This is a genomic window from Halomonas sp. IOP_6, assembly GCF_021151565.1.
GTDB lineage: Bacteria > Pseudomonadota > Gammaproteobacteria > Pseudomonadales > Halomonadaceae > Vreelandella > Vreelandella alkaliphila.
This window is the reverse complement of record NZ_JAIRBO010000011.1, coordinates 1-56,814: the sequence shown is the minus strand read 5'-3', so window position 1 is coordinate 56,814 and position 56,814 is coordinate 1. Positions and strand designations below refer to the sequence as shown.

The following is a 56,814-nucleotide window of genomic DNA, read 5'->3' as shown; positions in this document are numbered from 1 at the left end:
AGTAAAAGCGCTTCAAGCTGAAAGCGGCCTACAGGGGTTGATGATTAGCAGCGGCAAAGATGCGTTTATTGTCGGCGCTGACATCACCGAATTTCACAGCCTTTTTGACAAAGGCGAAGAGTATCTCGTCGAGATGAACCTTAAGGTTCACGACATCTTCAATGCGATTGAAGACCTGCCTTTTCCAACCGTGACGGCCATTAATGGCTTGGCACTGGGTGGCGGCTGCGAAGTACTGTTGACGACCGATTTCCGAGTAATGAGTGAGAAAGCCAAAATTGGCTTGCCTGAAACCAAGCTAGGCATTCTGCCCGGTTGGGGTGGATGTGTACGTTTACCCCGCTTGATTGGTGCGGATAACGCCATTGAGTGGATTGCTGGCGGCACTGAAAATCGTGCTAACGCAGCACTTAAAGTCGGCGCAGTCGATGCTGTCGTTACTCACGAGCTGCTTGAAGAAGCCGCGCTGGACATTCTAGACCGTGCCAATGCCGGTGAGTTGGATTACCAAGCGCGTCGCGAAGAGAAGAAATCACCGCTTAATCTCAACGCCATTGAGCAAATGATGGCGTTTGAAACCGCCAAAGGGTTTGTCGCTGGCAAGGCCGGCCCTCACTACCCCGCGCCGGTAGAGTCGATTAAGGTGATTCAGAAAGGCGCTGGCGAGACGCGTGCCCGTGCCCAGGCGATTGAAGCGAAAGCATTTGCCAAGCTAGCACTCAGCAGTGTTGCTTTTAACTTGGTTGGCCTGTTCCTCAACGACCAAGTCGTGAAGAAAAAAGGTAGCAAGTACGAGAAGCAGTCGCAGCCAGTTAAGCAGACCGCCGTGCTGGGCGCAGGCATTATGGGTGGTGGTATCGCCTATCAGAGCGCCAGCAAAGGCACGCCCATCATAATGAAAGATATTAACGATGAGGCGATTGAGCTGGGTCTGAAAGAGGCGCGTAAGCTATTTGCTAAGCAGGTAGAGCGTAAAAAGCTGACGACTGAGCAGATGGCTGAAAAACTGACCAACATTCGCCCCACGCTTTCTTACGGTGATTTCGGTAATGTTGATCTAGTGGTTGAAGCTGTCGTTGAAAATCCCAAGGTCAAAGACGCCGTGCTGACCGAAGTGGAAGGCATGGTGAGCGAAAACACCATCCTTACCTCTAACACCTCGACGATTTCTATCAACCGTCTGGCCAAGAACCTTAAGCGTCCAGAAAACTTCTGCGGTATGCACTTTTTTAACCCTGTGCATCGTATGCCGCTGGTGGAAGTTATTCGTGGCGAGAAGACGTCAGATGCAGCGGTGGCTGCAACAGTTGCCTACGCTCGTGCAATGGGCAAAACCCCGATTGTTGTGAATGACTGCCCCGGCTTTTTGGTCAACCGCGTACTGTTCCCATATTTCGGTGGCTTTAGCTTCCTGGTAGAGCAGGGCGCTGACTTCCAACGCGTTGACAAAGTGATGGAAAAATTTGGCTGGCCCATGGGGCCTGCTTACCTGCTGGACGTAGTGGGTCTAGATACCGCAGTACACGCTAACGAAGTGATGGCGGAAGGCTTCCCTGATCGCATGGCGCGTGACGGCAAAACAGCTATTCAGGTGATGTACGACAATAAGCGCCTGGGCCAGAAGAACGATAAAGGCTTCTATGCCTATGAAGAAGATAAGAAAGGCAAACCTAAGAAAGTTACTGACGAACAAGCCTACGCACTGGTGAAAGACGTCGTGAAAGAGCAGAAAGAGTTTTCTGATGAAGACATTATCGCTCGCATGATGGTACCGCTTTGTCTGGAAACTGTTCGTTGCCTTGAAGATGGCATCGTGGAAACTCCCGCTGAAGCCGATATGGCATTAATCTACGGCATCGGTTTCCCTCCCTTCCGCGGTGGCGCACTGCGCTACATTGACGCGATGGGTGTTGCCGAATTCGTGAAGCTAGCCGAAAACCTTGCGGAAGAGTTAGGCCCGCTTTACGCGCCCACTGAGAAGCTGCGTCAGATGGCTCAAAATAACGAGCAATTTTATTCTGGCTCTCAGGCCTAACCACCACGCAAAGGAGATATAAGATGAGTTTGAACCCAAGAGATATCGTGGTGGTTGACGGTGTACGTACCGCCATGGCGAAAGCTAAAAATGGTGCATTCCGCAATGTGCGCGCTGAGAACCTGTCAGCAGCCGTCATGCAGGCGCTGTTTGATCGTAACGCGAATTTAGACCCGTCCGAAGTTGATGATGTTATCTGGGGCTGTGTTAACCAGACGCTTGAGCAGTCCATGAACATTGCGCGTAATGCGGCAATCATGACCGGTATTCCGCGCTCGGTGCCTGCGCAAACTGTTAACCGTCTGTGTGGTTCCTCGATGACGGCACTACATATTGCGGCGGCCAACATTAAAGCAGGCATGGGCGACTTTTACGTGATTGGTGGGGTGGAGCACATGGAGCACGTGCCCATGGCTCACGGTGTTGATGTTAACCCCGCTGCTAGCAAGTACGCCGCAAAAGCCGCCATGATGATGGGGTTGACCGCTGAGCTGCTGGGCAAAATGCACGGTATTTCTCGTGAAGACCAGGATAAGTTTGGCGTGCGTTCCCACCAGCGTGCCCAGGCTGCGATGGAAAAAGGCTACTTCGATAACGAAATCATTGGTGTTGAAGGCCACGATCAGCGCGGTTTTAAAATTCTGTTCAAGAACGATGAAGTGATTCGTCCTGAGGCCAGTATCGAGTCAATGGCCAGCCTCAAGCCGGTATTTGATCCTCGCAACGGTACCGTTACTGCGGGCACGTCATCTGCATTGTCGGTAGGGGCTTCGGCGATGGCTGTTATGAGCTACGAGCGCGCTCAGGCGCTGGGGCTTGAGCCGATTGCAAAAGTGCTTTCAACAGGTGTTGCAGGCTGTGATGCCTCTATCATGGGTTACGGCCCAGTGCCTGCGTCTAAAAAAGCGCTGAAAGCCGCTGGCTTGTCGGCAGCCGATATTCAAACGGTTGAGCTTAACGAAGCGTTCGCTGCACAAGGTCTACCCGTTTTGAAAGATCTGGGCTTCCTAGATGCCATGGATGAAAAAGTAAACCTCAATGGTGGTGCCATTGCGCTAGGCCACCCGCTAGGCTGTTCGGGCTCGCGGATCTGTACGACGCTGCTTAACGTTATGCAGCAGCGCGATACTACTCTCGGCCTTGCCACTATGTGTATCGGCATGGGGCAAGGGGTTGCGACCGTGTTTGAACGACTCAAATAAACACAGCGTTTACCCACAAAACGGCACCCATGCGGTGCCGTTTTTGCGTTCAGAGCGGCATTAAAATAAACCGTTATCCAGTCCCGCTGCCATGTAAAGGCCTAGCTCTTCTACTTGGTCGGCAAAAGTGTCCTGCCATTGACCACGTAACGTTAGTGGTTCCTGAACCCAGCGCCAACGTAGTCCTGTCACAATACTTTCTACTGCCCGCCGGGTGCCGGTGCCGTCGTGTCCAGCGCGAATATAGAGCGCGCATGGAAGCCCTTGTTTCTCTTCCAATATGCTGTAGTAACTGCGATCAAAAAAATCCTTAAGTGCACCGCTCATGTAGCCCAGGTTTTCTGTTGTGCCCAGCAAGATGCCATCGCAGGCGCGAATATCATCAGGGCCAGCCTCGAAAGGCGTTTTTACTATGCAGGCAACCTGCTCAACAACTTTTTGGCTCGCGCCCCGCTGGGTGGCATCACGCAGAGTGCGTGTATTAACTGATGGAGCATGGGCAACGATTAATAGCTGTTTCATTGTAGTGCCCCTGTTAGCTGGAAATTTGCGTAGTAAGTGCAAAGTGTCACACTGCTAAGTACTACTACGATGAGAGCCTATATGCCTGATAATGCCTCTATCAATGTTTTCTACGATGCTGTTTGCCCTATTTGTCGGAAGGATCGACGTCTTTTTGAGCGTTGGGCTGGCAAGCATGGTAACGGGATTAACTGGTGTGATGTGACTGAGCATCAGCAACAATTGCGTGAAAAAGGGGTAACACCAGAAGCCGCTTTACGCTCGCTGCATATCGAAAAAGCTGATGGCACGCTTATCGAAGGTATTGATGCCTACCGTTTGCTGATGATGCGTATTCCTCTGCTTGTGCCAATCGCATGGCTGATTGGCCTGCCAGGGATCAAAAAAGCGTTACGCTGGTATTATGATCGCTGGGTGAGAAAGCGCCTAAAGCGGGAAGGGCGTTGGTCTGAATAAGTATGGATATTGATATAGGGAATTTATCATGAAGCAGCGTCTTCAATGGTTAGCGCCAGCATGCGCAATGTTTACTATGTTAGTGGGGTGCGCTGGTCAGCCAACCTCCTCTCAAGCACCTGATGCCGCCGTTGCTCAGAAGGTTTCACCTGGCGTGGCTCAGGTATCTTCAGGAGCGGCGCAGCCAGGTTACGTAACTAACCGCCAAGTAACCGACTGGGTGCCACCGCTGTTAACGAGCCCTGAAGAGAAGGCGGCCTACTATGTTAGCCGATTGGCAGACAGGCGGTTTGTCTCGCAGTACGGCGGACAAGACAATCCCCGTACTTGGTATATTGCGGCAGAGCGGTTAGGAGAAATCGGCTTGCCCGCTGTGCCTTTGCTGTTTACGCGCCTCAATACAACCGATGACTATGAGTTGATGTTAGCCCTGTATGCGCTTCTGCTTGCCACCCAAGATCCGCTATTGATGGCAAAAACTCGAGGTGACTATATACAGTTGCCCACCGTGTTAGATGCGACGGCAAATGCTGAAAATGTGCGCATCGCGCGTCAGTGGTGGCAGCAGCATTCAGCACAGTTAGGTGAGTAGTAATGCGCTGTGTTGATAGCGCAAATTGGCGTATCCAGCTGGAGTATTGTGCTCAAGCCGTGTAGGCTCCATCGCTTTCTAAGTTCTGTGAATGACTAAGTCCTGTGTATTAGCCTGATGCGTTGGAGCCTATCATGAGTGATCTACCCAATTGTCCTGCCTGTGCCTCTGAGTTTACCTACGATGATGGTATCCAGTATGTCTGCCCGGAATGCGGCAATGAATGGTCAAAAGTAGCAGAAGAGGGCGCTGAAGAAGCTAGCTCTGGTATTCGTGATGCTAACGGCAATATGCTGGCAGATGGTGACAGCGTCACTGTCATAAAAGACCTCAAGGTCAAAGGCAGTTCACTAGTGGTTAAGGTAGGCACTAAAGTTAAAAATATCCGTTTAGTCGATGGTGATCACGATATTGATTGCAAGGTCGACGGTATTGGGCCCATGAAGCTTAAGTCAGAGTTCGTCAAAAAAGCCTAGTACTCAAAGACATAGTACTCAAAGGCATAGCGCCTTCGCCACAAGGTGCTGCCCTTTAAAAAAACCTGCGAAATCCTCGCAGGTTTTTTTCGTTTAGCGCGTCGATAGTTTTTTCAAATGATAATGATTGTTGTTTTTGATGCTATCAGAGCCGAACGTGCTGTTATTTTGCACAAATTGATAACGATTTTGCTCTAGGGCTTCACATCAAATTTATACAGGACTAAAATGGTACCCATTAACGGGTAAGCCAACTGTAACGGCGTATGGGAGTCAACATGCTCAAGCTTTCTCGGCTGACAGACTATGCCGCTGTCGTGATGGCACAAATTGCTCGCCATCCACAGGTGCCGCATGCGGCGGCTGATTTAGCAGATGCAGTGCAGTTACCACATCCCACTGTTAGTAAGACGCTAAAGATGCTGGTGAAAGCTGGCCTTCTGGAGTCACAACGCGGTGTCCAGGGTGGTTATCGTCTGGCGCGACCAGCATCACACATTACTGCTGCCGATATTATTGCCGCTATTGAAGGGCCCGTGGCAATGACCGAGTGTAGCCAAGCTGAGGGTGAGTGCGACCTGGCTGCTACCTGCGGTGTCGCTGATAACTGGCAGCGAGTCTCACTGGCGATTCGTACGTTACTGGAAAGCGTTACGCTGGCGCACCTGGCCGATACGACGCCAATCAAGCTACCCGTACAGCTACCGATTCAAAGCATTAGCCTGGCATCTGCTTAGGCAATGCAACATAGACTAACCCTATTGACGGCGAGCTAGGCTCGCCACCCAACTGCCCGGAGGGTATCACCATGGCAAGCGAAGAAATGGAACAGTTGGTTCGTCGCGAATACAAAGATGGTTTTATAACCGATATTGAAAGCGACACCCTGCCACCTGGCCTTGATGAAAACACCATTGCCTTTATCTCTAATAAGAAAGGCGAGCCGGAATGGATGCTGGAGTGGCGCCTAGATGCATACCGTCAGTGGTTGAAAATGAAAGAGCCGTCCTGGGCGCATCTTGATTATCCACCCATTGATTATCAATCGATCTCTTATTTCAGTGCGCCAAAGCGCCCTGAAGATCGCCCTCAGAGCCTGGATGAAGTCGATCCTAAGCTTCTCGAAACATATGAGAAGCTTGGTATTCCTTTGCATGAGCGTGCGGCGCTTGCCGGTGTGGCCGTCGACGCCGTATTCGATTCTGTTTCCGTGGCAACCACGTTTAAAAAACAGCTAGGCGAAGCGGGCGTTATTTTCTGCTCGATTTCTGAAGCAATTCGCGATTACCCAGACCTCATCAAACAGTATCTCGGTACGGTCGTTCCGGTGGCTGATAACTATTTTGCCGCACTAAACTCGGCTGTATTTACCGATGGGTCGTTTGTGTTTGTTCCTGAAGGCGTGACTTGCCCTATGGAACTGTCGACCTACTTCCGGATTAACGCGGCCAACACTGGCCAGTTCGAGCGCACTCTGATTATCTGCGAGAGCCGGGCTCAGGTGTCTTACTTGGAAGGTTGTACGGCGCCAATGCGTGATGAAAACCAGCTTCATGCGGCTGTGGTAGAGCTCGTTGCGCTGGATGATGCCTACATTAAGTATTCCACCGTTCAGAACTGGTATCCCGGTGATGAGAACGGCAAGGGCGGGATTTACAACTTCGTTACCAAACGTGGCGATTGCCGCGGTGAGCGTTCGCGCATCAGTTGGACACAGGTAGAAACCGGTTCGGCGATCACCTGGAAATATCCTTCTTGTGTTTTGCGTGGCAAAGACAGTATCGGCGAGTTCTACTCTGTGGCGGTGACTAACGGCCGTCAGCAAGCGGATACTGGCACCAAAATGATTCACATTGGCGAAGGCACCCGTTCCTATATTGTTGCCAAAGGCATTTCGGCAGGTAAGAGCGATCAATCTTACCGTGGCCTGGTCAAAATTGGCCCTCGTGCCAAAGGGGCACGTAATTTCACTCAGTGTGATTCGTTGTTAATTGGCGACAAGTGCGGTGCCCATACCTTCCCTTATCAAGAAATTGGCAACAGTACCGCCACGATTGAGCACGAAGCCACCACGTCTAAGATCGGCGAAGATCAGCTGTTCTACTGCCAAAGCCGTGGGATTTCTGAAGAAGATGCGGTCAGCATGATTGTGAACGGCTTCTGTAAAGACGTTTTCCAAGAGCTGCCGATGGAATTCGCGGTAGAGGCAGAAGCGCTGCTAAATGTGACGCTTGAAGGTGCAGTGGGTTAACCACTTCGGCCCCGACTTATTTTACGGGAGACGCGCAAGCGTCCCGCAAGAATTTAAAAGGTTATGACTATGTTGCAAGTTAAAGATTTACACGTCACCGTCGACGGCAAAGAAATTTTGAAAGGTTTAACGCTCACCATCAATGCAGGTGAAGTGCATGCCATTATGGGCCCGAACGGCGCGGGTAAATCCACATTGTCGGCAGTTATTGCCGGTAAAGATGGCTACGAAGTGACCCATGGTAGCGTTACCTTTGAGGGGCAGGACGTGCTGGAAATGGAAATTGAAGAGCGCGCTCAAGCGGGCTTGCTACTAGGTTTCCAATACCCAGTGGAAATTCCAGGAGTAAAAAATATTTATCTGCTCAAATCTGCGCTTAATGCACAGCGTGTCGCACGTGGTGAAGCAGAAATGCCCGCTCCTGAGTTTATGAAGCTCGTCAAAGAGAAGCTGGGCTTTATGAAGATGGATGCCAGTTTCCTGCAGCGTGCCGTCAATGAAGGTTTCTCTGGCGGTGAGAAAAAGCGCAACGAAATTCTTCAGATGCTGGTGCTTCAGCCAAAGCTTGCCATGCTTGATGAAATTGACTCTGGTCTCGATATCGACGCGATGAAAGTCGTTGCCGATGGCGTTAACAGCCTGCGGGCTGAAGAGCGAGCCATTCTGCTGGTCACTCACTATCAGCGCCTGCTTGACTATATCGTACCGGATAAAGTGCACGTCTTAGTCGACGGTCGTATTGTGAAGAGCGGCGACGCTGAGCTTGCTAAAGAGCTGGAAGCCAACGGCTATGAAGGCATTGAGGAGTCTGTGGCATGAGCGATACGCAAACGTTTTTGGACACGCTGAAAGCGCGTAGCCAACAGCGCGGAGTTGAGCCAACCTGGATCGCGGCTCGCCGCCAAGCGGGAGCTGCCCGCTTTGAAGCCATGGGGTTTCCTACTCGCCGCGATGAAGAGTGGAAATACACTGACGTACGCACGATTGCCCAGGGCAACTTTGCGTTGGCTGAGACTGCAGACTTTTCCCAGGCACAAGCAGCCGCGCTTACGCTGCCGTTGGATGCGTACCGACTGACCTTTGTGGATGGTGTTTTCTCAGCCGCATTGTCGGACTTAGAAGCACTGCCGAGTAGCGTTCAGGTAATGCCGCTCTCTAAGGCTCTGGCTGATAATCATGAAGCCGTGGGTGGGCCGCTGGGTCGCTTAACGGGAGTAGATTTCTCCCCGTTCGCAGCGCTGAACACCGCGTTTATGGAAGAGGGTGCTGTGGTGCGCATTGCACCGGGTGCCGTGGTGGAAAAACCCATCCTACTGCAGTTTTTGTCCCGTGCGGGCGCGCCAGTAATGAGCCATCCGCGCATTTTGGTTGAAGCAGCAGGGCGCAGTGAAGCAACGTTAATTGAGCACTATATCGGTGAAGCCGATGCGGCCAACTTCACCAACGTGGTTGCAGAGCTGATGCTTGATCGCGGTGCGATTTTGAACCACTACAAACTGCAAGAAGCGCCCTTGGGTGATCTGCACATCGCCAGTATTCATGTTGAACAGGGCCGAGACAGCCGCTACAGCTCCTACAATCTGAATTTGGGCGGTGCGCTGGTACGCAACGACCTTATTAGTGATTTAAACGGCCAAGGCGCAGAAACCAACTTCTATGGCCTGTTCTTTGGTCAGGGTCGCCAGCACGTGGATAACCACACTAAGGTTAATCACAATGCGCCACTGACGTTCTCGAACGAGAACTACAAAGGCATTTTGGATGACCGTGCTCACGGCGTCTTTAACGGTAAAGTGTACGTTAAGCGCGATAGCCAGAAGATCGAAGGTTTCCAAAGTAACCAAAACTTATTGCTTTCCGATCGCGCGCATATCGATGCCAAGCCTGAGCTTGAAATTTATGCTGATGATGTGAAGTGTTCTCATGGCACCACCACGGGGCAGTTGGATGAAGACGCGATCTACGCGTTGCGTACCCGCGGCATCGACAAAGCGACAGCGCGAGGCTTGTTAACGCTTGCATTTGCTGGCGAGGTGCTTGAACAGGTCGCGCTAGATGTGATTGCTGAGCGGGTAGAGTTGGCGGTAGCGGGCAAGCTGCCGGAACGCTTCAATCTCGCTGGATTGGTAGAAGCAGCGGCTGCGCTCAACGACTAACGCACTCAACGACTAGCCAAGGAGTCATCGATGCCCCATAGCGTGATTGAGAAACCCTCCGTGCTCGCCCCTGCAGCGTTCGATGTTGAAGCGTTGCGCAATGACTTCCCGATCCTAAAACGGGAAGTGCACGGAAAGCCGTTGGTATATCTAGATAATGCCGCGACCAGCCAAACGCCCCAGCAGGTTATTGACGTATTCAGCGACTATTACTCGCGTTATAACGCCAATATCCACCGGGGGCTGCACACCTTGTCAGATGAGGCGACAGCAGCGTTTGAAGCCACACGGCATCGCGTTAAGGCGTTTCTCAATGCGGAAGATGCACGCCAGATTATCTTTACGCGGGGCACGACTGAAGCAATCAACCTAGTGGTTCAAAGTTGGGGGCGCTCCCAGCTTGCTGCGGGCGATGAAGTGCTAATTTCAATGTTGGAGCATCACTCCAATATTGTCCCTTGGCAGCTATTAGCGGCTGAGATCGGCTTTACCATTAAGGTCATTCCCGTTGAGGCTAATGGGGCGCTAGACATGGCGGCGTACCGCGCGCTGCTCAATGAGCGCACTAAACTAGTGGCAGTTAATCATGTCTCTAATGCGTTGGGCACCATTAACCCAGTGAAAGAGATGGCAACGCTTGCCCACCAGCACGGTGCGCTTATTCTGGTCGATGGTGCTCAGGCAACACCGCACCAGCAGGTTGATGTTCAGGATATTGATGCTGATTTCTATGCGTTCTCTGGGCATAAAATTTATGGCCCTACTGGCGTTGGCGTGCTGTACGGTAAGCAGACTTTATTAGAAGCGATGCCGCCTTGGCAGGGTGGTGGCGAGATGATTAAAACGGTCTCTTTTGACGTCGGCACCACCTTTGCGGAACTTCCGCATAAATTCGAAGCTGGCACTCCCGCCATTGCGGAAGTGATCGCTTTGGGGCGCGCTATTGAGTGGTTGGAAGGCGTTGGCGTGGAGGCGATTGGTGCTTGGGAAGCCGTACTGCTGGAACATGCCACTGCAGAGGTGAGCCAAATAGAGGGCCTGCGCATTCTTGGCACCGCACCGCATAAAGCTGGCGTGCTTTCATTTGTGGTCGAAGGCGCCCATTCCCAGGACATTGGGCTGCTGATTGATCAGCTAGGCGTCGCTATTCGTACCGGGCATCACTGTGCGCAACCACTGCTACATCATTTTGGCGTAGATGCCACGTGTCGTGCATCATTTGCGGCGTATAATACGCTTCAAGAGATAGATACGTTTGTTGCAGCGCTAAAGCGTGTGATTGGAATGGTACGTTAAAGGCCGTCATTTAAGGACCGTTATGGATATTGAGCAAGTGGCCAGCCTTGAACGTGGTCAAAAACTGCCGCTTCAGCGTGATGTTGACGCCATTGCTATTCCGTTTGGCAAAACGGAGACACTGGCCGAAGACAGCGTTGTCAGCGTGATGCAAGCGAAGGGCAGCTCGGTAAGTGTTGGCTTTGAAGGACGGCTTTATCTTATTGAAGGGCGTAATTTGGATGCGTTAGGGCTCGAGCCATTGCCGCGTCCAACACTGCCTGAAAGTGCCAGCGATGAAGAAATTGAACAGTTTGTCTGGGAGCAGTTGCGTACCTGCTTCGATCCCGAAATACCGGTTAATATTGTTGATCTAGGGTTGGTCTATGGTTGCCGTCTTGAGCGCTTGATCAGTGGCGAGCGGATGGTCACTATTCGTATGACGCTGACCGCACCAGGCTGTGGAATGGGCGATGTCATTGCGGCGGATGCGCGGAATAAAATCCTAGGCGCACCTCAGATTAACAAGGTACATACTGAAATTGTCTTCAGCCCGCCCTGGAGCCGTGACATGATGAGCGACGAAGCCAAGCTTGAGCTCGGCATGTTTTAACCCCTGATGGGGAGCTGGATGCACAGCCTGCTATTACGTTACATAAAACGTTTTTTGATGTCTCTAGGAGCACTTATGCTGCTGGCGACATTGCTGTTTATAGTTGGTAATTTTTGGGTGGTTGCCAGTACGGCACGCTATATTGATGACAGCTTTGCGGAGTGTCGCCCAACCGATGTGGCGATTGTATTTGGTACCTCTAATTGGACACGCAGCGGCTTTCGCAACCCTCACTTTCAAGCCCGTATGCGAACCTCTGCACGTCTGATTGCCGATCAGCGGGTCAGCCATTTATTAATCTCTGGGGATAATCGTACTCAAGCCTATAACGAGCCTCGCGCCATGTGGCGTGATCTTTATCGTCGCGGTGTGCCAGCAGACCAGCTCACCATGGATTTTGCTGGGTTCAGTACCTATGACACGCTTGCGCGCGCTAGAGATGTCTTTCAGTTAGATAAGGCGTTGCTGGTTACTCAGAGTTGGCATCTTCCCCGTGCGGTTTTTATTGGTCGCGCATTAGGAATGGATGTAACTGGCTGTGTGGCGGAAGAGAAATCTGCTGCTGGGGAGTGGCGGTTGAAAATGCGCGAATGGGTGGCGCGGGTCGCTACTTTAGGTGATCTATATATTTGGGGAAGAGAGCCTCACTTTCTAGGCTCTCCAGAACCTATCGAATTAAACGCAAGTAGCAACGTCAGCGAAGTGTCTCGCCTCCCTATTGGCCTTGATATTTACCACTACACTGTGAGATCGGCGCAGACGTCACATGAGCAAGCGGCGGTGATCAATAGGGGGGATCAATAGGTTAGCGATGCGTTTTGCGCTTTTGTAAGTTATACAATTCGCGTATTAACTTACGGCAACCTTGCATACACTCTTCCACTACCGGCTCAATGGGGTCGGGCAGGGGGTGAGTGAATAGCGTTGAAAGGGCCTGCATCAGTACGCGCTCTTGTTCCAACAGCTCATTGATTAATACCTGACTATCGTTGCCCACAAAGCTTTTTAAACGGCTCCATAGCCATAAAAAGTCGTCACGCTCAACGTCAGCATCTCGAGGCAGCATTTTTAAGTGCGCACGGGCCAGTTCCTGAAGTTTACGCATCTGGTTTAACCGCTCGGTATAGTGCGGTTTCAGTGCATCACGCAGCGTGGGTCTCAGGCGTTCAATATTATCCTGGAAATAATCAATGCTATCGGCCAGCGCTTCCAGCACGCTGTCCATCGCCACTTGGCGATTGTCGAGAAACATGAGCGTCTACCTCCTTCGGTGACGCAGATTGTGGGGGTGGCAGCGCTAATTTGCCACCCCTAATGCGGATTATTTTTGCATTAAGCCTTAGCCTTTAGGCTTGGGTGGCGCTTTACGCACTGGCATGGCATTTTTTTCGATGTGTTCGATGATCATGCTGGCGATATCTTTGCCTGTTGCATTCTCAATACCTTGTAGTCCAGGTGATGAGTTGACCTCCATAATCACCGGTCCATGGTTAGAGCGTAGTAAGTCGACACCTGCAACGCGCAGTCCCATGGCTTTTGCCGCTCGAATGGCCGTTGAGCGCTCTTCGGGGGTAATGCGGATGACGCTGGCGGTGCCCCCACGATGCAGGTTTGAACGGAACTCGCCTTCGGCTGCCTGACGCTTCATCGAAGCAACCACTTTATCGCCAATCACCAGACAGCGAATATCGGCGCCGCGCGCCTCTTTAATGTACTCCTGAACCATGATGTTGGTTTTCATGCCCATAAACGCTTGAATAACCGACTCAGCTGCTTGGTTTGTTTCAGCAAGTACAACGCCGATACCTTGCGTTCCTTCCAGCAGCTTGATGACCAGCGGAGCACCCTTGACCATGGTAATAAGGTCAGGAATGTCATCAGGAGAGTGGGCGAAACCCGTGATGGGCAAGCCCAGCCCCTTCCTGGATAGAAGCTGTAGCGAGCGTAACTTATCCCGTGAACGAGTGATGGCAACAGAGTCGTTTATTACGTAGGTGCCCATCATTTCAAATTGACGCAGTACGGCGCAGCCATAAAAGGTAACCGATGCCCCTATACGAGGAATGACGGCATCAAAGGGCTCGATTTCGGCGCCTTTATAATGAATCGACGGATGGTGGGAGGCGATGCTCATATAGCAGCGCAGCGTGTCTACCACGCGAGCGGTGTGCCCACGCTGCTCGGCGGCCTCAATAAGGCGGCGAGTAGAATATAGATTGCGATTGCGCGAAAGCAGGGCAATATGCATGCAGGGCTCCGGGGCCAAAAAGTATGGCTAATAAGTTAGTTTAAGGCTCGCCGTGCAAAAATGCAGCCCCAGGGGCTATAAGCAAGCGTCGCATAGCGCGGCGCCCAAGCAGCATGGGATGGCGCATATTGCTACGGTCAGTCAGGGTTAGTTCAACCGGAAAATTTAGTTCACCCAATTGCATCGGGGTGCGAATAACATAACGCCACTCGCTGTGCCCATTAGAACTGGTAACGCGCCGCCTGTCGTGCAGGTGGAGCTGGTAGCGGTGGGCAGGCGTTTGCGGGCCGCCACTATGGGTAATAAAACTTACCCACAGCTGCCCATCCTCATCTTCATGAGTGTCAATCTCTTCGGCATGCAAAGCAGAGGTGCGCGCGCCAGTATCGGCTTTGCAGCAAAGGTGAAGCCCTAATTCAGGTAACGTCACCATTTCACGGCGGCCGATGACTGCTTTGGCCTGATAGGGTAATTCCTTCACGGCATACTCCTGGCAAATGAAGGTTTGTCATCAAGAAATGAGTCGATCTAGCGTCTCATAAATAAATAGCTAGCTTCTAGCTTGGTTAATCAACGCACTTAGCCTTAGCTGAATCGCGGAATCAGGCGGCGCGTCGCGTAGTGTCAGCATAACCAATAGGCGAAGTCTGGGAATCAGTGCAAGGTCACGTACGACTGCATTAAAGTTAGTGCGTTTGTCTTCTGCTAAACGCTGTAAAAGCAGTGGTAAACGTTCAGCGTCTTCTAACAATAACCACCCGCGGCCAGCAATGGCTGCGATAATATCTGGGCCGCAAGCAACAGGGTCATTTAGCAGGCTTGAGTACCATTGGCCGACATCTGCTGATGGAGTGCAGCCCACGGCGCGCACGCAGGCGCACAGGGTTTCTACGTCACCATCAATGGCTGCTTGCTCTCCACGCGCCCGTAATGCACTTACCAGCGGCTCTGCAAGAGACCTATGCTCCAGGCAATAGCACAGCGAGTGAGCGACACTAGTGGGCAACTGGGGAAGGCGCAGCGCTAGCGCTTCTGATGTGGGTAAGTCGAGGCGTACCACATAATCAGCGATGCCTTGTAATCCCAGTGCTTGCCAGTCAATAGTCTGCTGGCCACTAAGATAGGCCTCGACAGGCTCTAAGTGTTGGCTAGCGGCAAGCTCTAATGCATAAGTGGCCTGAGCATTAAGCATTGCTTGAAAAGTAATATCAGGCGAAAAAGCGAGCGGATTATCCTTCATTAGGTGATCCACGTCAGCAGTTTCTGCCTGGCCTAGCGGTTTATTTTCTAGCTGCGCCGCATTTCGCCCAAGGGTTTCGAGCAAGCGATTAATAAAACCGTCTCGTTGGGCGGGGGAGAGCTTGCCTTGTTCGTCTAGCGGCAGCGCCAAAAACCAGATGGCTGGTTCAGGCATGTCACCCATGCGAAATACTACGCCAAGGCGTGCCTGCTGTTGCCAGGGTTCCGGCCAGGCTATCTCGCCATTTTCGAATGCACGCAGTGTTTCTCGTGGGCAGTCCGTTACTCGTCGTCCCATATGGTAGAGGGAAACGTCCGCGCCGCTACGTGTAAAAAACTCATCAAGTGTCTGGATTGGTTGCATGACATCCTTCCGCATTTCAAGCCTGCACTCTACCTTGCTGATGTGTCACTGTCAGCCGCAAACGCTGATTAATCCGTGCTTTATTATCAAAATGGTTAAAAATTGCACAACATGGCGTAACCCGCATGAGAGTAACAGTAGCGACATCTTTCCATAGTTTATCCACAGCCTCTTGCAGGTTTTCTGTGAATCTGTGAATAAGACACAAACTCTGTCAGACGGTTGGCAACTTACCCACAGTGCTGGGATAATAGAGCTTTACTGATTCAAATGGAAAAGGTGCTTATGAGCGTCCATCAACAGCTTCAAACCGCGCTTCTTGAGCTTGAAGCCACTATGAAGGCCGCTAACTTATGGCGTATGCCAACGCCTGATATTTCAGCATTTAATAGCCAGCAACCCTTCTGTATCGACACGATGTCGCTGCCTCAGTGGATTCGATTTGTCTTTATCGCTCGATTAAATGCACTGATTGATGCCCAGGCCGCCATGCCTGCCAAGTGCGATGTAGCGCCGGCAGTGGCTGCTTACCTAATGCAGGAAAAAGTTCGTGCCAGTGACCAGCTACTGGTTGTTCGAGCCGTTGAAAAGATAGATCGGCTAGTTACCGAAAGCTAGGTCGCGCTAATACGAGGAGCTGAAGCCTAGTGTGATGAGGGTGTCAGCAAAGACAATGCCCAGCACCGCAAGCAGCGGGACTGGGCATTTTTCATGCGATTATACGGCTAGTACAGCCGTAGCGGTGTTAGAACCGATAGCTTAAGCCTGCCATAACCACTAAGGGATCAATCTCTACCGTGCCTGCAGCGGCACCGTTAATGGTCGCGTCAGTATCGATGTCGATATACCACGCTGCTGCGTTAAGTGCCCAGTTCTCATCGATAAGTAAATCGATACCCACTTGAGCTGCGGCCCCCCAGGAGTCGTCCAGCTCCAGTTCGCCAATGGCTAGCTCTTCATCAGAGAAAAAGGTGTAGTTAATACCTGCGCCGACATAAGGCTGTACGCGCGCATCAGTGCCACCTAGTGGGTAGTACTGGAGCGTTAGAGTTGGGGGAAGGTGTTTGGTAGAGGCAAGGTTATCACCGTTCAGGGCAATATCGTGCTCAAACGGCAGAGCTGCCAGTAACTCGATGCCCATTTTGTCGTGGAAGCGGTAGCCCAGGGTAAATGCGAAATCGGTTTTGTCCTGAACATCAACCGTGAACGCGCCTCCGGCTAATGAACCGTTGTCGCTTTTTGGCTCCACTTTGGCAACACCCACGCGAGTAAAGAAATCGCCAGCGCCGTAAGCTAAAACTTGGCCGCTTGCCATCAATGTGGCTGCTGCAAGTCCAGTGGTGAGCAGTGTTGAAAGAGAGTTATGGCGCATAGCGTCGCTCCTGACCATTAATGTGAGTCTTTGCAGTGAGTGGTTAACGTGAACCGTTGTTCGACATGATCGCGAACCATGTAAAGAGTGTATCGGGTAGAGGAGGGCAGGTTATTGACCTGGGGCAAAGAGTGGAGCTCCGCCGCTAAATAATGGGCTTATAAAAGAGGCCATCAGAAGTGAAAGAGGCCTTCCCGTGGCATGGGAAGGCCTCAATGATCAACTAATTGTTTAATTAAGCTGAGTGTGTCATTGACGCTCGTCTAGCGATCAATATGCTGATATTCACCCGCATCGGCAGTTATGCTACTAACCACCAAGATGGCAATAAAGGCAGCGATGAAGCCTGGGATGATCTCGTACACGCCGGGGCCACCCATAAATTCTCCGTTCCAGCCTAATGCAATCCAAATCATGACGGTAGCAGCGCCCACTACCATGCCTGCAATGGCGCCAGCTCCGTTCGTGCGAGACCACATTAGCGACAGAATGATCAGCGGGCCAAATGCTGCGCCAAAGCCAGCCCAGGCGTTACTTACTAGCCCAAGAACTTGGGAGTCTGGATTTGACGCAATCACAGCGGCCACCAGACCAACCAGTACGACACAGATTCGACCCACCTTTACGCACTCTTTATCGGTTGCTTCCTTTCTGAGGAACAGGCGATAGAAATCTTCGGTCAATGAAGACGACGATACTAACAATTGGCTGGAAATGGTGCTCATAATCGCAGCAAGCAGTGCCGCATAGAGGAAGCCGGTGACCAGCGGGTGGAATAGCAGGTTCGCCAGAATGATGAAGATCGTTTCTGGATCCTCGATATCCATGCCGTTGCGGATTGCATAAGCCCGGCCAAATAGACCTAGAGAGACTGCGCCAATCAGGGAAATAAGCATCCAGCTCATGCCGATATTACGGGCAGTAGGCACATCTTTCAGCGTCCGGATGGCCATAAAGCGCACAATGATATGTGGTTGACCGAAATATCCCAGTCCCCAGGTAACCGCAGAGAGCCAGCCAATAAAGGTCAGCCCTGACGTCCAGGATAGCAGGGTGGGGTCGACTTCATTTAGCGTCTGTGATGCTTGGGAGAACCCGCCACCGCCTTCGCCAAATAGCACCACTGCAGGCATGATTACTAGCGCTAGCATCATGATACAGCCTTGCACGAAGTCGGTCATACTCACGGCCAGAAAGCCGCCAACAACGGTATAGACAAGTACCACACCAAGTGTAATGAGGATGCCTACAGCATAGTCGCTCATGCCGCCGATGTTAAAAATACCGGCAAACGCGCTTTCAAACAGTTTGCCCCCAGCGACTAGGCCTGATGCCGTGTAAACCGCGAAAAAGATGACGATAACGATAGCAGACACCGTGCGCAGTGAAAGCGCACGTGTCGGAAAGCGGTTTGCCAAAAAGGCTGGAATGGTAATCGCATTACCGTAGTGAACCGTCTGTTCACGCAGTCGGGGGGCGACCAGAGTCCAATTGAAGAACGCACCCACCAGAAGGCCAATGCCGATCCAGGCGGATCCTAAGCCGGAAACAAACATTGCGCCGGGCAACCCAAGCAGCAGCCAGCCGCTCATGTCCGAAGCGCCAGCCGACAGAGCTGCTACTTGTGGACTGAGGCCACGTCCCCCCAGCATGTAATCTTCTGATGAAGATGTCGCTTTGCGCATGGCATAAATGCCGATGGCGATCATGAGCGCAAAGTAGGCAAAAAGACTAATCCAAACACCGATAGCCATGAAAGTTCTCCAATTTGTCAGGACGGAGCTAGCTCCGACAGGTTAGCGCGCTTGCCGTGCAGAACCGCTAGTAGCACGCATGTTTAACTCCGCTTCTTATTCGTGTAGCAAGGCGCTACCGCTTGGTCCTCGATATTCCTTGCTAGGGAAGCGCCTGTACTGGCCGCCTCCCGGCAACACGATGTTATTGTCGTCTAAGTTTAGTTGAGAAGCATGACGTCGACAAAGCCAGCGGGCCTATTCGGCCGTTGCCAGCAAGCTGGCGTTGCCACCCGCTGCGGTCGTATCGATGCACAGATGACGTTCCACCACGTAGCGATCTGGTGAAATGGTCTGAGTCTCGAGCGGCACGATGGCACCGTCGCGCTTAGCGAGTGCTATCCGCAGTTCATGCGTCCAATTACTTTTGCCAGCCGCGGCGACGGCGGCGATCCCTTGAACCTCGCTTAGTGTATCTGCTGTGATGCTACCGTCGAGCCCAATCACGGGCGCGCCAGCGTCGACCAGCGGCTGGACGGCTTGAGCTGCGCCTGGTGCGATCACTACTGCCGTACAGCCCGCGCCAAGCGCCTGTACTGCTTGGGCAGCGGCGATATCCAGCGTTGGCCCAAGGCACAGAACAGCGCCTTTTGGATACATCGCCAAGCGGTTGCTTTCCCCTGTGGGTCCTGGAAGCGTCTGCGGTGTCATGTCGAGGGCCGCTGTCTCGTTAAGGGCCTTGCGGATCACGCCGCCTTTGCCGGAGAGTGCCTTGCGGAGTACTTCGATCCGATTGGGTCGTACCGCCCAGTTCCGCGCATCTAGCCCATCTAAAGCCGATTGGAGGTCGCTGAGTGAGATGGTTTTCCCCTCAGGAGCCTCGTGGTGCTCGGCGGTGGCAGTGCGGCGGAAGCGAGTGACATAGAGCGGGCCACCGGCCTTGGGCCCGGTGCCCGAGAGGCCTTCGCCCCCGAATGGTTGGGAGCCGACAATGGCGCCGATTTGGTTACGATTAACATAAACGTTGCCGACATGGATGCGCTCGACGATTTGCTGCACACGATCATCGATGCGGGTATGCAGGCCGAAGGTCAATCCGTAGCCTTTGCCATTGATGTCGTCGACCACGTTGTCGATGTCTCGCGCCTTGAAAGTAGCCACGTGTAGAACCGGGCCGAATATCTCGCGTTCGAGGTCTGCAATGCCCCCAACCTCAATGACCGCGGGGGTGACGAAGGTGCCAGCTTCCGGTGCGGACAGTTTCTTCAACACCTTACCTGTCTTCTCGTGCGCTGCTACGTAGTCGCTTATCTCGGCTTGGGCGTCGGCGTCGATCACTGGTGAGACGTCGGTGTCAGTATTCCAAGGATCGCCGATGGTGAGCGAGTCCATGGCGCCATAAAGCATGTTGAGCAACCGGTCGCGCGCCTCTTCCTGCACATACAGCATGCGTAGCGCTGAACAACGCTGCCCAGCCGACTGGAAGGAGGAAATTAAGATATCGCGGACTGCCTGCTCGGTCAGCGCCGTAGAGTCCACGATCATCGAGTTGAGGCCACCGGTTTCGGCAACCAGTATCGCATCGGGTCCTGCGTTCTGCGCCAGGGCTTTGTGGATAATCTGTGCCACGGGGGTCGAGCCAGTGAAGCAGACACCAGCGATACGTGGATCGCTAGTCAGCGGGCCACCCACCGTGGGTCCATCGCCAGGCAGCAGTTGAAGTGCTGCTTCTGGAAGGCCAGCCTCACGCATCAACTCGACGGCGCGGGCGGCGATCAGCGGCGTTTGCTCGGCGGGTTTTGCAAGTACCGCGTTGCCAGCCACCAAGGCTGCGGCGATCTGCCCGGTGGTGATGGCCAGTGGGAAGTTCCAAGGGCTGATGCAGACGAAGATACCGCGGGCGCTACCGGGTTCTTCCGCTTCCAGCCGCTCACCCTCATTGGCGTAGTAGCGTAGGAAATCCACCGCTTCGCGCACTTCAGCGATGCCATCAAACATCATCTTACCGGCTTCGCGGGTGGTGATCACGGTCAGCTCAGCGATATGTTCTTCATAGAGATCCGCGGTACGACGGAGCACTTCGGCACGCTCGGCCACAGGACGTGCTGACCACTCACGGAAACCTTGCTCTGCAGCGTCGAGAGCGGCCGCTACCTCCTCAGGGGTGGCCTCATGCACCTTGCCGATAATACGCGAGCTGTCGGCGGGAGAGACTGCATCGCGAGCCGGGCCTTGGGGAGCAGGATTTCCCACTAGCATGGGACCTGCTGTCCAGGTCTTGTCAGCAAAGGTTTCCCGCGCATTAAGCAGCGGCAGGATCGAGGCAGGTTCGTTGATACGATAACCCTTGGAGTTCTTGCGATCTGGCGCAAACAGCTCACCGGGCTGGCGGATCAACGGACTTGAGATGGCCTCGCCAAGCTGTTTAAACCCTTCAACTGGATCTCTTGATACTTCGCTCGGGGGAATCGAGCTATCCACCACCTGGTTGACGAACGAGGAGTTCGCGCCATTCTCTAGCAGGCGACGCACCAAGTAGGCCAGCAGGTCGCGGTGAGCGCCGACCGGGGCGTAGATGCGGCAGTGCGTGCCCTCAGCCTCTTTAACGATGTGGTGCAGCGATTCGCCCATGCCATGCAGGCGCTGAAATTCGTAGCTGTCCTTGTCATCGCCTGCCATGGCCACGACGGCGGCGCAGGTATGGGCATTGTGTGTGGCGAACTGTGGATAGATGCGGTCGCGCCGGTCGAGCAGCATCTGAGCGCAGGCCATGTAGCTGACATCGGTATTGACCTTGCGGGTGAAGACCGGGAAGGTTTTAACGCCCATCTCTTGGGAGAGCTTGATTTCGGAATCCCAGTAGGCACCCTTGACCAAGCGCACCATGATCTTGCGGCCGAACCGCTCGGCAAGTTCGTAAAGTGTCTCTATCACCGGCGCGGCGCGACGCCCATAGGCTTGTACAACGACCCCGAAGCCGTCCCACCCATCGAGGCTGGGGTCGGACATCAGTGCCTCGATCACGTCGAGTGACAGATCCAGTCGATCCTGCTCTTCTGCGTCGATATTGAAACCGATATTGGCTTTGGCCGCTTGTTTTACCAGTTCCAACGCACGGGGTACGAGCTCTGCCATTACCGTGTCACGGTGGGTGTACTCATAACGCGGATGCAGGGCTGATAGTTTCACCGAGATACCGGGACTGCCACGTACATCGCCCTTGGCCTGTTCGGCGATCGCAGTGATCGCCTTGGCATAGGCCTCATGGTAGCGGACGGCATCCTCATCTGTGCGAGCCGCCTCGCCAAGCATGTCGTAAGAGTAGGTGTAGCCCTGTTTCTCTAGGTCGCGGGCATTCTTCATGCCTTCTTCGATGGTCTGGCCGAGTACGAATTGGCGGCCGAGAATCTTCATCGACTGACCAACCGCCTTACGCACTACCGGCTCGCCCATACGGCGTACTAGGCCGCGTAGCGCCCGGGTTGGGCCCTTGGGATCCTCTTCTAGTACTTTACCGGTTAGTAACAGCGCCCAGGTCGAGGCATTAACCATCGATGAGGACGATTTTCCCAGGTGCGCGCCCCAGTCGGACGGCTCGATTTTATCGTGGATCAGGTCGTCGATGGTTTCCGCATCAGGCACGCGCAGCAGGGCTTCTGCCAGACACATCAGGCCGACGCCCTCGGTGGTGGAAAGGCCGTACTCAGCGAGGAACGCCTCCATCATCGAGGGAGACCTCTCTTTGCGCACACGCTCCACGTAGTTGGCACCGGCGGCAGCAACTTTGCGTCGGTCATCCTCTGATAGCTTGATGCGTTCGATCAGCTCATGCAGCACCGCTGCTTCATCGGCGTCATAGTTGCTGCGGATGCGTGAGCGAAGATCACTCACGTCGCTATGCAAATTAAGATTAGTTTTGTTCATGATGGGGTTCTCCTTGCAAGTCGACACGTCAGCATTGCTGAGCTGTTCACTTATCGCCAAGCGCCAGAAGCGACGCGTTACCACCCAGCGCGGCAGTGCTGTTGGTGATTGTTTTTTCAGTCACAAAACGCTGTAGGTAGTGTGGGCCAGCGTTGAGAGCCTTGATTCACTGACGAAGGCATCCTCATCGACAAGATAGTGATCACTGATACGCTCCATAAGCGTATCAAGATCAGTTTGCCAGATGGCAGGGTCACGCATTTTCTTGGCATTGAGCATTGAGGCCCCCATAAGTCTAAACAGAAAGCGAAAAGCTGAATCAAATAACCGAAATAAAGCGATGGTAGGGCACTGCGCCCAAGATAACGGTCGAATGTAGAGCGAGCTGCCATTAGGTGTATGTCGTTTTCATGGCAAAACGTGTCAAATTCTCGGCAAGAAACGCTTTTTAAGACTTTAGTTTAGTCTCTAAACGGCTGCCAGCACGCAAAATAGCGTGTTATGTGCCCAAGCTAACTGCTTCATCACTAGCGAAATGAGAGTGCGCCAGTCTTGACGCTTGCTCCTGAAGAAGGCGCGGAAGATGCTAACGAGGTTGCACCGGATGTTGAAGACGGCGCTAAGTGGGTAGCCGAATCGAGCGGCGTATTGGTTGCGCCTACTCCTTGGCGTAGCTGGCGGGGGGACAAGCCGTAACTACGCCGAAAAGCATGCGAAAGAGCGCTTTGATTGGCAAAGCCTGTTTGAATGGCTATGTCAGTGAGTGGTAGACGGCTTTGTAATACAAGTTGCCTGGCTGCGTGTAAGCGTTGGCGTCGAACATATTGCCAGGGCGACAGGCCCGTTTGGACGCGAAAGCGTTCAGAGAAATGTGCCTCACTGAGGCAGGCCAATTTTGCTAAATCAGCGACTCTCAGCTCATCGGCCAAGTGGTGGCGAATAAATCGATCGATTTGATCAAGGTTGAGCCGCCGTTGTGATGCGCTTTCTGATGCGCCCAGACGAGCCTTTAATGAACCTAACAACGTGGCAGCAAGACGATCTTGCTGGAAAGACATTGCCGACGTGTCAAATCCTTGGGCGAGCTCGCTTTCTACGAAAGCAAGGTAGTGGCGCAATGGATTGTCGAGTGCAAAAAAACGCGGCGCATCAAACAGTGCTACTAATTCGCGGTGTTCGCCCGTTAAGGCAGGTGCATCTTCAGGCAGGTCCAGTATCAGTTGACGATTGTAGCCGTTACCTGAATAGAAGTGTTCATGATTCGCGGGAACAATGCAGCCTGAAAATGCGTTTACCCGGCCACCTAGGCCTTCAATCTCAAATTCTGAAGAGCCGCACAGCGTAATGACTATTTGGTGAAAATCGTGGGAGTGATGCTTTGTGGCACTTTCTAAAGGGATTTGACGAATAGTACTCGGCATGAGGTCTCCTCGGCACTACTGGCCTGTTTACCGCTGGCGCAGCGCTGTGTGTGCCGCTAAATGATCACGTAATGCTTTCAGTTCCGCGTAACCCTCTTGGTTAAGTAACGGTTTGCTTCGAGCAATTTGCCAATGGCGCCCGTGGATGTCCATTAAATGTGATGCACGACGGCGGACATTATCCAGGTACTCATCGTGGCGAATGGGGTAGCCAATGATGGCATTCCACTCCGTTTCGCTGATGCTGCTTTCCAGCGCTTTGTCGAACAAATTGATCAGGTCGTTAGGCTCAGTGCGGTAGCGTGGCGTACCTACGGTCATTAATATTACCAGCACGCCACCTATTACCAGCAAACAGACGCCAAACACTAATAGGTACAGCGCCATACTACACTCCCTGCAAAATCAGTATCAGCATTCGTTTAACAATGCACGACAGTATACGCCTGCTGCTCGTTAAGACGAAAATTTTGCAGTTTTGCGAACTTTTCCCCTGCAAGGTGTCAGAGTGTGTACAGGCAACATCGCGATAGCAGTCGTTAATAGTGTTGTTCTGGCTATTGTTTTCGATCCCTTGCTTCCGCTGCTTATCAAGCAGCGGTTTTTTTTGCTTATCAATCGGTCGTTTTCTGACGTAGTACGGCAATAGATAGTACGGCGATAGGTAGTACGGTGATAGTTAGTGTCGACGAATCGTTAGCAGCGCCATTAAGATGTCGCGGCGCGTGACAATCCCCACTAGGCGTTGCTGCTCCACAACGGGATAAACCTTTGGTTTTGCTCCGAGCATTTCCTGTGCTAAGTCGGTGATACTTTTATTGGGCGTTGTGGTGAGCACGTCTTGGCGCATTAACTCACGTACCAGCGGCGCTTCATCATCGTGGTAGATGCTGTCCAATACGCGACCCATCACATCCTGTTCGGATATAAAACCAATCAGCCGATCAGACGCATCTACCACTGGAGCGCCTGGTAAGCGATGCAATGCCAAACCTTGGGCTAAGTTGGTGATAGAGGTTTGGCCAGTGACGCGGTAGCAGTCCCGTGACATGACATCGCGTACGGTATCGGGGGTTCTATTATTCATCTTGACACTCCTTGACGTAATACGCGCAGTTTCACTCTTAAAGAGAGTAGAGCAATAACCGCTTGCGGCATGAAAGCTATGAATCACAAGAGCTATGAATCACAAGAGCTATGAGTCACAAGAGCCATGAGCCACGAGACCTATAATTCTATTAATGTAGAAGATTTAACTCACCCTGCGTTGTCCTTATTATTGATACATTCAACGCTTTGCTTCATTTCAGAAGCTGCAAGGAGTCAGTATGGACGCACGTGAATACCTCAATCGCAAAGGCGTTGGCATAGAAAGAGACCCTGAACGGCCCAACACATTAGAAGAAAAAGCGTGGGAGAGAGCTCGTGGGGCAGGTAGCCAGCGTCCAAAATCCGGTACACCACATGATTGGGAAGACTGGGAGCGCCATCACGATGATTTGGCAGACGGCGCGGAAACGTTAGAGCAGAAAATTGATAAAGAGGCTCACCAAAAAGCACTAGCTAAAGAGAAGCAGCAAGCTAAGCAAGCGCAAGCGGCGGTAGAGCACTTTACGCCTACCGCGCAAACAAATGAGGCTGATAGTGCGCTTAAGCATCAAGCCCCATCACCCATTGCTTCTGAAGCAGCGCCAGCATCGTCTCAACCGTCATCGGTTCTGTTTGCCTACCGCGCGCTAGCTGTTTTGCTACCGCCTTTGGCCGTTGGGTTAACAGAGGGCGGGGCAAAACGTGTTGCTCTTAGTGTTGTATTGACGTTGTTGGGCTGGCTTCCTGGCGTAGTGCATGCGTTTATATGGTTAAAAAAGCACTAAGCTAGCGATTCTTCGTCTAGCCCATTGGCAGTTGTTGTGAAGCGCGTATAATCCCTGTCAACTTTTCTTTTTGATGGGGTTTACTATGGGCTACCTTGTTGGCGTGACGGCGCTGTGGGCGTTCTCATTCTCGTTGATTGGTGTATATCTGGCAGGCCAAGTAGACAGCTACTTTGCGGTGCTTGTACGGGTAACGCTCGCCATGCTGGTGTTCCTGCCATTTTTACGGCCCAGCTTGCTGCGTGGAAAACAGCGTTTAGCGTTAATGGCGCTGGGTGCGGTGCAGTTAGGTGTCATGTACACCTTCTTCTATCACTCGTTTTTACTGCTATCGGTTCCTGAGGTTCTGTTATTCACGATTTTCACGCCAGTTTATATTGCACTTCTAGATGACCTAATGTTTAAGCGCTTCACGCCTATTTATTTAGTAACCGCACTATTGGCGGTGATCGGAGCAGGCGTCATTCGTTACGATGGTATTGATAGTGGGTTCTGGATGGGCTTTTTGGTAGTGCAGGGGGCTAATCTCTGTTTTGCGTTAGGTCAGGTTGGCTATCGTCGTCTCGCAGCCGATTTGCCGCCCACCTTGGCGTGGCATAACGTTTTTGGCTGGTTCTTTATCGGCGCAATGCTAGTGGCACTCCCTGCCTTTTTGCTGTTTGGTAATGCGGCAGCGCTGCCCAGTACACCGGTGCAGTGGAGTGTATTGGCATGGCTTGGGCTAGTCGCTTCTGGCGTGGGTTATTTCGCTTGGAACCAAGGAGCCACTAAGGTCGATGCAGGAACGCTGGCAATAATGAACAATGCGCTGGTGCCCGCTGGTTTGGTGGTTAATCTGGTGATTTGGAACCGGGATGCAGATATAGGCAAGCTACTATTGGGCGCCGCTATCATGGCCGCTTCTCTGTGGTTAAATCACTGGTGGTTGCAGCGTCGTCGCGCTATATCTGTCTAACTAATTCAAGCTATTGTTTTTGCCCAGAGTAGCCAGCGGTTTCGCGTTGCGCTGGGCAATTTGCTCGACACCCTCATACTCTCCATAATGTGGGCTGATGCCAGCGAGAGTTGTCCATGTCTAACACCCCATCGTCAGGTTTAGCACCCTTGAGCCAGGCCGAACGCACGCAGCCTTTAGAAGAAGCGCCCCTTAAAAAAGCGACGTCCTCTAAAGCGACGTCCTTTAAAACAATCGGCTTAATCGGCCGTTTAGGCAGTGACAAAGTGGTCGATTCGCTTAAGCGGTTGGTCAGCTATCTAGTTGCCCACGATTATAAAGTTCTGATTGAAGACCGGACCGCAACGGTGTTACCGAACCATGGACTGCCTGAAGCCAGCCGCCGCATGCTGGGGGAGCTGTGCGATTTGGTCATCGTTGTAGGGGGGGATGGTAGCCTTCTCGGGGCTGCCCGCACGCTATGTCTTAGCGGTACGTTGATGTTAGGCGTGAACCGGGGGCGGTTAGGCTTTTTAACGGATATTTCTCCTGATGAACTAGAAAGTCGGGTTGGCGAAGTGCTGGCGGGAGAGTTTGAAGTTGAAGAACGTTTCTTGCTAGATGCCGTGTTGTACCGAAACGGTAAAGCGGTGGGTAGCGGTGCTGCGCTCAATGAAGTGGTGGTTCATCCAGGTAAAGCGGTGCGCATGATTGAGTTCGAACTGTTTATTGATGGGCAGTTTGTGTATAGCCAACGTAGTGACGGCTTAATTATTGCCACGCCCACTGGTTCAACCGCCTATGCACTTTCTGGCGGCGGGCCAATCATGCACCCCAAGCTGGATGTAGTGACGTTGGTGCCCATGTTCCCCCATACGCTGTCGAGTCGTCCTATTGTGATTGACGCTGCCAGTGAAATCCGTGTTCACATTGGTGAAACCAATCAGACCTATCCCCATATCAGCTGCGACGGACAAACTCGTGCCGTGGCTAAACCTGACGATGTGCTCGTTATTCAACGAAAACCAGAGCGCGTTCAGCTCGTGCATCCTATTGGGCATAACTTCTATGAAGTGTTGCGCAGTAAACTCGGCTGGAGCCATCGGCTAGGGGATTAATATGGAGGGCTACGATTTAATCGGGGATGTACATGGCTGTGGTGCAACACTGGCAGCGTTATTAGAGCGGCTTGGCTATCATCAACGGGGTGGGGTGTATCGTCACCCACGCCGAAAAGTGATCTTTTTAGGTGATTTAATTGATCGTGGCCCCCGTATTCGTCTAGCGGTTACCATCGCACGCAGAATGGTTGAAGAGGGCGAAGCATATATTGTCATGGGTAATCATGAATATAATGCCCTGGCCTATACGCACCCTGCGCCCCCTGGTAGCAACAAGCGCTGGCTGCGCGAACATACGCCGCGCCATAATCGTATTATTGAAGACACGCTGGCTCAGTACCGCGATTATACAAACGAGTGGGAAGACACCCTGGCGTGGTTTAAGACTATTCCGCTATGTCTGGAGCTGGATGGGATTCGTGTGGTGCATGCCTGCTGGGATGACGAGTTGATTCGACAGCTCAAACAGCGTGCGCCCAACGCCTGCATGGACAACCACTTTCTGGTTGAGTCCACTGACCCCTCTACACAAGCCTTTCGTATACTTGATCGCCTAACCCGTGGGCCTCATATACCGTTACCAAAAGGCATTGCGATACACTCAGGCGATGGCTTTACTAGGCAGAGTTTTCGTGCGCACTTTTGGTCAGCGAACCCGCAGCAGTGGGGGGACGTGGTATTTCAGCCAGATAACCTTCCTGGTGACCTAGAGACCAGAACGCTGACCGATACTGAACGTCAGCGCCTTAGTTATTACGGCCCTGAACAGCCACCTTTATTTATTGGCCATTACTGGTGCGAGGGTATTCCCGCCTTACCAGCACACAACATTGCCTGCTTGGATTATAGTGCGGTGAAATTTGGCCGTTTAGTGGCTTATCGCTGGAGCGGAGAAGCGCGGCTCAATGCCGATCATTTTGTGTGGATACAGGTGCCGAAAGAGGAGCGTGCACTGCCTAAACCGTGGGAAATAGATTTTGATTAATAGCGATATTTTTCAGCTTTACACACGGTTACATATTTTTTTCAAAATAGCTGAACTAACGGTGTTGTCGGTTATCAGAGTAAGTGTTCCCTTGAATGATCCCTTGCTTTTTGATCCGGCGGCCCCCTCCGCCGGATTTTTTTCGTCTATCCGTTGGTGACGCGGCGTGACGTTACGCCGATTCTTATTGGTTGAAAGGAACCTGCCATGCATCCAGTAATGCTTTTACCCACGGGCGCGGACACAAAAGAGCTGCGTAAAGCGCTATGGCACTACCGCATTGGTCATCGCATTACCGATGAAGCAGATGGCCAGCTGCTATGGGTTGCCGACCCGCGCCAGCATGATGAAATGAGATCGTTGGTGAGTCGCTGGGAGCGAGGTGAGCCTCTGATTACGACGACTGTTCGACCCACCCACCGAAGCGGGATGAATCGTTTGGTGCCGATGTTGCGCCAAGTGCCGGTTACAGCGCTGATGATTGGTATTAGCCTATTTGTTTTTGCCCTAACAGGGGTATTTGGCGACTTACTAATTGTTGGGCTCACTATCGTGCCGGTGGGCGTTTCAGGTGGGCAGCTCGTATATGGCAACCTTAGTGACACAATAATGTCTGGCCAAGTATGGCGCTTACTGTCGCCTGCGTTTTTACACTTTGGCTGGATGCATTTGATCTTCAACCTGATGTGGGTATGGTACTTCGGGCGTCAAATCGAGCAGCTTCAGGGTAGTCGTACCATGCTGCTACTGCTTCTGGTTGCCGGTATTGGCGCTAACATTGCGCAATATGTCACTGGCACAGTGCTGTTTGGCGGTATGTCTGGTGTGGTTTACGCCTTGCTGGCCCATGTGTGGCTGATGTCTTATCGTGCCCCGCAAAGCGGATTTTTCGTCCCCCAGATGCTAGTCGTCTTCATGCTGGGCTGGATGGTGTTCACCATGACCGATATTGCCGGTAGCGTGGGCTTTGGCAACGTAGCGAATGAAGCGCACTTGGGCGGGCTGCTCGTGGGGCTGGTCACAGGCTGGTATTATTCTTCCAAACGAAGCAAACATTAAAGGTGCCTACGATGAGTGATATGACCTTCGATAAAATGATTAATCAAATGACGCCCGCCATTTACGAAAGCCTTAAGCAGGCAGTGGCGTTGCGCAAATGGCCCGATGGCCGGTATTTAACGCCAGAACAGACCGAGTTGTGCCTGGAGGCGGTGATGCGTTTTGAGGTGGAGAATAACGTTCCTGAAGAGAGCCGTGTCGGCTATCTGGAGCAGCGTACCTGTGGTGCTGGCGCGACCGGTGCCGGTGTTTCCCCTGAAATGGCAGGCCTTGCCCGGGATGCTACGCGTGACTGATGATCTGTTTGCCTCGGTAGCATCCCCGGTGCAAGGATGTTTGCAAAAAATGGCGGCTGACTTACCTAGCCGCCAAGATGATCGGGTGGTGTATCACCTTCGCGCGGGCGACCATCGAATACCACTGAATGAGCGTATCGGCTCACCGATGCGACTTGCCTGGAGCGGCGCTATTGCTTGTACCCACTGCGGGCGGGCAACCAAAAAAAGTTTTGCTCAAGGCTACTGTTACCCCTGCTTTAAGCGTTTAGCCCAGTGTGATACATGCATTATGAAACCCGAGGCGTGCCACTATCATCAGGGCACCTGCCGGGACCCCGAGTGGGGTGAAAAGCACTGCTTCCAGCCACACATTATCTACTTAGCGAACTCATCCGGTTTGAAGGTAGGTATCACCCGCAAAACGCAAATGCCAACCCGCTGGCTGGACCAAGGGGCCATTCAGGCATTGCCCATTCTTGAGGTAAATACCCGGCAACAGTCTGGTTTTGTCGAAATGCTCTTTAAAGAGCAGGTGGCCGACCGAACTAACTGGCGTGCCATGCTTAAAGGCGAGGTGAAGCCATTGGATTTGTGCGCAGAGCGTGACCGTCTTTTTAACCTGTTAGCCGATGGGTTAGGGCAGTTACGTGACGTGCACGGTGCGGATGCCATTCGTATCCTGGATGAAACGCCACTGGACTTTCATTATCCCGTGGCGACTTTTCCGAGTAAGGTGACGTCCCATAACTTTGATAAGCAGCCGCTGATTGAAGGTACTCTTCAAGGTGTAAAAGGGCAGTACCTGATCTTTGACACCGGGGTTATTAACCTGCGTAAATTCACCGGTTACGAAATCACTGTGGAGTAGCTCTCGCTATATCTCCTAACACGGGCTTTTAACTGATTATAACTGCTTATCTTCACTATCCTGCCTAGCTAGAGTCGCTTTTGTTAACTAAGGTTATCTGGGGCAAATCCCGTTATCGCCTTACGCAACGCAAGGAAGCCTCAATGCCATGGCTAAAACTGCTGCACATCGCCGCGCTAGTTACCTGGTGCGGCGCGCTTCTCTATTTACCCGCTCTGCTTTTGCATGCGCTCCAGCTGCGTAAAGACGCGGGGTTCGCGCAAGGCACGCCCCCTATGCCGCGATTTTTCTACAACTCCATTGCAACACCTGCTGCCCTGGTCGCCATCGCGTCGGGCACGCTGCTGTTTCTGTTACATGGCCTTCTCGGAGGGTGGTTAATTCTAAAGCTAGGTGCCGTGGTGCTAATGGTGGCTGCCCACGGCTGTTTCGGCTGGCTGATTTTGCGGCTGGAAATGGGGATTTTCAAAGGCGTAAAAGTTGCCAGTCTATGCGCCTTAATCCTCGCGTTAACGGGGATATTGGGTGTGCTTGGGTTTGTGCTCTCCAAACCGCTGGCTTGGAGTTAACGCGATGAAGATTATTCGCTTAAGTGCCAACACTACTATTGCCGACATTGCACTGTTAAGGCGACTTCTCAACGTCGACGCCGACAGCATGCTCGTATACCAACTGGCCGCCCAGCCAGCCTGCCAGCGCGATCAGGCAGGCAGTGGCCAGCGAAATGGCCAGCCCCCAGGGCAGTACCGCGCCAGGTTCATTAAATCGCAGAAGCCAATTAAGCGACGCCAGGGAAAGCATAACAACGGCTACAATCGCGTGGCTCCAGCCGGTGATCAGGCGGCGGATCCGCGCCACGGTGACCAGGTCAATAATGCCCGCTACCGAAGCAATCCAGCCGCCAAACGCGCCTACCCCCGCCAACCACAAACCGCTGCGCAGCCAGAATGGGTCTTGGGTATACCAGTAAGCCAGGTCGCTGGCGACCAGCGCCATCAGTGCGGCCACAGGAAAGTGGATCATCACTGGGTGAAGCGGATGGCCAGCCAGCGCGGCACGGCTTTTTATCGAGCGTTGGGGAGTAAGTGTCATGGTCACTTCCTGTGGTTAGACAAAGCGAAAAAGTCATTCAGACCAACGGCATGCCAGGAAAATTGCAAATGAGGGAACGTAATGGCGTAACGTCCACCATCATTTCATATTTATCGTCGCGATGGGGCCAGCGAACAGCATGCTTGCTTGGGACTTTCTTACTGGTGAGCTTAGCGGGCTGCACAGGTGATAGATCTATCTTAGACCCTGCTGGGCCTGCTGCGCGAGACGTGCGGCTAATTTGGTGGGTAATGCTCGGATTTGCCACCCTTGTACTGATTGGGGTGACAGCTCTTTGGCTTTACGCCTTTAAACCAAGAAATGTGGAACGCACACCTACCCAGGAGCGCCGTATCGCTCGCCGATGGATTATTGGCGGCGGCATTATGTTGCCTGTGGCCAGCATTACCGCGCTGCTACTGTTTGGCGTTCCCGCCGGCCAGCGGATGCTAACGCTACCCATGAGCGAACCGCCAGAAGTTATCGAGGTGATTGGCCATCAGTGGTGGTGGGAAGTGCGCTATCCCGATGCTGAAGGCGGTGAGGTTGTGACCGCTAATCAACTGGTGATGCCTGCTGGAGAGCCAGTAGATTTTCATGTCAGTGGTGCCGATGTGATTCATGCGTTTTGGGTGCCCCGGCTGGGGGGGAAAATAGATATGTTGCCGGGTCGCGTAAATAAAATTCGTTTACAAGCCGATGAGCCCGCGGTGTTTGGTGCGCAGTGTGCCGAACTTTGCGGCGTGGGCCATGCCCATATGCAATTGCATGTGGAGGCCTTGCCACGCAGCGAGTTCGAGGCATGGTTAACTGCAAGACAAGAGGCGACGCTTAGCGAACTGGCCGTTGCCGATGCTACTTACGACGACGCGCGAGATGCTTTTATGGCGCATTGTGCCCGCTGCCACCAGGTAGAGGGCGTTAGCCAAGGGGGCATTGGGCCAACGCTTTCAGATGTGGGCGGTCGCGCCACGCTAGGCGCGGGGGTGATTGCCATGGAAGAGGGGGCGGTGAGTCGCTGGTTGCAGCATCACCAAACGCTAAAGCCAGGCAATAAGATGCCTACCCACAGTGAAATTGAAACGGACACCTTGGATGCCCTGGGTGCTTGGCTGGAGGCCTTGTCACCATGAAGAGTGTCAATCAAGAAGCCATTGAGCATGACCCGCAGCAATTGCACGAAGACTTGCACACCATTTGGGGGAACCCCAAAGGTCTAAGGTCCTTAACTATCGTCAACCACACCACGCTTGGCCTACGTTTTATGGTCACGGGGATGGTGTTTTTCCTGATTGGCGGCATTTTAGCAATGCTGGTGCGAACCCAGTTAGCGATGCCCGACCAAAACTTTATGTCGCCAGACATTTATAATCAGGTCACCACCATGCATGGCACGGTGATGATGTTTCTGTTCGCCATTCCTATGCTGGAAGGGCTGGCGATTTACCTGATCCCAAAGATGATCGGTGCCCGCGACCTGGTCTGCCCTCGGCTAACATCACTTGGCTATTTCTGCTATTTATTTGGCGGGATTATTCTTACTTCCAGCTTGATTATTGAAATGGCGCCTTCCAGCGGCTGGTTTATGTACACCCCGCTTAGTAGTAAAGAGTTCGCGCCTGATCTGGGCTCAGATTTTTGGCTGTTAGGCATCACGTTTGTGGAAATTTCCGCAGTGTCTGCGGGTGTCGAGTTGGTAGTGTCGATATTGCGTACTCGCACTCAGGGCATGGCGCTGCATAAAATGCCGTTGTTCGCTTGGTATATCTTGGCCATGGCGCTGATGATCGTGGTGGGGTTTCCACCGTTGATACTTGGCAGCGTTTTACTGGAACTTGAGCGCGCCGTTGGTATGCCATTTTTCCAGATTGCGGGAGGCGGCGACCCCATCCTGTGGCAGCATCTGTTTTGGCTGTTTGGTCACCCTGAGGTCTACATCATCTTTCTACCTGCCGCGGGCATTGTTTCCACGCTAATACCGGTTTTTGCCGGGCGGCCTATTGTCGGTTATGGGTGGGTGGTAGCTGCCATCGCTATTATGGGTTTTATCAGTTTTGGGCTTTGGGTACACCACATGTTTACAGTGGGTATCCCTCAGCTGGCTCAGGCATTTTTCTCGGCGGCTAGCATGCTGGTGGCGGTACCAACGGCGATTCAGGTGTTTGTTTGGCTGGCTACCCTGTGGCTAGGTAAACCTAAAATGAAACTGCCCATGCTTTGGGTGATGGGCTTTTTGATTATTTTCGTTTGCGGTGGCTTAACCGGGGTGATGTTGGCGCTAGTGCCATTTAACTGGCAGGTGCACGATACCCACTTTGTGGTAGCCCACATGCACTATGTGTTGGTGGGAGGCATGTTCTTCCCACTCATTGCCGGGCTTTACTACTGGTTGCCGCTATTTTCCGGGCGTATGCCATCTGAAAGCCTCGGGCGTTGGGGGTTCTGGCTAACCTTTTTAGGTTTTAACGGTACGTTTCTGATTATGCATTGGACGGGCCTTTTAGGTATGCCCAGGCGTGTTTATACCTATGAAGCTGGTTCTGGGTGGGAGATTTATAACCTGCTCTCATCCGTCAGCAGCTTTGTGCTATCGGCGGGTATTGCCATGGTGTTGCTGGATATCGCGCTGCACTTCCGGTTTGGTAAACCCGCCAAACAGAACCCATGGAATGCCGATACGCTGGAATGGGCTAACTCGATGCCCCCAAGCGCTTATAACTTTGTCAGCTTACCTACTGTAGAAACACGGCATCCGTTGTGGGATGACCCGAATTTGCCACATACCATGGCGAAGGGTATGCACGGCTTAGCGGTGGCTTCCCACGGCCGGCGTGAAATCTGGGGTAGCGACCCGATTACTGGCAAAGTGCGCGAAATCATTCACCTGCCTGGTAACTCTTGGTGGCCGCTGTTTGCCGCAGCAGCGCTGGCAGTGGTGTGCATTAGTTTATTAACCCGTGTCTATGCGCTAGCGGGCATCTTTGTAGTGATTGCTGGCGTGTTGCTACTGCGCTGGTCGTGGGAGAACGGTGCACACCCGAATGCGGCTCCTGATGCCGGCGTGAAGCCAGGCGATCCGCCGCTCCATTCACGTACGATGGATGGCCCTGGGCTTTGGGCAATGGCGGTGTTTTTAATTGCCAACGGTTCGTTCTTTCTTTCCTATCTGTTTGGCTGGTTTTATCTATGGACTGTTTCGCCTGAGTGGCAAATGCCAGATACACCGCCTCTGTCTCTGCTGATAACGGGCATAGCTGGCGGGGCGGTTTTAGCTGGGTGCGTGGTGGTAGAGAAGCTGGTGCGCGGGCTGCGTCAGCAGCGTGATGCAGGGTTAAGAGCAAGTCTCTATTTAGCCGCTGCGTTAGGCGCGCTTCAAGTGGGGCTCGCTGGCTGGGCGCTCTGGCGAGCCGATCTTTCACCGACCCAAACCACCCACGATGCGGTGATGCTGGTGGGGCTTGTTTACGCGCTTTTTCATGGTGGCTTGGCGGTTATCTTAACGGTATTACAAGGCATGCGCGTTGGCTATGGCTACGTGGGTGCTCATGCGCCGTTTGAACCCGCCGTAGTGGCACTACTTTGGCGCTATAACGTGGTCACATTCTGGTTGTTAGTCGGGGCGTTGGCGATACTGCCTCGGGTGATAGGAGGATAATGGTGATGGTACGACTACATTTTACTCATCCCATCCACTTAATTATCGGACTAACGCTATGGAGCCTATGGTTTGTGGCGGTTTATAGCGGCCTTTCAGTAGCCTGTGCGGTGGCGCCACCATCGCCAGAAGCGGGAGCGCTTACAGGTCTTAATGCCGCGCTAGGTGGTGTTAGTCTTATTACTGCCGTAGGGCTTGTGGCGCTTGCCTGGGGGAGTTGCCAAGTGGCGAAGCAGCATCAAGGCCGTCAGCGCTTTCATGCCACTGTCTCGGCGTGGCTATATTTGTTTTCCGCTTTCGGTGTGGTGTTTGCGGGTATGCCGATTATCAGTGTGCCGCCTTGTCTATAAGTCATAACGCCCACGTTAGCTCGATGCCAGAAGACGATAAAACATCTAGCCATAACAATCCCCTCTATACCCTGCATGGTATGTGGTGTACCAGCTGTGCTCTGGCAGTAGAGGGGGCGCTAGCACGTCTGCCTGGGGTCATCGACGTTAGCGTCCACTACCCCACGGCAACCGTGTGGGTGAAAGGTGCGCGAGACGCAGTCGATCTGACGGAGCTTGCGCCGGTAGTCAAACGGTTGGGCTATCGGCTAACTGAATTAGAAGCTGTTGATGATGCCCATGATCGTCTTGAGCAGGAGAGCCGCTACCTTACCTTGCGGTTGTTAGTAGGCACGGCTTTCGGTATGTGGACCATGTTGGCATCACTGCTTATTTATGTGGGAGCGCTACCGAACGCATCGATAGAGCAAGTGGTGGCGTGGATATCGGGCGCCTTTGCGCTACCCGTAGTGGTGTATTCGGGCTGGCCGTTTTACCGAGCAGGCTGGCGTACGTTGCTTGCCAAACGCCCAGGGATGGATGTGCTGGTTAGCCTTGGTGCGATCGGTGCAGTGAGTGTGTCGATTGGGTTGTTGTGGCGCGGCTCGGCGGAGGTGTATTTCGATACGGCGGTTATGCTGATTGTGCTGTTGCTCGTTGGGCGACTGGTAGAAACGCTGTGCCGACACCGTGGACTGAAAGCGCTGGATGCACTGGCGTTGCCAGATGCGGCTATAAGCGCTTGGCAAAAGGGGGCCTGGGTCTTACTACCTGTCAATGATGTGGCTGCGGGTACGCGCGTTAAGCTAGCGCCGGGGGAGCTAGTGACGCTAGATGGCATTCTTGATGCTCCCGGTTGGATTGATACCGCCTCACTGACCGGTGAAAGCTTGCCACGTCACTTCAATGCAGGGCAGAGAGTGTATGCCGGCTGTCGCTACCTAGGCACGACACCACTGATAATGCAGGTCACTGCAGGGGTTGGTAAACGCCGATTGGATCGACTGCGTCATGAAATGCGCCGCTATCAGGCCCAAAAAGGGCAACTGCAGAAACTAGCCGACCGTTTTGCCGCCTGGTTAAGTCCTTTGGCACTTGTGCTCTCGCTAGTGACGTTGCTTGGTGCGCTACTCGTTGGATTGGGCTGGGAGGATGCATTGGTGCGTGCGCTCTCAGTGCTCGTGGTGGCATGCCCCTGTGCCGTTGGGCTGGCGGTGCCGTTGGCTAGTCTTGCCGGTAGCGGTCAGGCTATGCAGCAAGGTATTGTGCTGCGTGACCCCGCCGCGCTAGAAATCTTGGCGCGTATTCGTTCAGTAGCGCTGGATAAAACCGGAACCTTAACGACAGGATGCCATGCGGTACTGCACTGGCAAGCGCGGGATGGCATTGATGAACACACGTTGCAGCACAAGCTCACCAGCGCTGTTGCCGGGAGCGAACACCCATTGGCGCAAGCATTGGCGCGCTGGTCGGGTGGCCAAGATCAACAAAGCTTTCAGCCTTCCATAGAAGACGTTGATGAATTCCCCGGGCAAGGACGCCGTGTTCGCCTTGTAAACGGTGAATGTCTGATGATAGGTAGCGCCGGTTGGCTGACACGACAGCAGGTTGATGTTCCTTCCCAGGCGGAAGAGGCCGCGCTGGCTTTTGCTTCCCAAGTAATGCTGGCGGATGAGTCAGGCTGGCTGGCGACGTTCTACCTGACCGATCAACCCGTCGACGATGCGGAGCTAAGCGTGAAGCACCTGCTAGGGTCAGGTTATCTGGTTGCAATGATCAGTGGTGATCGACAGGGCGCGGTTAGTTGGGTAGGCGAGCGTGTTGGTCTGGTGCGCGAGGCTTGCTATGCCCAGCGCTCTCCGGAAGCCAAGGCACGGCTATTACGCGGGTTACCATCGCCAACACTGTTTGTGGGAGATGGCCTAAACGATACGCTAAGCTTGGCGGCAGCAGACGCTGGCATTGCCCCACTGAGTGCCAGCGAAGCTGCCCGCGAGGGAGCATCCGCCCAGCTAATGACACCAGGGATCGGTGGGATAGTAAAATTGCTTAGCATCGCTAAGCGTACGCGGCGTGTTATGGAGCAAAATCTTTTCTTTTCGGCACTCTATAACACCCTGGCACTTGGCGTAGTCGTCGTCATGGCTATACCACCGTTGATCGCAGTGCTCGCCATGGCAATAAGCTCGCTCAGCGTGACGCTTAACGCCGCACGATTAGCATGGTCAGAGCCGGATAGTTAAACGGCGGGTAGTTCTCGTTCAGTGCTTAGGGAAGCCGTAAATGAGTAAACAGGCTTTGCATAGCCGGTGACAGTGATGCTTCATCGCGATAGCACAAGCACAGTTGCCGTTTGGCCCACGGGTCGTTTAGATTCACAACGCTAAGGTCGTAACGCTGTAGCCATTGTTGCGCAATGCCTTTAGGAATAATGGCGATGCCTACTTGGTGGGCTACCAAATTGCACAGCTCACCAAATCCTTTCATGCGTATCCGTAGTGTTAATGAAGCCCCAAGCTGGCGAGCCTGCTCTTCGATTTGAGCTTGCAGCGCACTTTCCTCGCTCAATCCAACCATTGGCAGTCCGACAACTTCGTGAAAGCTAATCCATGATTGGCTAGATAGTGGATGCCCCTTGGCCACCACAACGACTAAATGGTCAGGCACCAGAGCGTCGCGTTTTAAGCCCTCTGCGTTAGCCGCATCGGTGATGATTCCCCCCTCAACAATGCCGGCTTGGATCGACTGAATGATTGCTAGGCTGGTTCGCTCCTTAACGTCCATATGCAGTGAAGGGTGGGCTTGTAACCAGGGCGCAAGCTTGCGAGGCAAAAAAGAGGCAAGTGCGGCAGTATTTGCATGCAGTCTAAGCGTTCCTGACAGCCCCTTGGCAAACGCTTCAAGTTCACCGCGCATTTTTTTATGCTGCAGCAACATTTGCCGAGCGTGGTGAGCTAGGGCTTCTCCGGCTTCTGTTGGCATAACACCGCGGGGGTGGCGTTCAAGCAGTTTGACTTCAACATCGGCCTCAATACGGCGCAGGCGTTCACTGGCAGAACCCAAGGCTAGGTGAGCATTCATGGCTCCTTGAGTGATGCTACCTGCTTCGACAATACACAGAAAAAGATGAAGATCTGATAAATCCAAGCGCATAAAAAGCTCCTATTCCACCCTAAGGCTGAGCCGAAGCCTAAGAGGAAAATACCTGATTGTGGCGGGGTTCCAGTCACGCTTCAATGTCGTCATGACAAACGATATTGCTACGCTAATTTGGTTGTTGGGCACATTCCTGCTAGCAGGCTTGGTGAAAGGAGTAACCGGAATGGGGCTGCCTACCGTTGCTATGGCTCTTCTGGGGGCGCTTTACTCACCCGTTGTTGCCGCAGCATTATTGATAGTGCCCTCGTTAATTACCAATATTTGGCAGTTTTTGAAGGGCGGTTATCACTGGCACGTTCTAAGCCGCTTTTTTAGCATGATGCTTGGTATTCCCGTCGGCGCTTTTTTGGGTGCGCCGCTATTGAGCCAGCTTGACGCAGATTGGGCAGCGTTTAGTCTGGGAAGCGCCTTAATGCTTTATTCCATATACTCTTTTTGGGCGCCTGTGATTAATATTCTGCCCAAGTATGAGTCCTGGTTGTCACCCATTATCGGTCTTTTAACTGGATGGATTACAGGGGCAACAGGTGTGTTTGTACTTCCAGCAGTGCCTTATTTGCAGGCACTTGGGATAGAAAGGAACGAACTGATCCAAGCATTGGGACTCTCGTTTACGGTTTCTACCCTGGCGCTACTCAGCAGCCTAGCGGTGCAACACTCTTTGGAAGCCGTGCACCTGACGCTTTCGCTGTACGCGGTACTCCCTGCATTAGCCGGTATGTGGTTGGGGAGCTTAATTAGAAACCGTATATCGACAGGGCAGTTTCGTTGCTGGTTTTTGCTAACGTTGTCGCTGTTGGCCGTAGACCTGATGTCACGACCCTTTCGCTAAGTGCTTGTGCGTCAGCAATAGCCAAGTGCCACCTTTAGCCGTTCCGCATGAGTAGCAACCCAGTGAGGATCTATCGCCCCCCAGTCACGTATCTGGTAGTGGCCAATATTATGGCGCTCACCTTCGCTTTTCTCGAATACACACTCGATATCCAGCTCTGTAAGTGAGGCGATAGTATCCTGCGCGGTACGACGAGGCATACCGGTGGCCTCAATTAACGCTGGTACGCTTGCGACGCCTTGCTCAATTAAATGCGCGACATACAAGCGGCGGTAAAAACTTGATTTGGTCTTGCTAAGCGAGGTCATTGGGTTTCCTTTTGCGGGAAGCTACTACATCAAAAGGCTTAGCTTAAATGAATAAATCCCCTTGCGCCCGTGGTGGTCGAAAGTCGTGGGTGTTCAGGCCCTGTTCGGTGCGTGGCTGCATGTTCCACTGACGGCTGGCGCGATTAAAGCGCTGGGCGATCAAGTCGGCAAAGACACCTTCACCTCGGAAGCGTTTACCAAATTGTGCATCGTAGTTTTTGCCGCTTCGGCATTGGCGAATCAGGCTCATTACCTTAGCGGCTCGCTCGGGGTAGTGGGCTTGTAGCCAGGCTTCAAACATTGGTGCGACTTCATGGGGCAGGCGCAGCAGCATCCACGTTGCTGTGCGCGCGCCAGCTCGACTGGCCGCTTCTAGAATGCGTTCAATTTCGTGATCAGTAAGGCCAGGAATAATCGGTGAGACCAGCGTACCCACTGGAATGCCTGCGGTGTTGAGCTCGCGGATCACTTTTAAGCGCGTCTGAGGCGAGGCCGCCCGGGGTTCCAAGGTACGTTTTAGGTTGGCATCCAGGCTTGTCAGGCTAACAAACACCCGCACTAACCGATGCTCGGCCATTTCTGCTAGCAGGTCTAAATCCCGCAGTATTAGCGTGCTTTTAGTAACCAAGGTGACCGGATGCCTACATGCCAGTAGCAGCTCTAATAAACGACGAGTTGTTTGGTATTTCGCTTCCAGCGGCTGATAACAGTCAGTGTTACCGGAAAGGTTGATAGGACGACATACATAATGGGGGTGGCTAAGCTCGTCTATTAAGTGCTCAACTAATCCTGTGCGGGCGATTAATTTAGTTTCAAAATCGAGCCCCGGTGACAAATCCCAGTAGGCGTGGGAAGGGCGAGCGTAGCAGTAAATGCAGCCATGCTCGCAGCCGCGAAAAGGGTTGAGTGAGCGGTCAAAAGGTAAATCCGGTGAACGGTTCCAGGAAAGCGCGCTCTTGCTGGGTTCCTCGCGTATCTCCGTTGCAAGCGAAGTAGTGGCCCCCTCATGCCACCAGCCATCATCCTCTACCACGCTGCAAGTTGGCGAAAAGCGGTTATGCGGGTCGTAGGTCGCACCACGTCCTTTATACACGGTAGCGCTGGAAGGGGAAGAAGCCATTAGTTGCCACCTCTGCACGGACTAGAGTTGCCATATATGTGTATATATACAGTATATGGCGTTTGGCTCTATGTGCAAGGTACGGCTTGGTGAGGTAGCGAAGTCAGCTGAGCATGTGATTGGGTGTTTTCACTGCTGGCGTTGAGTTTAAACCTAAGCACAACCTCGGTTAACCGTTCAGCCTCATGTTCTAACTGAGTGGCGGAGGTGCTGGCTTGCTCCACCATGGCAGCATTCTGTTGAGTCGTCTGCTCCATTTCGCCAACAGCACTATTTACTTCGTTGATGCCAACACGTTGCTCCTCGCTAGCGACTGCGATCTCATCCATCAAAGTGGTAACACGCTTAACGGATTCCATAATGGCGACCATTGACTCACTGGCTAAATCCGCTTGTTGAGTGCCTGCTTCTATTTGGCTTACTGACGTTGCAATCAATTGACGTATATCCGCTGCGGCATCAGCGCTGCGGGTTGCCAGCAGGCGAACTTCACTGGCTACCACGGCAAATCCTCGACCATGTTCACCTGCTCGGGCTGCTTCAACTGATGCATTGAGCGCTAAAATATTGGTCTGAAAAGCGATTGAGTCAATTAAGCCAATAATGTCGGTAATCTGTTGCGAGCTACGACGTATCTCATGCATTTTACTAACCACATGAGTCACGACATCACCACCTTGCTGTGCATTATGCGCAGCTTCTTGAGCAACGCTGCTAGCTTGCGCTGCGTTGTCACTGTTGCGTTCCATGGTGGCCGTCATTTCTTCAATACTGGAGGCAGTTTGTGTTAATGACGCGGACTGACGCTCGGTTCGCGAGGCGAGATCTTGGTTGCCTAACGCAATTCCCCGTGCGCCTGCAAAAACCTCTTCACTGCTATGGCGCACGGTTGCCACCGTTTCCAACAAATCTTTTTGCATGTTACGTAGTGAGTTGAAGAGAATGCCGATTTCATTTCGGCCATGCACTTCAATTTCTCTAGAAAGGTCACCTTTAGCAATATATTGAAAGTGCTCGTTGATGCGTTGCATTGGGCGAATTAAGTTGACGCTTACGCCCCAGTAGACAATGGCAGTGATGATTAACGCGATGATGAATACACTGATAATAGTTGAATTAGCTAAGTTGACCACTGAAGAGAAGTTATCCAAACGCTTATTACCTTCGTCTTCTACCGTATGAAAAAAATTAACGGCATCTTGATAAAAAGTGTCATAGGCATCATGGGTACCATTGCGCAGGCGTTGGTAGCCAGTCGTGTCCCCTTGGTAAAGCGAGTCAAGTTGAGGGAGTAGCTGGTGACTCATCATGCTATTGAAGCTACTCTCTATTTCACGAATGAAGTGCTCATGAGAAGGGTTGAATGATAAAGAAAGAAATTCAGCGAACACGTTGTCTGCGCTTTCAAGCAGATTACGCATTTCATCAGCTCGTTGGCGTCTTTCAACGGCAGTAAGAGAAGGTTGCGCCTCTAGCAGCTCTTGGTACAGGCGGCCCATTTGTAAACGTACATTTTGTATCGATGAATTGGTTCTGTTCAGTGTCGATTGTTGATTGACATTGACGTTGGTAAATTGCTCGATGCTTTCCTGACTATGATTGACCGCGTAGAGTCCGGTGCCACTCAGTAGTAGCAGTAATGTCAGAAAAGAGAATAAAACGAGTGACCAGCTCATTCTCATTGTTAGATTGTTTAAGCGGTGCATGTGTCACTCCATTAATATCATTATTGTATTCTGCAATAACGCAATAGAACTGCCGGGCTAGCGGCAGTTCTAAAGCGTCGTACATGTTTTAAATGATGGTCTGGTTGCTAATTAACACATCATTATTCGGCATGAACGCTACGTTGGCTAAGGTTATTACCTTGGTTATTGGTTTCGTCCTTAGTGTCTTTATCTTCGTTAGCAATCTTTTCCCTTTCTTTAGCCTCATCTGAAAGAGATTTTTTGGGTAGGACGATGTTCAGAGTGAAAGCCGTAATAGCGGCCACAACGATAGGCGCTCCGCCAATCAAGTCTCTTAATACCGCAGGAAACTGCTCAATAGCTGATGGCTCTGCAGCGATGCCTAAGCTTAGTGCTAGGGAAAGGCCGACGATGGTCATATTGCGCGCAGACATCTCATCTTTAACCAGCAACTGGATGCCGGTCATGGTAATCATGCCAAACACGGTAATTGTTGCACCACCTAGAACGGGGTAAGGAATCGTCGTAATCATTGCGCCGAATTTCGGACTGAGACCCGCCAGAATCATAAAAATACCTGCCAGCGCCAGTACGTATCGGCTAATTACCTTGGTCATGGCTACGATGCCAACATTCTGGCTGAACGTAGAGGTGGGCAGGGCGCCGAAGAAAGAGCTGACGGTAGTGGTTAAACCATTGCCGAGTAGGCCGCCGGTAAGCTCTTTTGTTTTTAGCTCACGGTTCATACCGCCAACGGTTGTGGCAGATAAATCCCCAATAGTTTGTACGGAGTTGATAACACAAATGACGACCATCGAAGCAATGGCCGCAGTGTGAAATTCCATCTCAAACGGCATTAGTTTAGGAACGGCTACCCAGGATGCATTGGCTACGTTATCGAAATTAACCAAGCCTAGCGATAGGGAAAGTAAATAGCCCACCACAATGCCCACAATAATGGCAGAGAGCTTAATCACCCCTTTACCAAATTGAGCTGCAATTAAGACAGTGAGCAACGTAACGACAGCGACGATCCAATTAATGGGGTCACCAAAATTGGCAGCATTAACGTTTCCACTGCCCGCCATATAGCGAATAGCGATGTCATATAGCGACAGACCGATTACCAATACCACTGTTCCTGCCACGACAGGGGGGAACAGGTGGCGTATATATTGGATGAAGTAGCCCACCACGACCATGGTCATACCGCCAATCAACTGGGCGCCGAGTATTCCTTCAATCCCGTACTGAGCGCCAACTGCCACAAGCGTCGGTACGTAGGCAAAGCCGACACCAAAGATAGCAGGTAAGCGTGCACCGAATTTCCACACACCGTATAGATGGAACACGGTACAGACACCTGATGCCAGTACCGCTATCTGGATAAGCAGGAGCTTTTCTTCGACGCTCGCGCCAACGACTCCGGCAACGATAATAGGCGGTGTTATCACGCCAGCAATCATGGCCAGTAGGTGCTGAAGAGAAAGCGGCAGCACCTTTAAGAATTTGGGTTTTCCATAAAAATCAAAGAGGGAGGTGCTCTTTCCATCTATTCGCGCTCGCTCTTCCGACGAGGCAATTGCGTCACTCATGAGGGACTCTCCATTGTTGTTGTATTCAATGATTTGAAATTATTGTTCATTTTTGAAGTTAATACTGTACACAAAAAATCTGCTGAAAATAAATAATTTCGCCCTGTTTATGCTCATCTATTTGGCTAATAGCGCTTCTTGATACGAAAAATAGCATGCTGGTTTCTCAGCTACGTCTACCATATTTTTTGCTCAAGCTTTTGATTTTTAATTTATTTTTAAATATCTCTGCCAGGGAGGGGCTTGTGTATAGATGCCTGGTCGTCGCCTAGGAAAGAAAATCTGAGTAGCTAAGGTAGCGTCAAAATTTTGGCGCTGGACAGGGTGAACAACGCTTCCTAATAAAAATGTATACAAAAATTCTTTGAAATGTGTCGATTTTTTATATAGAAATGTAGTCATTGGGTTTTGGGCTATGCCGTGTCTTACCCACTGTTGAGCTACTTATTGTAAGTAAGGCATTGGGAAAAAACAGGGTAATAGCTCTAATTACATTAATAAAATATTGGAGAAACCAATGGGTTACGTGACAACTCATGTTCTGGATACTGCGCAAGGCTGCCCAGGCGAGGGAGTCAAAATTGATCTGTATCGTGTCGTTAACGGCGAACGCAGCTTCCTCAAAACGGTAACCACCAATGATGATGGCCGCTGTGACCATCCCATATTAGATGGCGACGAGCTACAAGAAGGGGAGTACGAGTTGGCGTTTCATGCAGGCGATTACTTCGCCAGTCAGGCTGGCCGAGTTGCGGATAACGGGCCTGCCTTCTTAAACGTGATACCGCTTCGCTTCGGGGTCAATGACGCCACACAGCACTATCACGTGCCATTGCTGCTATCGCCCTATGCCTACTCTACGTATCGCGGCAGCTAAAGAGACTTAATCAATAGTCCCGATAAAAATAGCCCTGATAAAAAACCTAATGCTGCCGACTAACAACAAACAAATGAGGCGAGGAAGCCGACATGCTGTCCTACTTAATTGATTTTTCTAATTTTATGCTTCGCTGGCTACACGTTATTGCCGCGATTGCCTGGATTGGTGAGTCTATCTACTTTGTCATGCTAGATAATGGCTTAAAATCCCCCAAAGATGAAAACTGCCGCAAAAAAGGCGTGTTTGGTGAGATGTGGGCCGTGCACGGTGGCGGCTTCTATCACAATCAGAAATATGCCACCAGCCCGGAAAAGCTGCCTGATGACCTCCACTGGTCCTTCTGGAAGGCTTATACCACTTGGTTATCTGGCTTCGCTTTATTCATTATTTTGTACATGTTTAATCCTGGCTTTTATTTGGTTAATCCCAATAGTAGTTGGGAGTGGGCTGCCAATATGACCGGCTGGCAGGCCAACGTTTTGGCGCTGACCTTTTTGTTATTGGGTTGGGTGGTTTACAACGAAATGTGTAAGCGCATCAGCCCCAACATGGAGCGCGATGGCCTATTAAGTATTGGTGTTGCGATCATGATGGTGGTGGTGGCGTACCTGAGCACTCAAATGTTCTCAGGTCGTGCCGCATTTCTATTGACCGGGGCTGTTATGGCAACGGCGATGTCTGCCAACGTGTTCTTCTGGATCATTCCAGGGCAGCGCCGCATTGTTAAGGCGATGAAAGCTGGCGAAACGCCAAATCCGTTAGACGGCAAACGTGGTAAGCAACGCTCGGTACACAATACGTACTTTACGTTACCCGTTGTCTTATTAATGATCAGTAATCACTACTCCTTTGCATACTCTCACGCCTATGCATGGGTCATCATGGCATTGCTGATTTTTGCGGGTGCATTAATTCGTCAGTACTTCGTGTTGATGCATGCTGGGAAAATACGGCCTGGTTATCCTGCGGCAGGTGTCCTCTTGATTATGGTGGCGTTTTGGATAGGGATGCCAGCTAACCAACAAGCTAATGCTGGTGCAGAGAGTGGGACAGATATTGCTGATGTGCAGGCGGTTATTGAGCAGCGCTGCGTTGCGTGCCATGCCCAATCGCCAACACAGCCCGGTTTTCCTGCTCCTCCTGCGGGCTTTGCCTACGATAACCTTGAGCAAATTTTGCATCACAAAGAGAGCATTCAGCAAGTCGTGGCCAGTGGATACATGCCCCTTGGCAACATGACCAATATGACAGATGAAGAGCGCGGGTTGATTGGAGAGTGGTCTGAGTAACTAGCTCGCTCGTTGTGACGTCAGCAGCTAACACCTTCTAGCGCTCTAGTGGTGATAGCTGCTGTATTAGCTGAGTTCCTTAACGCATGCTCAATGTTGCTTTAAATCATTAATGGCAATCGGTCAGTGGTAGATTTGCGCAGGCGTTGGGGGTTTTACGTTATCTCGATAATACAAATAACGAAGTGAGTTAACCCGCCATGAGTGATAAGGAAAAAAAACATTTAATTCCCGCGCTTGAACGCGGGCTGACGATTTTAATGGAGCTCAATCGTCATCATCGCGAAATGAGTTTTGCTGAGATCGTCAAACGCGTTGGTTATCCCCAGTCGACGTCGTATCGCGCAGTCCAGACCTTGGAGCATATGGGGTTTCTACGCCATCACCCGGTCACTGGATTGTATTCGCTGGGTGTGAACGTGCTAAAACTGGGCTTTGAATATGTGGCCTCATTGGATGTTGTGCAGGTAGGCCATCCTGTTATTGAGTCGCTATGCGAGCAGACCGGCTGCTCAAGTCATATTGCCGTTCGCGACGGAAGGGATGCCGTTTATGTGGCCCGTGTGGGTGCCACTAACGCCACAATTCGTCGCGTTAGTGTAGGAACACGAATTCCACTGCACTGCACGTCACTAGGGCGACTGCTTCTGACAGATCTCTCAAAAGAGGAATTTGAATCGCTTTATCCTGACGACCAACTACTTAATAAAGAACTCGGTGCCCCCATCCGGCGTGATGTTCTATGGGACTTAGTTCAGGAAGACCGTCAGCGTGGTTATGTCATTGCCGATTCTTACTATCACTTTGGTATTTCATCGATTGCCTACCCGCTCTACAACCATGATGGGGTAGTGGAGGGCGTTGTTAGTATCATGGTGCCTGTGCATGAATTTGCCGAGGATGAGCGAACCAAGCTGCAAGCGCTGGTGCAAGTGGCCGCGAGAACAATCTCCGATATGCTAGGGCACGATCAAGCCCTTGCGAAACGCGATGGCTAGGTATTGCAGACGGCAATAGCACGCTGCGTGCGGGATTAAATCTACACCATTTTCCCCCTGTATGGACTGGATGCAAAAGCACCGGTCCGATTGGCATGCCTGTTTTTACCAATGCCGAGAGCGTTTCGTTAGTAACACTTGCGCTCCCTTGTACGTGTTTATACCCAATATAATCCATATTAAATATTTGATTTAAAATGATTTTTATTGCGTTTGCTGAATTTAGTGGAAATATTTTCCATTAAATATTGACAGTGCTTCGGATGGCGCATACTTTGAATATTGTTTCGTATACAAAATTAAATACAAAAATGAATACAAAATGTATTCACTCTTCGAGGAGAAGTTGTGATGGCTAAAATGACAGCTGCAGAAGCCGCCATTCACGTCCTGAAAAAAGAAGGTGTTGATGTTGCCTTTGGTGTGCCAGGTGCTGCTATCAATCCTTTCTACGCTGCGATGCGTAAAGTGGGCGGCGTAGATCACGTGTTAGCACGCCACGTGGAAGGCGCTTCACACATGGCGGAAGGGTATACCCGCACAACCGCTGGCAACATTGGTGTGTGTATCGGTACTTCTGGTCCCGCGGGCACGGATATGATTACGGGCCTGTATTCTGCCAGTGCTGATTCAATTCCGATTCTATGTATCACTGGCCAAGCTCCCCGCGCCAAGATGCATAAAGAAGACTTCCAGGCCGTCGATATTCAGACGATTGCTGGCCCGGTAACCAAATGGTCCGTTACGGTGATGGAACCTGCCCAGGTACCGCGCGCATTCCAGAAAGCCTTCCAGCTTATGCGTTCTAGCCGTCCTGGACCGGTACTGATCGATCTTCCCATCGATGTACAGATGAGCGAAATCGAGTTTGATCCGGACACCTACGAGTCACTTCCGGCTTATAAACCCTCAGCATCTCGTGCCCAAATTGAAAAAGCATTGACGATGCTCAACGAAGCCAATAAGCCGCTGATCGTGGCTGGTGGTGGCATCATCAATGCCGATGCTGCCGAGCAATTAGTTGAATTTGCTGAGCTAACCGGGGTGCCGGTGATCCCGACGCTGATGGGGTGGGGAACGATCCCGGATGACCACCCGTTAATGGCAGGCATGGTAGGGCTGCAAACGTCGCACCGATACGGCAATGCGACCATGTTGGCCTCTGACTTTGTCATGGGGATTGGTAATCGGTGGGCTAACCGACACACTGGCAATGTTGAAACGTATACAAAAGATAGAAAGTTTGTTCACGTTGATATCGAGCCTACGCAAATAGGCCGTATTTTTGGGCCTGACTACGGCATCGTTTCTGACGCTAAGCTTGCCCTAGACCTGTTTATCGACGTCGCTCGTGAAATGAAGGCCAGCGGACAGCTTAAAAACCGTAGTGCCTGGGCACAAGAGTGTCAGGAGCGTAAGCGCACGCTACTGCGCAAAACGCACTTCGATAACGTGCCGGTGAAACCGCAGCGTGTTTACGAAGAGATGAACAAGGTTTTTGGTAAAAATGCACGCTATATCAGCACGATCGGTTTGTCGCAGATTGCCGGCGCTCAGTTCCTGCATGTGTACAAGCCTCGTCACTGGATTAACTGTGGCCAAGCTGGGCCACTAGGCTGGACAGTGCCTGCAGCACTGGGTGTTTGCCGTGCCGACCCTGATGCCGAAGTGGTTGCGCTGTCTGGCGATTACGACTTCCAGTTCATGGTGGAAGAACTAGCGGTTGGGGCACAGTTTAACTTGCCGTATATCCACGTGCTGGTGAACAACTCTTATCTCGGTTTGATTCGCCAGGCTCAGCGTGGCTTCGACATGGATTACTGTGTCCAGCTCTCGTTCAAGAACATTAACTACACCGACGAAGAAGCGGCGCTCGCTGAGTATGGCGTAGATCACGTGTCGGTTGCTGAAGGCCTTGGCTGTAAAGCGCTGCGTGTCACTACACCCGATGAGATTGCACCTGCGTTAGAGAAAGCGCGTGAGCTAATGCGCCAATACCGTGTGCCGGTCGTGGTGGAAATCATTCTCGAGCGCGTTACCAATATCTCGATGGGCACTGACCTTGATGGGGTTAATGAGTTCGAAGCGTTAGCTGAAAACCTTACCGATGCACCGAGTTCTATTGCCAGCCTGACGTAACGCACCAAGGTGCTTCCAGGCAAGTCGCTGAAGTCGTTATTAAGACGCTAAAACGTTAGGAGAACACTATGGCTAAGTTTGCCGCGAATCTCAGTATGCTGTTCACTGAAGTCGATTTTCTTGATCGCTTTGAGGCCGCCGCAAAGGCGGGCTTTAAAGGGGTTGAGTACCTTTTTCCCTATGACTATGCGGCAGCTGACATCAAGCAGCGCTTGGATGCGAATGGCCTAACCCAAGTGTTGCACAACTTACCTGCGGGAGATTGGGGAGCAGGCGAGCGAGGCATTGCTTGCCATCCCGACCGGGTAGAAGAGTTTCGTGCCGGTGTGGATAAAGCGATCGACTATGCCACTACGCTTGAGTGCAAGCAGGTGAACTGCCTAGCGGGTATTCAGCCTGAGGGCGTTAGTGATGCTGAAGCTCACCGTACCCTGGTTGAAAACCTTCGCTACGCTGCCGAAAAACTCAAAGCAGCCGGCATTTTGCTGCTTGCAGAGCCTATCAATACCCGTGACATTCCAGGCTTTTTCCTTAATCGCACCGAGCAGGCGTTGGCACTTTTTGACGAAGTCGGTAGCGATAACTTAAAGCTGCAGTATGACATCTACCACATGCAAATCATGGAGGGTGATCTTGCACCCACTATTGAAAAGCATTTTGCACGTATCGCTCACGTGCAGTTGGCGGATAACCCAGGGCGCCATGAGCCAGGAACGGGTGAGATCAATTATCCCTTCTTATTTAGCCACCTGCAGCAGCTTGGCTATGACGGCTGGATCGGCTGCGAGTACAAGCCCAAGACCACGACGGTAGAAGGTTTAGGTTGGTTAGATAAGGCGCGTTAACCCTGTATGACTTAAAACAGGCAAGTGAGTAGATAGTCGTTAACTCAGGAAATCTAAATCATTTAGAAACAATAGGTTGGTTTCTAAAAGACGCGAATGGAGAACAATTATGAGTAAGATTGGTTTTATTGGTTTAGGCATTATGGGGCGTCCTATGGCGGGGCACCTGCTCGACGCTGGTCACTCTTTAGTGACTGTTAAACGCGGCACTTTGGATGCTGCGCTTGCCGAAAAAGGCATGAGTGAAGTCGCTTCTCCCAAAGCGGTGGCTGAAGCGTCTGATGTCATTATCACCATGGTGCCCGACACGCCCGATGTCGAAAGTGTGTTATTTGGTGAGGAAGGCGTGATTGAAGGTCTGAAGCCCGGCACCCTGGTGATTGATATGAGCTCCATTGCCCCAATGCAGACCCAGGCATTTGCCAAGCGGATTACCGATGCGGGCGGAGAGTTTGTCGATGCGCCGGTTTCTGGTGGTGAAGGTGGTGCAATTAACGCTGTACTTACCATCATGGTGGGCGCAACAACGGAAGGCTTTGAGCGAGCCAAGCCATACCTGGACGTTGTTGGGAAGACGATTACCCACATCGGCGGCTATGGTGCAGGTCAGACGTGCAAAGTGGCTAACCAGATTGTGGTTGCGCTAACGATTGAAGCAGTGGCAGAAGGGTTGCTGTTTGCCTCTAAAGCCGGTGCTGATGTCGCTAAAGTACGTGAATCACTGATGGGCGGTTTAGCTCAATCGAAAATCCTCGATGTTCATGGCGAGCGCATGATCAAGCGCACCTTTGAGCCTGGGTTCCGCGTTCGTCTGCACCAGAAAGATCTCAACTTGGCGTTAGAGGGTGCTAGGACGTTAAACCTGTCATTGCCAGGCACCGCCAATGCACAGCAGCTGTTCCAAGCGTGTGTTGCCAACGGGGGCGAAGATTGGGATCACGCAGGTATTGTGCGCGCTTTAGAAAAGCTGGCAGACCATGAGGTTGGCCAATAGCGTGCCTTTGTCAGGCAGGCCAGCGTCTGTTGGCCTGCCATTAAGCTCTTTTTACTGAGTTTTAAGTTCTTTTACTAAGCTTTCCTAGCTCTTTGTTTACGTTCTTTTCTAAGCTCCTTTTTGAGCCCTTTTCCTGATCCCTGCCCGAGGAGTCTCTTGATGAATTCCCTTGTTCGCTTGGCGCCTTTTACCAGTGAAGAGGCGACCCGCCAGTGGCTGAATCAACTGGCCGAAACGGCTATTGCTGCGGTACATCCCGATAGCTTATTAACTGCCCAGTTGCCTGAAAAACCGCCAGGCCGAACTGTCGTCGTGGGCGCGGGTAAGGCCGCCGCCGCCATGGCGCGCGCATTAGAGTTGGCGTGGGAAAAACGCGCTCGTGAGTCAGGCGAAGAGGTCGACTTAACAGGCGTAGTAGTGACCCGTTATCAGCATGGGGCAGCCTGTCGCTATATCGATGTACTTGAAGCCTCTCATCCAATGCCTGATGCGCTGGGTGAGCAAGCCGCTAAGCGCATGCTTGATGAAGTGAGAAACCTGGGTGAAGACGATCAAGTGATCGCACTCATCTCCGGCGGCGGCTCCGCGTTAATGACTCTGCCGGCGGACGGCATTTCGCTAGAAGACAAACAGGCTCTGAATAAGGCGCTGCTTCGATGCGGTGCACCGATCCGTGAAATAAACACCGTAAGGCGCCATTTGTCTGCAATTAAAGGCGGGCGGTTGGCCACCGCTGCGCACCCCGCGCAAGTGGTGACGCTACTTATTTCGGATGTTCCTGGTGATGTGCCTTCATTAATTGCCTCAGGCCCGACGCTGCCGGATAACACAACGTCGTTAGATGCCTTGGCAATTTTAAACCGCCATGAGATTGAGGTGCCTGAGCATGTGAAGCGTCATTTAATGGCCGACCATCGTGCTCCTCAGACCTGGAGCCAAGGATTTTCACGGGACAAATCGACTATCCTGGCCCGTGCGCGGGACGCACTGAAGGCCGCCCAACTCAGCGCCGAAGAGAGTGGCCTAGAGGTAAGAGTGCTAGGTGATGATCTTGAGGGTGAAGCAAGAGATTTAGGCATTGCCCAAGGGCGTATGGCGTGCAAGTTGCAGTCTGAAATTACTCGTCCGCTGCTGGTACTGTCAGGTGGTGAAACCAGCGTTACCGTGCGTGGTAATGGTCGAGGAGGGCGCAACGTTGAGTACCTGCTGGGGCTTTTTGATACGCTAAAAGGATGTGATGGCATTTATGCAATTGCTGTTGATACCGATGGCATTGATGGCTCTGAAGATAATGCAGGCGCGTTAATTGGGCCTGAATGCTGGCAGCGAGCTAAGGCATTATCGCTTTCTGCACAGGATTACCTTGCCCGTAACGATGCGTACAGTTTCTTTGATGCGTTAGATAACCTCGTGGTAACGGGGCCAACCCGAACCAATGTTAACGATTTTCGAGCGATTCTTATTCTACCCAACCCGTCGTAAGGCTGTGGTTGTGCCCTCATATCGACTCGATTACCCGTTAAGGCATTGTTTTGCGTGGTTCTGAGTGGTTGTCCGAGGGGTAAACATGATAAGTTTCGTCGAGGTTCATTAGAGAGTTAGGCCATGACCCTCGGCTGGCACAAGAAAGGTTTTACCAAAACGAAAGAAGGTCGCGTTAGCGATCAAGATATTGTTGAACACATCCGGTCTGCGGTACTGATGCAGCGACTGGCACCAAATACAAAACTGCCTGAAGTCACCATCGGCGATGTATTTGGCGTCAGCCGTTCAGTGGTGCGTAAAGCGTTAACACGGCTTGATGCTGAACATGTTATCGACCAACGGCCGAACCAGGTTGCCCGCGTCAGAGCGCCTTCGATTGACGAAACGCGAGAGACGTTTTCCGCGCGTAGGTTAGTGGAAGGTGAGATTGTCTCACTGTTGGCGGGTAAGCTGGATGTGGCGACTTACAAGGCGTTAGAGAAGCAGGTCGCCCTTGAAAAGCAGGCGTTTGAAAACGGTGACGAACCGTCACGCATTGAACACTCCCTCAATATTCATCATCTCCTTGCGCAGCATGCCCCTAATCGTATCTTGGGTGCGATGTTGACCGATCTCGTCTTGAGAACGTCAATTGTCATCGCTCTCTATAAGCGTCCGGGCTTGTCTTCTTGCTACTTGGAAGGCGATCATGCGAACTTGCTTGGGCACTTGGCGAGTGGTGATGCACAGGCGGCTAAGCAGGCGATATACACGCACCTTAATAGCTTAGAGTCTTTGCTGGTGCTGTCGTCTCAAGAGCCAGAAAACGACGACTTGATGACTATTCTAGGCGGTAAATCTGTTAGGGCGTGATTTGCTAGCCCTAGGTTTTCGGTAACCCTGGGTTTTCGCGAACAATAGGTTTCAATGCTCCAAACTGATGTCTCAAAAAAGCGGCGCCCTATTGGGCGCCGCTTTTGGCTTGCTGTGAGACGATTACAGCAGTAATCGGCGAATATCCGTCAGCACATCGGCCAGGAAGGCCGTAAAGCGGGCGGCATCCGCACCGTTAATCGCCCGGTGATCGTAGGAGAGCGATAGCGGCATCATTAAGCGCGGCTGGAAGGCACAGCCATCCCATACCGGTTTCATCTGCGCTTTCGACACCCCTAGGATCGCCACTTCCGGCGCATTAACGATCGGTGTGAACGCGGTTCCACCAATCGAGCCAAGGCTCGAAATGGTGAAGCAGCCACCGGTCATCTCATCACGCTTAAGCTTCTTGGTTTGCGCTTTCTTGCCTAGTTCCGCCATCTCCTTGGCTATCTCGATCAAGGATTTCTTATCGGCGTTGCGCACTACCGGTACCATCAGGCCATCTGGCGTATCCACGGCAATCCCGATATGCACGTAGTTTTTCCATACCAGCGTTTCGCCGTCGCCTTTCAGGCTAACGTTGAACTGGGGGAATTTACGCAGGGCAAAGGCACAGGCTTTGACCATAAACGGCAACGGTGTCAGCTTAGCGCCCTGGGCTTCAGCCTCGGCTTTCATGGCCTTACGGAAGCTTTCAAGCTCGGTAATGTCGGCCTCGTCGAACTGCGTCACGTGAGGCACATTGAGCCAGCTGCGGTGCAGATTGGTCGCGCCCATCTTGAGCAGGCGCCCCATCGGCTTCTCTTCTACGTCGCCAAACTGACTGAAGTCGACGTCCGGTATCGCGGGAATGCCAGCACCACCACTTGCTGCTGGGGCAGTCGCTGTTTTTGCTTTACCTTGGTTGGCTATGGCCTGTTTCACGTAGGCCTGTACATCTTCTTTCAGCACCCGGTCTTTCGGGCCACTAGGCTTAACAAGACTAAGATCAACATTTAGTTCACGTGCCAGCATGCGTACTGCTGGGCCTGCATGCACCAGCTTACTATCCCGTGGCTGATCATCAGCGATTTGTGCTTCCGGACTCGGGGTGCCTTCAAGAGAAGGCGCTTGTTTTACTGGTGCTTCAGCGACAGGTTTTTCAACGACCGGCTCTTCAGCAGCAGCCTGCGCTTGCGATGCGTCTTCTTCAGCCGATGCATCACCGCCTTCGCCAGCGATTTCCATCTGGCCGATCACGTCGCCTTCCGAGACGGTGTCGCCTTCCTTGACGGTCAGCGCAACGATCTTACCGCCGTGCGGGCTGGGCACGTCCATGGAGGCTTTATCCGACTCCAGGGTGATCAGGGTATCTTCGGCGTTGACCTCATCACCAGCGCTAACCGCGACTTCGATGATTTCAACGCTGTCGGAACCGCCCAGGTCAGGCACCTTGATGTCAACGGTCTGCTTGCTGCCACCGGCTTTTTTAGCTGCTGGGGCCTGCTCTTTAGTCGGTTCTTTTGGTTTGTCTTGTTTCGCTGGCGCGTCGTTGGACTGGCTGTCAGACGCGGGGGCTGACGTCTCTTCGCCACCGTCTGTGCCGCCTTCAACCTCCAGCTCAACGATGTCGTCGCCTTCGGAGACAGTATCGCCTTCTTTGACCAGCACTTTGAGCACCTTGCCGCCTTTCGGGGCCGGGACGTCCATGCTGGCTTTGTCGGATTCCAGGGTGATTAGGGTGTCTTCCGCTTCAATGACGTCGCCTTCTGACACCGCAATCTCGATGATTTCGACATCGGTATCGCCACCGATATCGGGAACTTTGATGATTTCGCTACTCAAGGTCGCGCTCCTTCCAAATCGGATCGAGCCGGCGGGCTTCTGCCCGCCGGGCAGCGGTTTAGCTGGTCAGCGGGTTCGGCTTGTTGGCGTCAATGCCATACTTCTTCAGCGCTTCGCCGACGTGCTTGCGATCAAGCTCACCGCGGTCTGCCAGCGCGCGTAGCGCCGCCACGGTGACGAAGTAGCGGTCTACTTCAAAGAAGTAGCGCAGCTTCTCGCGGGTGTCGGAACGGCCAAAGCCGTCCGTGCCCAGCACGGTGTACTCGCTCGGCACCCAGGCACGCACCTGGTCGGCGTAGAGCTTCATGTAGTCGGTGGAGGCAATCACTGGGCCGTCACGGCCTTCCAGGCACTTCGTCACGTGGGGCTTGTTGGTCTCGGCGTCCGGGTTCAGGAAGCCTTCACGCTCCAACAGCAGCGCTTCGCGGCGCAGCTCGTTAAAGCTGGTCACGCTCCAGATATCCGCGCCAATGCCCCAGTCGTTGGCCAGCAGCTCTGCGGCGGCTTCGACTTCGCGCAGGATGGTGCCGGAGCCCAGCAGTTGCACGCGGCCTTTGTCGCCCTGGGTTTCGTTGAGCAGGTACATGCCTTTGACGATATCGTCGGTGGGCACGTTCTCAAGCGCGGGGTGCTCGTAGTTTTCGTTCATCACCGTCAGGTAGTAGAAGCAGTTCTCTTTGTCGGAGAACATGCGCTTCAGACCATCCTGGAGGATGACCGCCACTTCGT

General features: G+C 52.4%; 54 protein-coding genes and 1 pseudogene (1 of these 55 only partly in view). 34 read left to right on the top strand and 21 right to left on the bottom strand.

The window, feature by feature from the left end:
* On the top strand, window positions 1–2,035 hold the 3' portion of the coding sequence (gene fadB, locus K7H08_RS16555; RefSeq protein ID WP_231658560.1) for a fatty acid oxidation complex subunit alpha FadB. It extends 140 nt beyond the left edge of the window; the window shows 2,035 of its 2,175 coding nt (coding positions 141–2,175); its start codon lies beyond the left edge, outside the window; the stop codon is at window positions 2,033–2,035.
* 23 nt (window positions 2,036–2,058) lie between these two features.
* On the top strand, window positions 2,059–3,237 hold the full coding sequence (fadA, locus tag K7H08_RS16550; protein ID WP_038483059.1) for an acetyl-CoA C-acyltransferase FadA: 1,179 nt from the start codon (window positions 2,059–2,061) through the stop codon (window positions 3,235–3,237).
* Between the two features lie 60 nt (window positions 3,238–3,297).
* Here the strand turns inward: fadA and K7H08_RS16545 are convergent, their stop codons facing one another.
* Window positions 3,298–3,759, bottom strand: coding sequence for a flavodoxin family protein (locus tag K7H08_RS16545; protein ID WP_231658559.1), 462 nt, complete (start codon window positions 3,757–3,759; stop codon window positions 3,298–3,300).
* A gap of 81 nt (window positions 3,760–3,840) precedes the next feature.
* On the opposite strand from K7H08_RS16545, the gene K7H08_RS16540 reads away from it, so the two are divergent.
* The 10 genes from K7H08_RS16540 (at window position 3,841) to K7H08_RS16495 (ending at window position 12,382) form a co-directional block, all read left to right on the top strand.
* Window positions 3,841–4,215, top strand: a complete 375-nt coding sequence (locus K7H08_RS16540; protein WP_231658558.1) for a thiol-disulfide oxidoreductase DCC family protein — start codon at window positions 3,841–3,843, stop codon at window positions 4,213–4,215.
* Window positions 4,216–4,243: 28 nt separating this feature from the next.
* Complete coding sequence (locus tag K7H08_RS16535) at window positions 4,244–4,807, top strand: hypothetical protein (RefSeq protein WP_231658557.1); 564 nt, start codon at window positions 4,244–4,246, stop codon at window positions 4,805–4,807.
* Between the two features lie 134 nt (window positions 4,808–4,941).
* Window positions 4,942–5,283, top strand: coding sequence for a zinc ribbon domain-containing protein YjdM (locus tag K7H08_RS16530; RefSeq protein ID WP_038483071.1), 342 nt, complete (start codon window positions 4,942–4,944; stop codon window positions 5,281–5,283).
* Window positions 5,284–5,561: 278 nt separating this feature from the next.
* Window positions 5,562–6,020, top strand: a complete 459-nt coding sequence (locus K7H08_RS16525; protein ID WP_231658556.1) for an SUF system Fe-S cluster assembly regulator — start codon at window positions 5,562–5,564, stop codon at window positions 6,018–6,020.
* Between the two features lie 71 nt (window positions 6,021–6,091).
* Complete coding sequence (sufB, locus tag K7H08_RS16520; protein ID WP_038483079.1) at window positions 6,092–7,534, top strand: Fe-S cluster assembly protein SufB; 1,443 nt, start codon at window positions 6,092–6,094, stop codon at window positions 7,532–7,534.
* Window positions 7,535–7,603: 69 nt separating this feature from the next.
* Window positions 7,604–8,353: a Fe-S cluster assembly ATPase SufC gene (sufC, locus tag K7H08_RS16515; RefSeq protein WP_231658555.1), complete on the top strand. Its 750-nt coding sequence runs from the start codon at window positions 7,604–7,606 to the stop codon at window positions 8,351–8,353.
* Complete coding sequence (gene sufD / locus K7H08_RS16510; RefSeq protein ID WP_231658554.1) at window positions 8,350–9,690, top strand: Fe-S cluster assembly protein SufD; 1,341 nt, start codon at window positions 8,350–8,352, stop codon at window positions 9,688–9,690. Before sufC ends, sufD begins: the two co-directional genes overlap by 4 nt.
* 30 nt (window positions 9,691–9,720) lie before the next feature.
* Complete coding sequence (locus K7H08_RS16505; protein WP_231658553.1) at window positions 9,721–10,986, top strand: aminotransferase class V-fold PLP-dependent enzyme; 1,266 nt, start codon at window positions 9,721–9,723, stop codon at window positions 10,984–10,986.
* Window positions 10,987–11,008: 22 nt separating this feature from the next.
* On the top strand, window positions 11,009–11,578 hold the full coding sequence (gene sufT / locus K7H08_RS16500; protein WP_038483092.1) for a putative Fe-S cluster assembly protein SufT: 570 nt from the start codon (window positions 11,009–11,011) through the stop codon (window positions 11,576–11,578).
* Between the two features lie 18 nt (window positions 11,579–11,596).
* Complete coding sequence (locus K7H08_RS16495) at window positions 11,597–12,382, top strand: SanA/YdcF family protein (RefSeq protein ID WP_051626434.1); 786 nt, start codon at window positions 11,597–11,599, stop codon at window positions 12,380–12,382.
* A 1-nt stretch (window position 12,383) separates the two neighbouring features.
* Here the strand turns inward: K7H08_RS16495 and K7H08_RS16490 are convergent, their stop codons facing one another.
* The 4 genes from K7H08_RS16490 to K7H08_RS16475 all read right to left on the bottom strand — a co-directional run bounded on the left by K7H08_RS16490 (window position 12,384) and on the right by K7H08_RS16475 (window position 15,429).
* On the bottom strand, window positions 12,384–12,830 hold the full coding sequence (locus tag K7H08_RS16490; protein ID WP_038483095.1) for a hypothetical protein: 447 nt from the start codon (window positions 12,828–12,830) through the stop codon (window positions 12,384–12,386).
* An 87-nt stretch (window positions 12,831–12,917) separates the two neighbouring features.
* Window positions 12,918–13,826: a 30S ribosomal protein S6--L-glutamate ligase gene (gene rimK, locus K7H08_RS16485; protein ID WP_038483098.1), complete on the bottom strand. Its 909-nt coding sequence runs from the start codon at window positions 13,824–13,826 to the stop codon at window positions 12,918–12,920.
* Between the two features lie 40 nt (window positions 13,827–13,866).
* Window positions 13,867–14,307, bottom strand: coding sequence for an ATP-dependent zinc protease family protein (locus tag K7H08_RS16480; protein ID WP_009724956.1), 441 nt, complete (start codon window positions 14,305–14,307; stop codon window positions 13,867–13,869).
* 69 nt (window positions 14,308–14,376) lie between these two features.
* Entirely contained in the window at window positions 14,377–15,429 is a 1,053-nt protein-coding gene (locus K7H08_RS16475) for a DUF3549 family protein (protein WP_198350112.1), read from the bottom strand.
* 285 nt (window positions 15,430–15,714) lie between these two features.
* On the opposite strand from K7H08_RS16475, the gene K7H08_RS16470 reads away from it, so the two are divergent.
* A complete protein-coding gene (locus K7H08_RS16470) occupies window positions 15,715–16,047 on the top strand; it encodes a YqcC family protein (protein WP_120387184.1) in 333 nt (110 codons plus the stop codon).
* A gap of 127 nt (window positions 16,048–16,174) precedes the next feature.
* Here K7H08_RS16470 and K7H08_RS16465 read toward each other — a convergent pair whose 3' ends face one another.
* From K7H08_RS16465 to K7H08_RS16435, 8 genes and pseudogenes are all read right to left on the bottom strand, one after another.
* Window positions 16,175–16,801, bottom strand: a complete 627-nt coding sequence (locus K7H08_RS16465; RefSeq protein WP_038483108.1) for an OmpW/AlkL family protein — start codon at window positions 16,799–16,801, stop codon at window positions 16,175–16,177.
* 263 nt (window positions 16,802–17,064) lie between these two features.
* Window positions 17,065–18,555: a sodium/proline symporter PutP gene (gene putP / locus K7H08_RS16460; RefSeq protein ID WP_038483111.1), complete on the bottom strand. Its 1,491-nt coding sequence runs from the start codon at window positions 18,553–18,555 to the stop codon at window positions 17,065–17,067.
* Between the two features lie 237 nt (window positions 18,556–18,792).
* Complete coding sequence (gene putA / locus K7H08_RS16455) at window positions 18,793–22,458, bottom strand: bifunctional proline dehydrogenase/L-glutamate gamma-semialdehyde dehydrogenase PutA (RefSeq protein ID WP_231658552.1); 3,666 nt, start codon at window positions 22,456–22,458, stop codon at window positions 18,793–18,795.
* A gap of 46 nt (window positions 22,459–22,504) precedes the next feature.
* Window positions 22,505–22,606: pseudogene (locus tag K7H08_RS18520) on the bottom strand (1-pyrroline-5-carboxylate dehydrogenase); the annotation flags it as partial.
* Window positions 22,579–22,737 (bottom strand): hypothetical protein, encoded by a 159-nt coding sequence (locus K7H08_RS16450; RefSeq protein WP_231658551.1) that lies wholly within the window; start codon window positions 22,735–22,737, stop codon window positions 22,579–22,581. The pseudogene K7H08_RS18520 and the gene K7H08_RS16450, both read right to left, overlap by 28 nt.
* A 248-nt stretch (window positions 22,738–22,985) precedes the next feature.
* Window positions 22,986–23,879, bottom strand: coding sequence for an AraC family transcriptional regulator (locus K7H08_RS16445; RefSeq protein ID WP_038483117.1), 894 nt, complete (start codon window positions 23,877–23,879; stop codon window positions 22,986–22,988).
* A 27-nt stretch (window positions 23,880–23,906) separates the two neighbouring features.
* Entirely contained in the window at window positions 23,907–24,266 is a 360-nt protein-coding gene (locus tag K7H08_RS16440; protein ID WP_038483121.1) for a hypothetical protein, read from the bottom strand.
* 292 nt (window positions 24,267–24,558) lie between these two features.
* On the bottom strand, window positions 24,559–24,966 hold the full coding sequence (locus tag K7H08_RS16435; protein WP_038483124.1) for a CBS domain-containing protein: 408 nt from the start codon (window positions 24,964–24,966) through the stop codon (window positions 24,559–24,561).
* A 241-nt stretch (window positions 24,967–25,207) separates the two neighbouring features.
* Between K7H08_RS16435 and K7H08_RS16430 the strand changes: the two genes are divergently transcribed.
* The 8 genes from K7H08_RS16430 to K7H08_RS16395 all read left to right on the top strand — a co-directional run bounded on the left by K7H08_RS16430 (window position 25,208) and on the right by K7H08_RS16395 (window position 31,567).
* Window positions 25,208–25,753 (top strand): YqaE/Pmp3 family membrane protein, encoded by a 546-nt coding sequence (locus K7H08_RS16430; protein WP_038483127.1) that lies wholly within the window; start codon window positions 25,208–25,210, stop codon window positions 25,751–25,753.
* Window positions 25,754–25,838: 85 nt separating this feature from the next.
* Entirely contained in the window at window positions 25,839–26,708 is an 870-nt protein-coding gene (locus K7H08_RS16425; RefSeq protein ID WP_038483130.1) for a carboxylate/amino acid/amine transporter, read from the top strand.
* A 116-nt stretch (window positions 26,709–26,824) separates the two neighbouring features.
* Window positions 26,825–27,805, top strand: coding sequence for an NAD(+) kinase (locus K7H08_RS16420; protein WP_038483133.1), 981 nt, complete (start codon window positions 26,825–26,827; stop codon window positions 27,803–27,805).
* A gap of 1 nt (window position 27,806) precedes the next feature.
* Window positions 27,807–28,793, top strand: a complete 987-nt coding sequence (locus K7H08_RS16415) for a metallophosphoesterase (RefSeq protein WP_089037675.1) — start codon at window positions 27,807–27,809, stop codon at window positions 28,791–28,793.
* A gap of 207 nt (window positions 28,794–29,000) precedes the next feature.
* Window positions 29,001–29,852, top strand: coding sequence for a rhomboid family intramembrane serine protease (locus K7H08_RS16410; protein ID WP_231658550.1), 852 nt, complete (start codon window positions 29,001–29,003; stop codon window positions 29,850–29,852).
* Window positions 29,853–29,863: 11 nt separating this feature from the next.
* On the top strand, window positions 29,864–30,148 hold the full coding sequence (locus tag K7H08_RS16405) for a YeaC family protein (protein WP_038483142.1): 285 nt from the start codon (window positions 29,864–29,866) through the stop codon (window positions 30,146–30,148).
* A complete protein-coding gene (locus K7H08_RS16400; RefSeq protein WP_231658549.1) occupies window positions 30,132–30,998 on the top strand; it encodes a DUF2797 domain-containing protein in 867 nt (288 codons plus the stop codon). Before K7H08_RS16405 ends, K7H08_RS16400 begins: the two co-directional genes overlap by 17 nt.
* A gap of 143 nt (window positions 30,999–31,141) precedes the next feature.
* Window positions 31,142–31,567 carry a CopD family protein gene (locus K7H08_RS16395; RefSeq protein WP_095604605.1) on the top strand — a complete coding sequence of 142 codons (426 nt, stop codon included), beginning with the start codon at window positions 31,142–31,144 and terminating at the stop codon, window positions 31,565–31,567.
* A 55-nt stretch (window positions 31,568–31,622) separates the two neighbouring features.
* On the opposite strand, the gene K7H08_RS16390 is transcribed toward K7H08_RS16395, so the two are convergent.
* Complete coding sequence (locus tag K7H08_RS16390) at window positions 31,623–32,090, bottom strand: DUF2231 domain-containing protein (protein WP_231658548.1); 468 nt, start codon at window positions 32,088–32,090, stop codon at window positions 31,623–31,625.
* Window positions 32,091–32,158: 68 nt separating this feature from the next.
* Between K7H08_RS16390 and coxB the strand changes: the two genes are divergently transcribed.
* Genes coxB through K7H08_RS16370 form a run of 4 tightly spaced genes read left to right on the top strand, consistent with a single transcriptional unit; the run spans window position 32,159 to window position 38,317 of the window.
* Window positions 32,159–33,223 carry a cytochrome c oxidase subunit II gene (coxB, locus tag K7H08_RS16385; protein WP_231658547.1) on the top strand — a complete coding sequence of 355 codons (1,065 nt, stop codon included), beginning with the start codon at window positions 32,159–32,161 and terminating at the stop codon, window positions 33,221–33,223.
* A complete protein-coding gene (gene ctaD, locus K7H08_RS16380) occupies window positions 33,220–35,745 on the top strand; it encodes a cytochrome c oxidase subunit I (RefSeq protein WP_231658546.1) in 2,526 nt (841 codons plus the stop codon). The genes coxB and ctaD overlap by 4 nt, the downstream gene beginning before the upstream one ends.
* 5 nt (window positions 35,746–35,750) lie before the next feature.
* Window positions 35,751–36,095 carry a hypothetical protein gene (locus K7H08_RS16375; RefSeq protein WP_198350117.1) on the top strand — a complete coding sequence of 115 codons (345 nt, stop codon included), beginning with the start codon at window positions 35,751–35,753 and terminating at the stop codon, window positions 36,093–36,095.
* Between the two features lie 23 nt (window positions 36,096–36,118).
* Window positions 36,119–38,317, top strand: a complete 2,199-nt coding sequence (locus K7H08_RS16370) for a heavy metal translocating P-type ATPase (protein WP_231658570.1) — start codon at window positions 36,119–36,121, stop codon at window positions 38,315–38,317.
* 25 nt (window positions 38,318–38,342) lie between these two features.
* Here the strand turns inward: K7H08_RS16370 and K7H08_RS16365 are convergent, their stop codons facing one another.
* Window positions 38,343–39,227, bottom strand: a complete 885-nt coding sequence (locus tag K7H08_RS16365) for a LysR family transcriptional regulator (protein ID WP_095604599.1) — start codon at window positions 39,225–39,227, stop codon at window positions 38,343–38,345.
* A gap of 58 nt (window positions 39,228–39,285) precedes the next feature.
* Between K7H08_RS16365 and K7H08_RS16360 the strand changes: the two genes are divergently transcribed.
* Window positions 39,286–40,065 carry a sulfite exporter TauE/SafE family protein gene (locus tag K7H08_RS16360; protein ID WP_231658545.1) on the top strand — a complete coding sequence of 260 codons (780 nt, stop codon included), beginning with the start codon at window positions 39,286–39,288 and terminating at the stop codon, window positions 40,063–40,065.
* A gap of 11 nt (window positions 40,066–40,076) precedes the next feature.
* Here the strand turns inward: K7H08_RS16360 and K7H08_RS16355 are convergent, their stop codons facing one another.
* From K7H08_RS16355 to K7H08_RS16340, 4 genes are all read right to left on the bottom strand, one after another.
* The gene (locus K7H08_RS16355) at window positions 40,077–40,373 is read right to left on the bottom strand and encodes a winged helix-turn-helix domain-containing protein (RefSeq protein ID WP_231658544.1); all 297 of its coding nucleotides are present in this window, start codon (window positions 40,371–40,373) and stop codon (window positions 40,077–40,079) included.
* A 43-nt stretch (window positions 40,374–40,416) separates the two neighbouring features.
* Window positions 40,417–41,493: a PA0069 family radical SAM protein gene (locus K7H08_RS16350; RefSeq protein ID WP_231658543.1), complete on the bottom strand. Its 1,077-nt coding sequence runs from the start codon at window positions 41,491–41,493 to the stop codon at window positions 40,417–40,419.
* A 68-nt stretch (window positions 41,494–41,561) separates the two neighbouring features.
* On the bottom strand, window positions 41,562–43,199 hold the full coding sequence (locus K7H08_RS16345) for a methyl-accepting chemotaxis protein (RefSeq protein ID WP_231658542.1): 1,638 nt from the start codon (window positions 43,197–43,199) through the stop codon (window positions 41,562–41,564).
* Between the two features lie 122 nt (window positions 43,200–43,321).
* Window positions 43,322–44,776, bottom strand: a complete 1,455-nt coding sequence (locus K7H08_RS16340; protein WP_120387171.1) for a uracil-xanthine permease family protein — start codon at window positions 44,774–44,776, stop codon at window positions 43,322–43,324.
* A 517-nt stretch (window positions 44,777–45,293) separates the two neighbouring features.
* Here K7H08_RS16340 and uraH point away from each other — a divergent pair.
* The 8 genes from uraH (at window position 45,294) to K7H08_RS16300 (ending at window position 54,258) form a co-directional block, all read left to right on the top strand.
* The gene (gene uraH / locus K7H08_RS16335; RefSeq protein WP_038483178.1) at window positions 45,294–45,653 is read left to right on the top strand and encodes a hydroxyisourate hydrolase; all 360 of its coding nucleotides are present in this window, start codon (window positions 45,294–45,296) and stop codon (window positions 45,651–45,653) included.
* A 92-nt stretch (window positions 45,654–45,745) separates the two neighbouring features.
* On the top strand, window positions 45,746–46,945 hold the full coding sequence (locus K7H08_RS16330; RefSeq protein WP_231658541.1) for a urate hydroxylase PuuD: 1,200 nt from the start codon (window positions 45,746–45,748) through the stop codon (window positions 46,943–46,945).
* Window positions 46,946–47,145: 200 nt separating this feature from the next.
* On the top strand, window positions 47,146–47,943 hold the full coding sequence (locus K7H08_RS16325; protein WP_231658540.1) for an IclR family transcriptional regulator: 798 nt from the start codon (window positions 47,146–47,148) through the stop codon (window positions 47,941–47,943).
* Between the two features lie 351 nt (window positions 47,944–48,294).
* Window positions 48,295–50,082 (top strand): glyoxylate carboligase, encoded by a 1,788-nt coding sequence (gene gcl / locus K7H08_RS16320; protein ID WP_231658539.1) that lies wholly within the window; start codon window positions 48,295–48,297, stop codon window positions 50,080–50,082.
* A 68-nt stretch (window positions 50,083–50,150) separates the two neighbouring features.
* A complete protein-coding gene (hyi, locus tag K7H08_RS16315; protein ID WP_193068403.1) occupies window positions 50,151–50,927 on the top strand; it encodes a hydroxypyruvate isomerase in 777 nt (258 codons plus the stop codon).
* Window positions 50,928–51,036: 109 nt separating this feature from the next.
* The gene (locus K7H08_RS16310) at window positions 51,037–51,921 is read left to right on the top strand and encodes a 2-hydroxy-3-oxopropionate reductase (RefSeq protein WP_231658538.1); all 885 of its coding nucleotides are present in this window, start codon (window positions 51,037–51,039) and stop codon (window positions 51,919–51,921) included.
* 159 nt (window positions 51,922–52,080) lie between these two features.
* A complete protein-coding gene (locus K7H08_RS16305; RefSeq protein ID WP_231658537.1) occupies window positions 52,081–53,403 on the top strand; it encodes a glycerate kinase type-2 family protein in 1,323 nt (440 codons plus the stop codon).
* A 123-nt stretch (window positions 53,404–53,526) separates the two neighbouring features.
* Window positions 53,527–54,258: a GntR family transcriptional regulator gene (locus K7H08_RS16300; protein ID WP_038483199.1), complete on the top strand. Its 732-nt coding sequence runs from the start codon at window positions 53,527–53,529 to the stop codon at window positions 54,256–54,258.
* A 123-nt stretch (window positions 54,259–54,381) separates the two neighbouring features.
* Here K7H08_RS16300 and aceF read toward each other — a convergent pair whose 3' ends face one another.
* Window positions 54,382–56,085, bottom strand: coding sequence for a dihydrolipoyllysine-residue acetyltransferase (aceF, locus tag K7H08_RS16295; protein ID WP_231658536.1), 1,704 nt, complete (start codon window positions 56,083–56,085; stop codon window positions 54,382–54,384).
* Window positions 56,086–56,143: 58 nt separating this feature from the next.
* On the bottom strand, window positions 56,144–56,814 hold a 671-nt coding region (locus tag K7H08_RS16290; RefSeq protein ID WP_442908345.1), incomplete at its 5' end, for a transketolase-like TK C-terminal-containing protein.

Bases quoted from the DNA above. Each gene is read 5' to 3' on its own strand.
- fadA (WP_038483059.1), top strand. From the start codon at position 2,059: ATGAGTTTGAACCCAAGAGATATCGTGGTGGTTGACGGTGTACGTACC.
- K7H08_RS16545 (WP_231658559.1), bottom strand. From the start codon at position 3,759: ATGAAACAGCTATTAATCGTTGCCCATGCTCCATCAGTTAATACACGC.
- K7H08_RS16540 (WP_231658558.1), top strand. From the start codon at position 3,841: ATGCCTGATAATGCCTCTATCAATGTTTTCTACGATGCTGTTTGCCCT.
- K7H08_RS16535 (WP_231658557.1), top strand. From the start codon at position 4,244: ATGAAGCAGCGTCTTCAATGGTTAGCGCCAGCATGCGCAATGTTTACT.
- K7H08_RS16530 (WP_038483071.1), top strand. From the start codon at position 4,942: ATGAGTGATCTACCCAATTGTCCTGCCTGTGCCTCTGAGTTTACCTAC.
- K7H08_RS16525 (WP_231658556.1), top strand. From the start codon at position 5,562: ATGCTCAAGCTTTCTCGGCTGACAGACTATGCCGCTGTCGTGATGGCA.
- sufB (WP_038483079.1), top strand. From the start codon at position 6,092: ATGGCAAGCGAAGAAATGGAACAGTTGGTTCGTCGCGAATACAAAGAT.
- sufC (WP_231658555.1), top strand. From the start codon at position 7,604: ATGTTGCAAGTTAAAGATTTACACGTCACCGTCGACGGCAAAGAAATT.
- sufD (WP_231658554.1), top strand. From the start codon at position 8,350: ATGAGCGATACGCAAACGTTTTTGGACACGCTGAAAGCGCGTAGCCAA.
- K7H08_RS16505 (WP_231658553.1), top strand. From the start codon at position 9,721: ATGCCCCATAGCGTGATTGAGAAACCCTCCGTGCTCGCCCCTGCAGCG.
- sufT (WP_038483092.1), top strand. From the start codon at position 11,009: ATGGATATTGAGCAAGTGGCCAGCCTTGAACGTGGTCAAAAACTGCCG.
- K7H08_RS16495 (WP_051626434.1), top strand. From the start codon at position 11,597: ATGCACAGCCTGCTATTACGTTACATAAAACGTTTTTTGATGTCTCTA.
- K7H08_RS16490 (WP_038483095.1), bottom strand. From the start codon at position 12,830: ATGTTTCTCGACAATCGCCAAGTGGCGATGGACAGCGTGCTGGAAGCG.
- rimK (WP_038483098.1), bottom strand. From the start codon at position 13,826: ATGCATATTGCCCTGCTTTCGCGCAATCGCAATCTATATTCTACTCGC.
- K7H08_RS16475 (WP_198350112.1), bottom strand. From the start codon at position 15,429: ATGCAACCAATCCAGACACTTGATGAGTTTTTTACACGTAGCGGCGCG.
- K7H08_RS16470 (WP_120387184.1), top strand. From the start codon at position 15,715: ATGAGCGTCCATCAACAGCTTCAAACCGCGCTTCTTGAGCTTGAAGCC.
- K7H08_RS16465 (WP_038483108.1), bottom strand. From the start codon at position 16,801: ATGCGCCATAACTCTCTTTCAACACTGCTCACCACTGGACTTGCAGCA.
- putP (WP_038483111.1), bottom strand. From the start codon at position 18,555: ATGGCTATCGGTGTTTGGATTAGTCTTTTTGCCTACTTTGCGCTCATG.
- putA (WP_231658552.1), bottom strand. From the start codon at position 22,458: ATGAACAAAACTAATCTTAATTTGCATAGCGACGTGAGTGATCTTCGC.
- K7H08_RS16450 (WP_231658551.1), bottom strand. From the start codon at position 22,737: ATGCTCAATGCCAAGAAAATGCGTGACCCTGCCATCTGGCAAACTGAT.
- K7H08_RS16445 (WP_038483117.1), bottom strand. From the start codon at position 23,879: ATGCCGAGTACTATTCGTCAAATCCCTTTAGAAAGTGCCACAAAGCAT.
- K7H08_RS16440 (WP_038483121.1), bottom strand. From the start codon at position 24,266: ATGGCGCTGTACCTATTAGTGTTTGGCGTCTGTTTGCTGGTAATAGGT.
- K7H08_RS16435 (WP_038483124.1), bottom strand. From the start codon at position 24,966: ATGAATAATAGAACCCCCGATACCGTACGCGATGTCATGTCACGGGAC.
- K7H08_RS16430 (WP_038483127.1), top strand. From the start codon at position 25,208: ATGGACGCACGTGAATACCTCAATCGCAAAGGCGTTGGCATAGAAAGA.
- K7H08_RS16425 (WP_038483130.1), top strand. From the start codon at position 25,839: ATGGGCTACCTTGTTGGCGTGACGGCGCTGTGGGCGTTCTCATTCTCG.
- K7H08_RS16420 (WP_038483133.1), top strand. From the start codon at position 26,825: ATGTCTAACACCCCATCGTCAGGTTTAGCACCCTTGAGCCAGGCCGAA.
- K7H08_RS16415 (WP_089037675.1), top strand. From the start codon at position 27,807: ATGGAGGGCTACGATTTAATCGGGGATGTACATGGCTGTGGTGCAACA.
- K7H08_RS16410 (WP_231658550.1), top strand. From the start codon at position 29,001: ATGCATCCAGTAATGCTTTTACCCACGGGCGCGGACACAAAAGAGCTG.
- K7H08_RS16405 (WP_038483142.1), top strand. From the start codon at position 29,864: ATGAGTGATATGACCTTCGATAAAATGATTAATCAAATGACGCCCGCC.
- K7H08_RS16400 (WP_231658549.1), top strand. From the start codon at position 30,132: ATGCTACGCGTGACTGATGATCTGTTTGCCTCGGTAGCATCCCCGGTG.
- K7H08_RS16395 (WP_095604605.1), top strand. From the start codon at position 31,142: ATGCCATGGCTAAAACTGCTGCACATCGCCGCGCTAGTTACCTGGTGC.
- K7H08_RS16390 (WP_231658548.1), bottom strand. From the start codon at position 32,090: ATGACACTTACTCCCCAACGCTCGATAAAAAGCCGTGCCGCGCTGGCT.
- coxB (WP_231658547.1), top strand. From the start codon at position 32,159: ATGAGGGAACGTAATGGCGTAACGTCCACCATCATTTCATATTTATCG.
- ctaD (WP_231658546.1), top strand. From the start codon at position 33,220: ATGAAGAGTGTCAATCAAGAAGCCATTGAGCATGACCCGCAGCAATTG.
- K7H08_RS16375 (WP_198350117.1), top strand. From the start codon at position 35,751: ATGGTACGACTACATTTTACTCATCCCATCCACTTAATTATCGGACTA.
- K7H08_RS16370 (WP_231658570.1), top strand. From the start codon at position 36,119: ATGCCAGAAGACGATAAAACATCTAGCCATAACAATCCCCTCTATACC.
- K7H08_RS16365 (WP_095604599.1), bottom strand. From the start codon at position 39,227: ATGCGCTTGGATTTATCAGATCTTCATCTTTTTCTGTGTATTGTCGAA.
- K7H08_RS16355 (WP_231658544.1), bottom strand. From the start codon at position 40,373: ATGACCTCGCTTAGCAAGACCAAATCAAGTTTTTACCGCCGCTTGTAT.
- K7H08_RS16350 (WP_231658543.1), bottom strand. From the start codon at position 41,493: ATGGCTTCTTCCCCTTCCAGCGCTACCGTGTATAAAGGACGTGGTGCG.
- K7H08_RS16345 (WP_231658542.1), bottom strand. From the start codon at position 43,199: ATGCACCGCTTAAACAATCTAACAATGAGAATGAGCTGGTCACTCGTT.
- K7H08_RS16340 (WP_120387171.1), bottom strand. From the start codon at position 44,776: ATGAGTGACGCAATTGCCTCGTCGGAAGAGCGAGCGCGAATAGATGGA.
- uraH (WP_038483178.1), top strand. From the start codon at position 45,294: ATGGGTTACGTGACAACTCATGTTCTGGATACTGCGCAAGGCTGCCCA.
- K7H08_RS16330 (WP_231658541.1), top strand. From the start codon at position 45,746: ATGCTGTCCTACTTAATTGATTTTTCTAATTTTATGCTTCGCTGGCTA.
- K7H08_RS16325 (WP_231658540.1), top strand. From the start codon at position 47,146: ATGAGTGATAAGGAAAAAAAACATTTAATTCCCGCGCTTGAACGCGGG.
- gcl (WP_231658539.1), top strand. From the start codon at position 48,295: ATGGCTAAAATGACAGCTGCAGAAGCCGCCATTCACGTCCTGAAAAAA.
- hyi (WP_193068403.1), top strand. From the start codon at position 50,151: ATGGCTAAGTTTGCCGCGAATCTCAGTATGCTGTTCACTGAAGTCGAT.
- K7H08_RS16310 (WP_231658538.1), top strand. From the start codon at position 51,037: ATGAGTAAGATTGGTTTTATTGGTTTAGGCATTATGGGGCGTCCTATG.
- K7H08_RS16305 (WP_231658537.1), top strand. From the start codon at position 52,081: ATGAATTCCCTTGTTCGCTTGGCGCCTTTTACCAGTGAAGAGGCGACC.
- K7H08_RS16300 (WP_038483199.1), top strand. From the start codon at position 53,527: ATGACCCTCGGCTGGCACAAGAAAGGTTTTACCAAAACGAAAGAAGGT.